This is a genomic window from Nocardia sp. NRRL WC-3656, assembly GCF_000720265.1.
In the GTDB taxonomy this organism is placed as follows: domain Bacteria; phylum Actinomycetota; class Actinomycetes; order Mycobacteriales; family Mycobacteriaceae; genus Nocardia; species Nocardia nova.
Genome location: NZ_JOJF01000004.1, coordinates 288,187 through 344,777, shown reverse-complemented (window position 1 = coordinate 344,777; position 56,591 = coordinate 288,187). Strand labels below are relative to the sequence as shown.

At 69.0% G+C, this 56,591-nt stretch carries 45 protein-coding genes and 1 pseudogene (1 of these 46 running past the window's edge); 24 read left to right on the top strand and 22 right to left on the bottom strand.

What is annotated here, in order from left to right:
* Positions 1–421: 421 nt before the first annotated feature.
* From IG65_RS0108680 to IG65_RS0108670, 3 genes are all read right to left on the bottom strand, one after another.
* On the bottom strand, positions 422–1,072 hold the full coding sequence (locus IG65_RS0108680) for an endonuclease (RefSeq protein ID WP_030514330.1): 651 nt from the start codon (positions 1,070–1,072) through the stop codon (positions 422–424).
* A 99-nt stretch (positions 1,073–1,171) separates the two neighbouring features.
* On the bottom strand, positions 1,172–1,993 hold the full coding sequence (locus tag IG65_RS0108675; protein WP_063833555.1) for a DUF1707 domain-containing protein: 822 nt from the start codon (positions 1,991–1,993) through the stop codon (positions 1,172–1,174).
* A gap of 9 nt (positions 1,994–2,002) precedes the next feature.
* Positions 2,003–3,076 (bottom strand): DUF1707 domain-containing protein, encoded by a 1,074-nt coding sequence (locus IG65_RS0108670; RefSeq protein WP_197039804.1) that lies wholly within the window; start codon positions 3,074–3,076, stop codon positions 2,003–2,005.
* A 60-nt stretch (positions 3,077–3,136) separates the two neighbouring features.
* Here IG65_RS0108670 and IG65_RS0108665 point away from each other — a divergent pair, with 60 nt between their 5' ends.
* Positions 3,137–4,297 (top strand): zinc-binding dehydrogenase, encoded by a 1,161-nt coding sequence (locus IG65_RS0108665; protein ID WP_030514327.1) that lies wholly within the window; start codon positions 3,137–3,139, stop codon positions 4,295–4,297.
* Positions 4,298–4,301: 4 nt separating this feature from the next.
* On the opposite strand, the gene IG65_RS0108660 is transcribed toward IG65_RS0108665, so the two are convergent.
* From IG65_RS0108660 to IG65_RS0108640, 5 genes are all read right to left on the bottom strand, one after another.
* Positions 4,302–5,159 carry an RNA polymerase sigma factor gene (locus IG65_RS0108660; RefSeq protein ID WP_030514326.1) on the bottom strand — a complete coding sequence of 286 codons (858 nt, stop codon included), beginning with the start codon at positions 5,157–5,159 and terminating at the stop codon, positions 4,302–4,304.
* A gap of 44 nt (positions 5,160–5,203) precedes the next feature.
* A complete protein-coding gene (locus IG65_RS0108655; protein WP_030514325.1) occupies positions 5,204–6,091 on the bottom strand; it encodes a haloalkane dehalogenase in 888 nt (295 codons plus the stop codon).
* Positions 6,092–6,211: 120 nt separating this feature from the next.
* Entirely contained in the window at positions 6,212–7,807 is a 1,596-nt protein-coding gene (locus IG65_RS0108650) for a dynamin family protein (RefSeq protein ID WP_231509096.1), read from the bottom strand.
* An 88-nt stretch (positions 7,808–7,895) separates the two neighbouring features.
* Positions 7,896–9,764, bottom strand: coding sequence for a dynamin family protein (locus IG65_RS39665; RefSeq protein ID WP_030514323.1), 1,869 nt, complete (start codon positions 9,762–9,764; stop codon positions 7,896–7,898).
* A 51-nt stretch (positions 9,765–9,815) separates the two neighbouring features.
* A complete protein-coding gene (locus IG65_RS0108640; protein WP_030514322.1) occupies positions 9,816–13,406 on the bottom strand; it encodes an IniB N-terminal domain-containing protein in 3,591 nt (1,196 codons plus the stop codon).
* A 431-nt stretch (positions 13,407–13,837) separates the two neighbouring features.
* Between IG65_RS0108640 and IG65_RS0108635 the strand changes: the two genes are divergently transcribed.
* From IG65_RS0108635 to IG65_RS0108605, 7 genes are all read left to right on the top strand, one after another.
* Positions 13,838–15,442, top strand: coding sequence for an Hsp70 family protein (locus tag IG65_RS0108635; RefSeq protein WP_197039803.1), 1,605 nt, complete (start codon positions 13,838–13,840; stop codon positions 15,440–15,442).
* A 6-nt stretch (positions 15,443–15,448) separates the two neighbouring features.
* Positions 15,449–17,962, top strand: coding sequence for a LuxR C-terminal-related transcriptional regulator (locus IG65_RS0108630; RefSeq protein ID WP_231509095.1), 2,514 nt, complete (start codon positions 15,449–15,451; stop codon positions 17,960–17,962).
* A 36-nt stretch (positions 17,963–17,998) separates the two neighbouring features.
* On the top strand, positions 17,999–19,147 hold the full coding sequence (locus tag IG65_RS0108625; RefSeq protein ID WP_030514319.1) for a hypothetical protein: 1,149 nt from the start codon (positions 17,999–18,001) through the stop codon (positions 19,145–19,147).
* 181 nt (positions 19,148–19,328) lie between these two features.
* Complete coding sequence (locus tag IG65_RS0108620) at positions 19,329–20,720, top strand: S1 family peptidase (RefSeq protein WP_030514318.1); 1,392 nt, start codon at positions 19,329–19,331, stop codon at positions 20,718–20,720.
* A 166-nt stretch (positions 20,721–20,886) separates the two neighbouring features.
* Positions 20,887–22,233 carry a S1 family peptidase gene (locus tag IG65_RS0108615; protein WP_051755558.1) on the top strand — a complete coding sequence of 449 codons (1,347 nt, stop codon included), beginning with the start codon at positions 20,887–20,889 and terminating at the stop codon, positions 22,231–22,233.
* A gap of 140 nt (positions 22,234–22,373) precedes the next feature.
* Entirely contained in the window at positions 22,374–22,595 is a 222-nt protein-coding gene (locus tag IG65_RS0108610; protein WP_030514316.1) for a hypothetical protein, read from the top strand.
* Positions 22,596–22,735: 140 nt separating this feature from the next.
* Positions 22,736–23,626: an NRDE family protein gene (locus IG65_RS0108605; protein WP_030514315.1), complete on the top strand. Its 891-nt coding sequence runs from the start codon at positions 22,736–22,738 to the stop codon at positions 23,624–23,626.
* An 88-nt stretch (positions 23,627–23,714) separates the two neighbouring features.
* Here the strand turns inward: IG65_RS0108605 and IG65_RS0108600 are convergent, their stop codons facing one another.
* Entirely contained in the window at positions 23,715–24,482 is a 768-nt protein-coding gene (locus IG65_RS0108600) for a hypothetical protein (protein ID WP_231509094.1), read from the bottom strand.
* Positions 24,483–25,031: 549 nt separating this feature from the next.
* Between IG65_RS0108600 and IG65_RS0108595 the strand changes: the two genes are divergently transcribed.
* Positions 25,032–28,313, top strand: a complete 3,282-nt coding sequence (locus IG65_RS0108595; RefSeq protein ID WP_030514313.1) for a (Fe-S)-binding protein — start codon at positions 25,032–25,034, stop codon at positions 28,311–28,313.
* Positions 28,314–28,476: 163 nt separating this feature from the next.
* Here the strand turns inward: IG65_RS0108595 and IG65_RS0108590 are convergent, their stop codons facing one another.
* The 3 genes from IG65_RS0108590 to IG65_RS0108580 form a co-directional block, all read right to left on the bottom strand.
* Entirely contained in the window at positions 28,477–29,154 is a 678-nt protein-coding gene (locus IG65_RS0108590; protein ID WP_030514312.1) for a hypothetical protein, read from the bottom strand.
* A 233-nt stretch (positions 29,155–29,387) separates the two neighbouring features.
* Positions 29,388–30,056, bottom strand: coding sequence for a hypothetical protein (locus IG65_RS0108585; RefSeq protein WP_030514311.1), 669 nt, complete (start codon positions 30,054–30,056; stop codon positions 29,388–29,390).
* Between the two features lie 153 nt (positions 30,057–30,209).
* Entirely contained in the window at positions 30,210–30,659 is a 450-nt protein-coding gene (locus tag IG65_RS0108580) for a hypothetical protein (protein WP_030514310.1), read from the bottom strand.
* Positions 30,660–30,927: 268 nt separating this feature from the next.
* On the opposite strand from IG65_RS0108580, the gene IG65_RS0108575 reads away from it, so the two are divergent.
* The 3 genes and pseudogenes from IG65_RS0108575 to IG65_RS0108565 all read left to right on the top strand — a co-directional run.
* Entirely contained in the window at positions 30,928–32,265 is a 1,338-nt protein-coding gene (locus tag IG65_RS0108575) for a hypothetical protein (protein WP_030514309.1), read from the top strand.
* 92 nt (positions 32,266–32,357) lie between these two features.
* Entirely contained in the window at positions 32,358–33,617 is a 1,260-nt protein-coding gene (locus IG65_RS0108570) for an aminotransferase class I/II-fold pyridoxal phosphate-dependent enzyme (RefSeq protein ID WP_036523778.1), read from the top strand.
* Positions 33,618–34,095: 478 nt separating this feature from the next.
* Positions 34,096–35,325: pseudogene (locus tag IG65_RS0108565) on the top strand (YibE/F family protein); the annotation flags it as partial.
* A gap of 572 nt (positions 35,326–35,897) precedes the next feature.
* Here the strand turns inward: IG65_RS0108565 and IG65_RS0108560 are convergent.
* Complete coding sequence (locus IG65_RS0108560; protein ID WP_030514306.1) at positions 35,898–37,100, bottom strand: MFS transporter; 1,203 nt, start codon at positions 37,098–37,100, stop codon at positions 35,898–35,900.
* 102 nt (positions 37,101–37,202) lie between these two features.
* Positions 37,203–37,793 (bottom strand): TetR/AcrR family transcriptional regulator, encoded by a 591-nt coding sequence (locus IG65_RS0108555; protein WP_030514305.1) that lies wholly within the window; start codon positions 37,791–37,793, stop codon positions 37,203–37,205.
* A gap of 68 nt (positions 37,794–37,861) precedes the next feature.
* Between IG65_RS0108555 and IG65_RS0108550 the strand changes: the two genes are divergently transcribed.
* Entirely contained in the window at positions 37,862–38,701 is an 840-nt protein-coding gene (locus IG65_RS0108550) for an SDR family NAD(P)-dependent oxidoreductase (protein ID WP_051755553.1), read from the top strand.
* Positions 38,702–38,828: 127 nt separating this feature from the next.
* Positions 38,829–39,257, top strand: coding sequence for a hypothetical protein (locus IG65_RS0108545; protein WP_064907133.1), 429 nt, complete (start codon positions 38,829–38,831; stop codon positions 39,255–39,257).
* A gap of 208 nt (positions 39,258–39,465) precedes the next feature.
* Here the strand turns inward: IG65_RS0108545 and IG65_RS0108540 are convergent, their stop codons facing one another.
* The gene (locus tag IG65_RS0108540; RefSeq protein ID WP_030514302.1) at positions 39,466–40,158 is read right to left on the bottom strand and encodes a metalloregulator ArsR/SmtB family transcription factor; all 693 of its coding nucleotides are present in this window, start codon (positions 40,156–40,158) and stop codon (positions 39,466–39,468) included.
* Positions 40,159–40,292: 134 nt separating this feature from the next.
* Here IG65_RS0108540 and IG65_RS0108535 point away from each other — a divergent pair, with 134 nt between their 5' ends.
* On the top strand, positions 40,293–40,817 hold the full coding sequence (locus tag IG65_RS0108535; protein WP_030514301.1) for a DUF2231 domain-containing protein: 525 nt from the start codon (positions 40,293–40,295) through the stop codon (positions 40,815–40,817).
* 28 nt (positions 40,818–40,845) lie between these two features.
* Positions 40,846–41,277, top strand: a complete 432-nt coding sequence (locus IG65_RS0108530; protein ID WP_030514300.1) for a hypothetical protein — start codon at positions 40,846–40,848, stop codon at positions 41,275–41,277.
* A gap of 23 nt (positions 41,278–41,300) precedes the next feature.
* Here IG65_RS0108530 and IG65_RS34500 read toward each other — a convergent pair whose 3' ends face one another.
* From IG65_RS34500 to IG65_RS0108510, 4 genes are all read right to left on the bottom strand, one after another.
* Entirely contained in the window at positions 41,301–41,789 is a 489-nt protein-coding gene (locus tag IG65_RS34500; protein ID WP_030514299.1) for an LOG family protein, read from the bottom strand.
* A 56-nt stretch (positions 41,790–41,845) separates the two neighbouring features.
* The gene (locus IG65_RS0108520) at positions 41,846–42,256 is read right to left on the bottom strand and encodes a hypothetical protein (RefSeq protein WP_146100749.1); all 411 of its coding nucleotides are present in this window, start codon (positions 42,254–42,256) and stop codon (positions 41,846–41,848) included.
* Between the two features lie 131 nt (positions 42,257–42,387).
* The gene (locus IG65_RS0108515) at positions 42,388–43,776 is read right to left on the bottom strand and encodes an Hsp70 family protein (protein WP_030514297.1); all 1,389 of its coding nucleotides are present in this window, start codon (positions 43,774–43,776) and stop codon (positions 42,388–42,390) included.
* A gap of 150 nt (positions 43,777–43,926) precedes the next feature.
* Positions 43,927–45,249, bottom strand: a complete 1,323-nt coding sequence (locus tag IG65_RS0108510; RefSeq protein ID WP_030514296.1) for a UDP-glucose/GDP-mannose dehydrogenase family protein — start codon at positions 45,247–45,249, stop codon at positions 43,927–43,929.
* A 124-nt stretch (positions 45,250–45,373) separates the two neighbouring features.
* Between IG65_RS0108510 and IG65_RS0108505 the strand changes: the two genes are divergently transcribed.
* Positions 45,374–45,910, top strand: a complete 537-nt coding sequence (locus tag IG65_RS0108505; RefSeq protein ID WP_030514295.1) for a YdcF family protein — start codon at positions 45,374–45,376, stop codon at positions 45,908–45,910.
* 40 nt (positions 45,911–45,950) lie between these two features.
* On the opposite strand, the gene IG65_RS0108500 is transcribed toward IG65_RS0108505, so the two are convergent.
* Complete coding sequence (locus tag IG65_RS0108500; protein ID WP_030514294.1) at positions 45,951–47,003, bottom strand: hypothetical protein; 1,053 nt, start codon at positions 47,001–47,003, stop codon at positions 45,951–45,953.
* A gap of 138 nt (positions 47,004–47,141) precedes the next feature.
* Here IG65_RS0108500 and IG65_RS0108495 point away from each other — a divergent pair, with 138 nt between their 5' ends.
* Positions 47,142–48,785 (top strand): cytosine permease, encoded by a 1,644-nt coding sequence (locus IG65_RS0108495; RefSeq protein ID WP_231509093.1) that lies wholly within the window; start codon positions 47,142–47,144, stop codon positions 48,783–48,785.
* A gap of 43 nt (positions 48,786–48,828) precedes the next feature.
* Here the strand turns inward: IG65_RS0108495 and dcd are convergent, their stop codons facing one another.
* Complete coding sequence (dcd, locus tag IG65_RS0108490) at positions 48,829–49,428, bottom strand: dCTP deaminase (RefSeq protein WP_030514292.1); 600 nt, start codon at positions 49,426–49,428, stop codon at positions 48,829–48,831.
* 154 nt (positions 49,429–49,582) lie between these two features.
* Here dcd and IG65_RS0108485 point away from each other — a divergent pair, with 154 nt between their 5' ends.
* The 6 genes from IG65_RS0108485 to IG65_RS0108455 all read left to right on the top strand — a co-directional run bounded on the left by IG65_RS0108485 (position 49,583) and on the right by IG65_RS0108455 (position 55,978).
* The gene (locus tag IG65_RS0108485) at positions 49,583–50,239 is read left to right on the top strand and encodes a fasciclin domain-containing protein (RefSeq protein WP_030514291.1); all 657 of its coding nucleotides are present in this window, start codon (positions 49,583–49,585) and stop codon (positions 50,237–50,239) included.
* Positions 50,240–50,404: 165 nt separating this feature from the next.
* Positions 50,405–51,052: an ECF RNA polymerase sigma factor SigK gene (gene sigK / locus IG65_RS0108475; RefSeq protein WP_030514290.1), complete on the top strand. Its 648-nt coding sequence runs from the start codon at positions 50,405–50,407 to the stop codon at positions 51,050–51,052.
* Positions 51,045–51,782 (top strand): anti-sigma factor domain-containing protein, encoded by a 738-nt coding sequence (locus IG65_RS0108470; protein ID WP_030514289.1) that lies wholly within the window; start codon positions 51,045–51,047, stop codon positions 51,780–51,782. Before sigK ends, IG65_RS0108470 begins: the two co-directional genes overlap by 8 nt.
* 66 nt (positions 51,783–51,848) lie before the next feature.
* A complete protein-coding gene (locus IG65_RS0108465) occupies positions 51,849–53,456 on the top strand; it encodes a molybdopterin-dependent oxidoreductase (RefSeq protein WP_081879342.1) in 1,608 nt (535 codons plus the stop codon).
* 94 nt (positions 53,457–53,550) lie between these two features.
* Positions 53,551–55,011 (top strand): NAD-dependent succinate-semialdehyde dehydrogenase, encoded by a 1,461-nt coding sequence (locus IG65_RS0108460; protein WP_030514287.1) that lies wholly within the window; start codon positions 53,551–53,553, stop codon positions 55,009–55,011.
* Positions 55,012–55,033: 22 nt separating this feature from the next.
* Positions 55,034–55,978 (top strand): zinc-binding dehydrogenase, encoded by a 945-nt coding sequence (locus IG65_RS0108455; RefSeq protein ID WP_030514286.1) that lies wholly within the window; start codon positions 55,034–55,036, stop codon positions 55,976–55,978.
* Between the two features lie 9 nt (positions 55,979–55,987).
* Here the strand turns inward: IG65_RS0108455 and IG65_RS0108450 are convergent, their stop codons facing one another.
* Positions 55,988–56,591: the 3' portion of a TIGR03854 family LLM class F420-dependent oxidoreductase gene (locus IG65_RS0108450; RefSeq protein WP_030514285.1), read on the bottom strand. 275 nt of this gene lie beyond the right edge of the window; only the last 604 of its 879 coding nucleotides appear in the window; its start codon lies beyond the right edge, outside the window; the stop codon is at positions 55,988–55,990.

Here is a 56,591-nt window from a genome sequence, read left to right as displayed (position 1 = left end):
GACCACAAGACCTACCAGCCCGCCCCCGCAACCTGACCCCATCAGCAAACCCGGAAATCACCAGTAGGACTTGACAACCTCATTGAGATTCCTCCTAGGTGATGTAACTGTGTGTGGTGCAGGGGCGACCCTGCGCGTGGCACTGTTCGTGCCGGCCGGACCTCGCCCCTGACACCGCACGGAGCACGGTCCTCAGCAACACTGAGCGTGGTCGGCTCAATCCTGCCCCCCGATCCCGTCGGAGTCAACCAGAGACTTGAGTCGCTTTCACTCAACCTTGCGTCGATCAGCTCAACGAGCGGGGCGGACGGTTCATTCCCGGCCGGACGAAAAAATTTCCCGGCCCGCCGGAGAGCACGCGACGCTCACCGGGCCTGGTCCCTCGATACGCGGATGACCAGGCATTTCGACCATCCGATGCTCAGCCGGCGGCCGCGAGTACCCGGTCGGCGAGATCCTTGTCGAGACTCACCCGGACCAGGGCGGCGGCCAATTCCGCGTCGTGTCCGGAAGGGCCGAGGCGGTCGAGGCGCTTCGGATCGGTCGACAGATGCAGCAGATCGGCGCCCTTGCGGGCCCGGTCGTCGAAATGCGGGCGCACCCAGGTCCAGACATCCTGAACTTCGCGCAGGAAGATTTCGGCGCCGGTCGGGCCGATGCCCTTGAACTGCTGCAGCAGTTCGGTCAGCCGATCCGGATCCCGATCCGCTTCGGCGGCCAGTTTCCGCAGATCACCCTGGTAGCGGTCGAGCAGGATGGTGGCGTTCTCACCGAGCCGGGTGGCGGTGGATTCGTCGTAGCGGCGGTAGTGGCCGCGCCCCAGCGCATCGACGAGGTCCTGCCAGTCGGCCTCGGCGACGCGCTGCGGGGTGCGGTAGCCGCTCGATCTCAGTTCACGCGCGGCGGCGACCGCGATATCGGCGGTGATCCGGGCGCTCATGAGCTGGGCCAGCACCAGGAGCTGGAACAGCGGAGCGGGTTTGTCGGCGAGAGTGATTCCCGCCTCTGCCGCATAGGTGGTCCCCGCTCGGTCGAGCAGTTCCCGGGCGATCCGATCCTCGTTCGCGCTCATCTGCGACACCCCACTTTCGTCGACCCGGCGATTCACTACCCGGCTAACCCGAGACGCGCAGGTCAAACCCGCCGGCGAGGACGGCCGATGTCTCCTGCCTCACGGCTGGGATTTGTAGATCACCAGCGGTTCCCCGGACGGCGCGACCACCAGATGCCCGCTGCGGGCGCCTTCGGTGAAGATCGTGATCGTCGGCGGGTGATCCGGCGCGGAGCTGTCGCGACCGATGATCAGATGGCTGACCTTCGTCTGCGGCGACCCGACGGTTCGCGGAGCTCCGGCCAGCAGGCCCGCCAATTTCGGCACATCGATCGTGGCGAGGTCGATCGGCTCGAGTTTCGGATCCCGGCTGCTGGTCGTCCAGGTATCGAATTCGCCCTTGTAGGAAGCTCTTTCGGAAATCGACCGGTCCCCAGTGCGGGGCCGCTCGATCGAGGCGTTCTCCGGCATCAGCGTCACGTCGTCGGCGAGCAGATCGCCGTAGTGCTGACGGTAATCGGACAGAAACGCCTCGATTCCGGCGGCGGTCGTCATATCCGGCGGCGTGTGGTCGGCGAGCGGACCGTCGTCGCTGCTCACCCAGCCGCAGAACATGCCGATCAGGGCCGCAGCCGCTACCGCGCCGCCCGCCAGTACCCACCGTCGGGCACGCCGTCGTCGCGCCGGGCGCACGACGGGGGCGTCGGCCACATTTGCCGGAATCTGCAGATCGCCGATGACCTTCTCCACGTCGGCGAAGGTGCGCGCCCGCATCGCCGCGGCGGTGCGCCGCCCGTGCTCGGAGTCGGAGAGCTGACCGTCGTCGCGGGCGGCGTCCAGCAGTGCGCAGGCGTCGACGCGATCCGAATCACGCACGCGCAGACCGCTGTTCGCGGCCGCGGCCGGCGCGCCCGTTCGGCGGGATGTGGCGAAGGTTCCCATCGGCTGCACCTATGTGTGGAACGGGTAGACGCGAATCGGATCGCCCGCGGGCGTGGCTTCCAGGTATGCGTTCTCGTTGAACGAATTCCCGATGTAGATGCTGATCGTGGGCACCTTGGTGATGGTGTCGATACCCATGCCGATATGACTCACCGCGCCGCCGGGGACCTTCAGCAGCGGGACCGCCCGCGCGATCAGATCGCCCAGCGCGGACGTGTTCACCGCGGCGAGGTCGAATATCGGCTTGTCGGCCGAGCGGGTGGTGACGGCGGTCGAGGCCATGAAACCGCCCCGATAGGAGTAGTCGGCCACCCGATTCGGCTGCCGCGCCGAGGTGCGGTCGACCGACGCGAAATCGGGGAACAGGGTCAGGTCGTCGACGGTGGTGTCCCCGAATTTCGCTTGATAGTCGCTGCGGAACTTCTCGAAGCCGGCCACCGTGGTGAGGTCGGGCGTCTCTATCACCACGGGCTGTATTACCTGCGGCGCAGCGGCCGCGATCGGAGCGGGCTCGGGGGCGGCTCGATGCGTCAGCAGATATCCGCCGACCGCGGCGGCCAGCACGACCACCGCCGCGGCGCCCGCGAACCACGCCGTCCCGCTCTGCACTCCCGCCCGCGGATCGATCGGCGCCTCGGCCGGGCGCTGCAGGTCCGCGGTCAGTTCGGCCAGATCGCCCAGGGTTTCGGCGGCCGTGGTCAGATCGGTGAGGGTCTGATGTTCCTCCGCCGAGAGCTGACCGTCGGCCAGTGCGGTGTCGAGGGCACGGCAGGTTTCGGCGCGGTCGGCGTCGCGGGCACGGATATGGGCCGGATAGCGGCCTGCGTGCCGGGGCGGGCCCGGCGGCTGTGTCCATTGCGCACCACCGGCGGGCGGTTGCAGGTCGTCGACCAGATTCCGCAGTTCGCCGACGGTCTTCGCGGTGGCCGCACGGTCGGACCGGTCGTGATATTCGTCGGCGCCGAGTTGGCCCTCGTCGAATGCGGCATCGAGCAGGGTGCGCGCTTGAACTCGGTCCATATCGCGGGCCCGCATGCTGCCGGGTGCGGGCATACCCGGCATTCCGGACCCAGAAGAGCTCACCCCTGGATGGTAGCGACTCGACATCCGCATCACGGCGTGTCGGTGCGGTACCGTGCGGATATGAAGGCCGTGGTGTGCTCGGAAGGCAAGCTGGAAGTCGCGGATATCCCGGCGCCGAAACCCGGGCCCGGCCAGTTGGTGATCGCGGTGTCGCGATGCGGGATCTGCGGCTCCGATCTGCACGCCCGTCTGCACTGTGACGAACTGGCCGAGCTCGCGGCCGCCACCGGTTACCGGAATTTCATGCGCTCCCATCAGCGTGTGGTGCTCGGCCACGAATTCGTCGGGGAGATAGTCGAATACGGGCCCGACTGCCGCAAACGCTGGCAGCCGGGCACCCGCGTGGTGGCATTGCCGATCGTGCGCAACGGCCGCGACCCGGAACTGACCGGACTGTCGGAGCAGGCGCCCGGCGGCTACGCCGAACAGGTCGTGGTGCAGGAATCCATGACGTTCCCGGTGCCGAACGGGCTGGCCACCGACCATGCGGCGCTGACCGAACCGATGGCCGTCGCCTGGCATGCGGTGCGCAAAAGTCGGGTGGGCCGCAACCAGCCCGCGTTCGTGGTGGGGTGCGGGCCGATCGGCCTGGCGGTCATCAGCATGTTGCGCGCCGCCGGCGTGAAAAACATTGTCGCCAGCGACTTCTCACCGCGTCGCCGTGAACTGGCGCGCCGGTGTGGCGCCAATGTGGTGGTGGATCCGAATCTGGAATCACCGTGGACGGCCAACCCCGCGAAGGGTCGCATCTCCGGCGTCACCGATATCCTCAATCTCGGTTTCGACACCATGACGCGACTGCGCAGCATCCCGAAACTGCCCTGGTGGTATCTGTTCCGCCTCGCGCACAGCCTGGACGCGGCGCCGGGCGGGCCGGTGGTGTTCGAATGTGTGGGCGTGCCGGGGATCATCGACCAATTGCTCACCGACGCACCGCCTCTGACCCGCATCGTGGTGGTCGGGGTCTGTATGGAGACCGACCGTTTCCGGCCCGCGATGGCGATCAACAAGGAGATCGAACTGCGCTTCGCCTTCGGCTACGATCCGGGCGAGTTCCGCGACACCCTGCACATGATCGCCGGCGGCAAGGTCGACCCGGCTCCGCTGATCACCGGAACCGTGGGGCTGGCGGGTGTCGACAACGCCTTCACCGCCCTGGGCAGTCCCGAACATCACGCGAAAATCCTTGTGGACCCGTCGAGTTCGTCGGACCACGTGTGATCGCTCAGCGGTCGAGCAGCGGGAAGCGTCCGGAATCCAGCAGTTTCGCGATCGCGTCCAGCCGCGCCGGCGGCAGCGCGTAGTCCGGGTGGGCACGCAGTATCGACGCGGCATCGTGCAGGCCGATCATCTGCTTCTCGGCATCGGCCGCGCTGCGGCCACCGCGCGTCACCGGATGACCGCCCAGGCCGGGTGCGCCGGGCCGCACCCTGCCCTGGTCGACGGCGGTCCGCACGCGGCGCGCGCAGCGGCACGGTGCTGCCGGATTCGCCACACCACAGGTGGCGTTCAGGAAGTTGCCGAGCCGAGTCCTCGCCCGTTCCAGCCGTTTCCGATAGGCCGGCGCGCCGATGCCGAGAATCCACGCGGCCTCGGCCGAGCTCAGTTCGAAGACATCGGCGAGGACGAACGCGACCCGCTCGTCACGGGCGAGGCATTGCAGCATCGCCTGGCTGCAGACGAGCCGCACCTCGCGGGTGAGCACCGTCGCCTCGGGCCCCCGGTACTCCTGTTCGGCCAGCCCCTCGAGCAGATTGGCGGCGAAGCCGTCCAGGTCCAGCTGCGCCGCTTCCTGCGGGCTGCGCCGGCGCTGGTTCAGCAGATAGTTGACGCCGATGCGATAGGCCCAGGTCGTCAGCTTCGCCTCGCCGCGCCAACTCGCGAGATTGCCGACGGCACGCAGCAGGATTTCCTGCACCGCGTCCTCGGCATCGGGCGGATTACCCGTCATCCGTAACGCCAAGCGGTACAACGGATCCTGCAACAGCCGCACCACGTCGGCGATGGCGGTCCGGTCGCCGGCCACGGCGCGATCGACCAGGGCGGTCTCGGCCGCCCGCTCGTCGAGCCCGTCAACGCTCATCGACCTATCGTGCGGTGCCGCGGGCGGCACCGCAACGGCGCAGGTCACCGCGGCGTTGTCCGGACCGCGGTGCGGGGTTCGGTGAGCCGCGCGTCGCGCAGCCAGGTCGCCACGGCCGCGCCGATGGCATCGGGACGGTCCTCGGGGGCGTGATGTCCGGCCGGACCGATCCCGACGACCTCGACCGCGGCGAAGGTCCGCCGCGCCCAATCCACCGCATCCGACGATCCGAGGCCGACGCCGGCATCCACAGCCATCACCAGCTTGGGGATATCCGGTGTGGACGCCATCCAGCGGCCGTAGTCGTCCATGACGGCGGCGACATCGGCGGGCTCCCCGTCGAACGGAATTTCGCGCGGCCACACCAACATCGGCCGCCGCGACTCCGGCGTCGGGTACGGCGCCCGGTACACGTCCAGATCGGCCGGAGTCAGGCTGCGCGCGCCGAACGGGAGGTTGAATTCGATGAACATGTTGTCGCGCAGAATCATCTGCTCCCCCTCCGGTGACCGGAACCGCCGGAACAGCTCCGCCCCCTGCTCGGGCATCTCGGACCAGCGCAGCGGTCGCAGGAATGTCTCCACCACCGCGACGCCGCGCACCCGGTCGGCATGGCGCGCGGCCCAGTCCATACCCAGCGCGCCGCCCCAGTCGTGCCCCACGAGCACCACCTCGTCCAGCTCCAGGGCGTCGAACCAGGCGTCGAGGTAGCGGGCGTGATCGGCGAATCGGTAGGCGATATCGGGCTTGCCCGAATCCCCCATGCCGATCAGATCCGGCGCGAGCACCCGGGTCAGCGGGTCGACGTGCGGAATCACGTTGCGCCACAGATACGACGAGGTCGGGTTGCCGTGCAGGAAGACCACCGGAACCGTTCCGGTGCCGCTCTCGCGGTAGTTGACGAAGGAATCGAGAGTCACGACGGTCGGCATGATGTGTCCTCGGATCGGTGCCCGGCCGAGTTTTCGGCCCTTACATCCGGTTTCGACACGGGCAGGACGAGGTTGTGACCGGCCTTCGCTGTGATGCGAGACACACCACAGCGCCGCGGGTCAGCGGGCGCGAGGCTGACGCACGCGGCTCATCGGGGTGGTTTCCGGTTCCCGCAACTGGTCGACGATTCCCTCCGCGCTCCGCGCCGCCGTCAGGCAGGCCTCGGTGGTGAATCGGTCGGCCAGCGGGTGGCGCGCCCGACCACGCCACTTCCGCACCGCCGCCACAGCGTGTGCCTGCACTTCGCCGCCCGGAGCGTCCGGGGGCAATCCCAGGCGCAGATGCGGCGCCACACCGGAACCGCCGACCAGCCGGTACAACTCGGTGACATCGTCTGCGGGCAGGGGCAATTCATCGGTGCGCAACCGCCCGAGCAGCCGCAGCTCGGCGAATCCGTGCACATCCGCCAACAGGCTGTTGATATGGGGCAGCAGGTCGTCGGCGCGCGTTCCCGGATGGGCGGCCACGATCCGCGCCACCGCGGTCAACGCCGAATGTGCCTTCAGTTGATCGGCCCGCTGGGCGAACTGCACGTCGAGCACCGTGCGCAGTTCCTCCACGCCGCTGCGCTCGCCGAGTTCGCGTGCCAGCGTGGCGGAGTCGCGCACGCCCAGCCGGATCAGCGTCACCGCCATGCGAATGCCGAACAGGCCGAACCGGGCAGCGAGATGGGCTCGCAGTTCCGCCGGCACCGGCAGGGGCAACTCCGGATGCGCGAATCGGTCCGCGGACAGCAGCGCGATGCTCAGATCGTCCACCGAGATCCGCGCCAGCGCCTCGAAGGCATCGAATTCGCGCTGCCGCAGCGTCGCGCCGGCGAAGGCGAGCAGGCCGGCGACCGGAATGACCGCCTGGCACAATCCGGTTCGCTCCAGTTCGGTGGCGAAGCGGGCCGAGACCTCGCGGGCCGAATGCAGGGCATCGATGCGGCCGGCGCCGATCTCGTCGGCCCGGGAGACCACCCCGATCACGCCGAGCGGACCCGAAATACCCTGCCGGGCAGCACCCCCGGCGCCGATGCGTTCCAGGAATCCGATATCGGAGGCGTCCAGCCGGCGCAGCAGATAGACGACCGCGTCGGCCTCGGGGACGGTCACCGCCGCATTCTCGTCGGGCGTGAGCAGCCGTGAGGTGCGCAGCGACACCTCCCGCGACAGCGACGAGGTGCCGGGGGTGTCGATGATGGTGGTGCGAGCCAGGGTGGCGGCCGGCCACTGCACATCCAGATGGTCGACCTCGTGCTCACCGGCGGCGTTCCAGCGCAGCGCCGACAGGTCGAAACTCAGACCGTGCGCCCCGGGCAGGCCGTCGGCGCCGGGAGTGCGCCGCACCACCACATCGGCGCTCGCGCCGTCGGCGGCCAGGGCGCTCACGCGCGGTGCCGGGCCGTGGCGGTACCAGGTCACCATCCGCGTGCACTCGGTGGCATCGGTCGGTGCGATGTCCTGTCCGACCAGCGCATTGAGCAGTGTCGATTTACCGGCCTTGAGCTGCCCGGCCAGCGCCACCCGCAGCGGTTGGTCGAGGCGGCGCGCGCAGTCACCGAGCATCGCGGCGGGGCGCGACCGCGGCGCATAGGCGTGGCGGGCCGCCGAAACCAACCGGCGCGCCTCCCCCACGATGCCCGGCGTCTGGTCGCTGACCTGGTAACTCACGCGTCGACCGTACCCGAGCAGGCTGTGAATACCGGTGCCGTGGGCTGGGAATCCCAGGGCCGCAGGCTCGGAGTCCCGGTGCCGTGGGTCAGGACTGTGCCCCGCGCGCATGACGTCCGGACGGGCCCGCCGGCGGCAGCATCGCATCGGCATGACGTCGCAGCTCGGCCACCACTCGCAATTGCCGCTCGAGTTCCGCGCCCCGCTGCGTGCGCTGGGCGTTGGCCACTCCGGCGGCATCCTGCGCGGCTTGCAGCGAATCGTTGATCGAACGCAGACTGCGGTCGGCGATGCCGGTGAAGTGATCGCGCAGAATGCGATGGATGCGATGCAGCCGGTCGCGCGACTCCTTGCCCGCCTCGAAACTCACATCGTCGAGGTAGCGGCGCACCGCCATCTTCGCCTCGGCGCGCTTGCGCGCCAGCCGTTCTCGTTTGTCGTCGCGAAACGCCTTGCCGCCCAGCAGCACACCCGCGCCCAGTGACACCGGGTTGATCAGCGCAAGGCCCGCGACCGTACTGGCCAGCCCGATCATCACCATACCGCCGTAGGAACCACGCATACCGACGAGCAACTTGTGGCCCATGCCGAGATCCGGCTCGAGATCGGCCAGCGTCACCGCCGCCACCCGCGATTCCTCCAACTCCGAACCCGACCGCACCGCAGGCAGATCCACCGCGCCGAATTCGAGGAAGTGCTCGGCCACCCGCTCGGCCAAGTGGATGGCGCGATGATGCGTCCACAGCAGATTGTCGCCGATGGCGGTGTCGGTCGTTTGCATCAGCCACTGTTCCAATTGATCCCACAGCCGGCCGGGATCGTTCTCGTCGATCCATTCCTCGGCGGTCCTGCCGATGGCGCGCAACCGATCTCGCAGATCGTGGTCGATATCGCCGGCCAGATCGGTGACGCCGTCGCCCAGCGTCTGCTGCCAGGCCGCCGTCCGGCGATGCAGTTCCTCGGCCTGTGCCTTGGCGGTGCGTAGTTCGCGGATGGCGGCCGCACCGCGTTCGGGGTCGCGCAGGGCGACCAGCTCACTGCTCAGTGCCAGTGCGAGATGTTCTGCGGCAGAGGAGATGTCGAGAGCCACCGCGCGTTGCGCCGCCGCCTTGTCCCGGGCGACCACCTGCTCTCGCAGGAAGTCGAAGAGGACACCGAAACCGGATTCCCGGCCCAGCTGCTGATCCTGCAGCCGCATGGCGTGGCTGCGCAGCAGCGCCGAGACCGGGATGATCGGCAGCGCCAGGCGATTGCGCTCCAGATGCGCCTGGTCGGCCTGCAATACCTGCCGCCAATGCGGATACAGATCGATCTTGCTGAGGATCAGCGCCACGGCCGGGCACAGTTCGCGCACCTGCCGCAGGAAGTCGACCTCCGGTTCGGTCAGTTCGGTGGAGGCATCCGAGAGCAGCAGCACCGCATCGGCGGCCGGGGCCAGGGCGAGAACCGCTGCGGCCGTGGCGGTTGCGTGGCCGCCGACCGGCGGGGTGTCGATGACGACGATCCCGTCGGCCAGCAGCGGATTCGGCAACTCGATCTCCACCCGCGCCACGCGGCCGTGCGGAGACTGCGGCGTGACGGTGCGAATATCGCCGAGCGGCAGCGGAATTCGCCGGTTGTCCCGCTCGTCACCGGACGGCGTGGTGACGACGGTCTCGGCCCGGGCTTGCGCGCCGTGCGAGAGCACGATCGGTACCCCGGTGGTCGCATCGTCTCCGACCGGGCTGATGTCGAGATTCAGCAGCGCGTTGACGAATTGACTCTTGCCCTGGTTGCCCAGGCCCACCACCACGATGCGGCGGCGGGGGTCGCGGATCCGGTCGGCCAGCACCTCCAGCCGGCCGACCAGATCGTCACGATCGGCGGTGCGCGCGGCGGTGATGGTTTCGGCGAGAATCCGCGACAGCGGTGAGGCAGGCGCCTCCGGGGCGGTGTTCGCCACGACCACACTGCTCATTTTCGTTGCACCCCAACCTGTTTCGTTGACCGAACCGATTCTTCGCTACCCTCAGTGCAGCAGTCCGCCGGTGATGTCGCCGGAGGCGTGCGTATCGGTGACGGTAGAGGCGTGGCCGGAAGTGTCACCGAACAGGCTCGAATCCGTGTGACCGCCGGTGTCGAGCCCGCCCGACAGCGAGCTGTTGCCGCCCGCCGCCAGGGTGCTGTCGATTCCGCTGTGCGCACCGAGGGCGCTGTCCACGCCGCCGCCGATACCCGAGGCGCCGACGCCGGAGATATCGGTGCCGACACCGCTGCCGAACGCGTGCGACACATCGACACCGGACCAGGTGCCGGCGGCCGTACCCGAGAGTGCCGAGGAGGCATCCGTGCCCGCGTGCAGCCCCGAATCGACCGAACCCGTCAGACCCGAGCTCGCATCGGCGCCCGCGTGCAACCCCGAATCCGCCGCGCCCGACAGCGAGGTCGACAGATCGCCCGCACCGTGGAGACCGGACTCCGCGGTCCCCGACAACGAGGTTCCGAGGTCACCGGCACTGTGCACACCCGACGCGGCGGTCCCGGACAGCGATGTCCCCAGGTCGCCCGCACTGTGCACAGCCCCCGCGCCCGCGCCGGACAACGACGTGCCCAAGTCGCCCGCACTGTGCACGGCACCGGCACCCGCTCCCGAGAGCGAGGTCGCCAGGTCGCCGGCACTGTGGACGCCCGCATCCGCTGATCCGGACAGGGAGGTTCCGAGGCCCGTCGCGCTGTTCACACCGGACGTCGCCGCACCCGACAGCGAGGACGACAGATCCCCGCCCGCATGCGCCCCCGAGGCCGCGGCCCCGGACAGATCCGCGCCGGTGTGCACACCGCTGCCGAGACCACCGGACAACCCGGTCTCCAACCCGGTCGCACCCTGCGCCCCCGAAGCCACCGCCCCGCCGAGCCCCGCTCCGATACCGGCGGCACCCCCGAGTCCCGCGGCGGCATTCGCAGCACCGCCGAGGGCACCACCGAGACCGGCACCGGCATTCGCCGCACCGTTCAGGGCACCGCCCAGTCCTGCACCGGCATTCGCCGCACCGTTCAGGGCACCGCCCAGTCCTGCACCGGCATTCGCCGCACCATTCAGGGCACCGCCCAGTCCTGCACCGGCATTCGCCGCACCACCCAAGGCACCACCGAGCCCCGCACCGGCATTCGCAGCGCCGCCCAGTCCCGCTCCGGCATTCGCGGCACCGTTCAGTGCACCACCGATACCACCCTGCGCAGCACCGCTCAGCGCACCGCCCAAATCTCCGGCCGCCTGTGTCGCATCCGACAGATCACCCCCGATCCCGGCACCGGCATCGGCCGCCCCGCTGAGTGAACCACCAAGGCCCGCAGCCGCATTCGCCGCTCCCCCGAGTGCGCCACCGAGCCCAGCGCCGCCCGCGAGTTCTCCACCGAGTCCGGCACCCGCTTGGGCCGCACCCCCGAGAGCACCACCGAGGTCGGCTCCGGCCTGCGTCGCACCGCCGAGCTCACCACCCAGATCGCCACCCGCATGGACCGAATTCCCGAGCGAACCTTCCAGCCCCGCACCAGCATTGGCGGCACCACCCAAGGCACCGCCCAGTCCGGCACCGGCGTCCGCCACACCACCCAGCGCACCACCGAGACCAGCGGCCGCGTCGGCCGTACCGCCCAAGGCACCACCCAACTCGGACCCCACCCCGGTCGTGGCGCCCGCGGCACCGGACAGCCCCGCACCCAAGTCACCCGCCGCATTCAGCGCACCACCAAGGCCGGCACCCGCATCGGCAACACCGCCCATCGCGCCTCCCAGTCCTGCACCGGCGTTGGCCGCGCCGCCCAACGCGCCACCGAGTTCGGAGCCCACCCCGGTCGCCGCACCCGCCGCACCGGACAACCCCGCACCCAAGTCACCCGCCGCGTTCAGCGCACCATCGAGACCCGCACCGGCGTTGGCCGCACCACTCAGCGCACCGCCGAGACCAGCGCCCGCGTTGGCGGCACCGTCCAAGGCACCTCCCAGCTCGGAGCCCACGCCGGTCACCGCACCCGCCGCACCGGACAAGCCCGCGCCCAGGTCACCGGCCGCATTCAGCGCACCGCCGAGCCCCGCACCGGCCTCCGCCGCACCACCGAGCCCAGCACCCGCGTCGGCCGCGCCGCCGAGCGCACCGCCGAGACCAGCGCCCGCGTTGGCCGCGCCGCCCAAAGCACCACCGAGTTCGGAGCCCACGCCGGTCACCGCACCCGCCGCACCGGACAGCCCCGCACCCAAGTCACCCGCCACGTTCAGCGCACCACCGAGACCAGCACCGGCATTCGCCGCGCCACCCAAAGCACCACCCAGCTCGGAGCCCACCCCGGTCGCCGCACCCGCCGCACCGGACAACCCCGCACCCAAGTCACCCGCCGCATTCAGCGCACCACCCAGCGCACCGCCGAGCCCCGCACCGGCCTCCGCCGCACCACCGAGCCCAGCACCCGCATCGGCAACGCCGCCCAGCGCGCCACCGAGACCGGCACCGGCGTTGGCCGCGCCGCCCAACGCGCCACCAAGTTCGGAGCCCACCCCGGTCGCGGCACCCGCGGCACCGGACAGCCCCGCACCCAAGTCACCCGCCGCATTCAGCGCACCGCCCAGCGCACCGCCGAGGCCCGCGCCCGCTGCTGCCGCACCGCCCAGGGCGGCCCCGAGGCCGGCACCGGCTTCCGCCGCGCCACCCAGGGCACCGCCGAGGCCCGCGCCCAGACCTGTTTCGAGTCCGGTGCCGAGTTCACCTCCGGCGTTCAGAGCGCCTCCGAGGGCTGTGCCGAGGCCGGCACCGGCTTCGGCCGCACCCCCGAGCGCTCCGTTGAGTTCGGTTCCCAAGCCCGCGCCGGCTTCGGCCGCGCCGCTCAGCGCTCCGCCGAGCCCGGCGCCGAGGCCGGAGATGCCGGCGCCGAGCCCTGCCGTCGCTTCGGTCAAACCTGTTGCGGTGGAGGAGATTCCGGCCTGGATTCCGGTGCCGATCTCGGTGGAGAGGCCGGCGCCCGCCTGCGCGATGGTGTCGGCGGCGCCTTCGATTCCGGCGGAGAGGCCGAGATCGGTGCCAGCGGTGCCGGCGGTGCCGGTGCCCGAGAGCGCGCCGCCGAGTCCGACCGCGACCCCGGTCAAGGCGCCCAGTCCGGCGGTGAGCCCGGCCGCGGCGCCCGCGCCCACCGATGCGGCGGCGCCCAGTCCGGCGGACAGCCCCGCCCCCAGGTCGGCGCCCAGCCCCGCACCGAGGCCGAGGCCCGCGCCGGCCTCGATTCCGGTTTCACCACCGAGCGCGGCCCCGGCGCCCAGGTTGGCCTCGCTGATCGCACCCGCTTCGCCGGCCAGGCCGCCCGCGAGCCCACCGCTGCCGCCGGCCGCCACGCCGAGACCAGCGCCGGCGGCCGCACCACTCCCGGCCGCAACGATGGCGGCGAGCTGCGAGCCACCCGTGACCAGGGCGGATTCGGCGACCATCGGCGCCACGGCGGCGATATCCTCCGGCGTCACCGCCTCGAGTCCGGCCGCGCACAGCGATTCGGTCGGGTTGGTGCAGTAACCGACGGCGGCCTCGTGGTCGCGCAACAGGTTGAGGATGAATTCGAGAATGGCGTTGGGGGTCATCGCAGATCGTCTCCTGGATCGGCGGACCATCGTCGATCCGCAGCAGTCGAATTGCCTTTCACGCTAAGAAGCCCCGGCGTTACGCGAAACGGGGTGAATCCCCTGATTTCCGTATCGGCACCGATAGGGGAATCAGGCGCATTAGGGGACTTTCCCCAAAGCTTCCGGATCAGGGGTAACGGCGGCCCCCCGGCAACCGACAGTGGGATAGATCGTGACGACCGCAAATATTCGTGACGACCGCAAATACCAACGACAGGGGTTCTCGAATGACTCAGGGCCTGACGCTCGGCATCACGGTCGGGTCGTCGCGCACAGTCGCCGCGACCGGCTCCACTTCCGCGAGCGCCGACCCGGAAAATATCTCTGTTCACATTCGTCGCCACCGTTTCGGATCGGCGCCCGAATTGTCGGAGAATCTATTGTCCCGAGTGGGCGATCCGGTCGATATTCTCCTGCCCGACGGCTCCTCGGTCGCTGCCGCCGATCTGGTCGCCGAAACGATCTCCCAGGTCGTCGCCGATTTCGATCCGGATTCCGTGGTCGCGACCGTACCGGCGTGGTGGCCCGCACACATCGTCGAGGCACAGCGCCGCGCGCTCGACCGCGTCGGCGCCGAGGCGGTGGTACTGGTCGCGGAACCGCTCGCCGCGCTCCGTCGGCTCGAGGCGAGCACTCCCTTCCCACCCGACACCCCCGTCGTGATCTACGACTCCGGCGCCACCGGCACCACGGTGTCGGTCGTGGGTTCGGGCCCGCACTCGGGGCTACTGGGCGAACCGGTTCGCTCCACCGAGGTCTCCGGCGCGGAATTCGATCTGCTGACGATGCGCTACGTGCTGGCAAATGCATTGGGAGAAACGGATTTCGACCCGTTCGACCCGGTCGTCGAACGCGAATTGTCGATACTGCGAAACCGTTGCGCCGATGCGAAACACCGGCTTTCGACCGAGACCGCCACGATGGTTCCGGTCCGTCTGGCCGGTATCGCGCGCGATGTGCGCCTGGTGCGTGACGATGTGGAGGATCTGTTCCGCGGACCGCTCACGGATTCGCTGAACCTCGTGCACGAGGCGGTGCGGCGCGCGGGAGTGGGCATAGACCAGGTCGGCCGGATCCTGCTCACCGGCGGCGGTGCATCCATCGGCCTGCTCACCGAACTGATCTCCGGCGAGTTCGCGATCCCGATCGCCCCGGTCGCCGATCCCGGTTCGCTCAGCGCCCGGGGAGCGACGTTGCTCGCGGCGGACCTGTACACCGACGCGCAGCATCACGCCGCAGCCCTGGCCGTACCCGATCTCGCGCTCGATTCGACCGAGCCGCAAGCTCTTTCCGACGACGCCACGACCACGGCCCTGCCGGCGATCAGCGACCGGACCGTCGTCGAACCGCCGCCCGCCGATACCGTCCCGCCGGCCGGAACCAGCCGGTGGCGCCGCGTCGCCTTCATCGCCGGCGCCGCGATCGCCGTGGGCGCGGTGGCCACCGGCACCCTGGCCCTGGGCACCGCGGGAAGTCCGTCGAATTCGTCGCCCGCTCCCGCGGCGGCGACGTCCGCGGCTCATGCGGCGGCGACCTCGGCGGGGGTCGCCCCGGCCGGCGCCACCGACCCCGCGCATCCGACGGCCGGGAGCCCGGTGACGGCCGCGAACAACACCGGCACCACCCGCGCCGGCACGGCCGCCGCCGAGAACTCGGCGGGTGCCCCCGCCCCGGGCACGGCCGCGCCGAATTCCGCCGACCCGAACTCCCCGGCTCCGAATTCACCGGCCCCCGCCTCCGCGGCGGCCCCGGACACGCCGGCACAGAACTCCCCGGCACCCAATTCCCCTGCCCCGCAGGCACCCCCGCAGACGCCCGTCCAGACGCCGTCCGCGCCCTCGGTGCCCTCCCAGCCCACCACTCCGAGCTCTCCCGGTGGTTCGCTGGGAAATACGCTGGGCAACACGCTGAACGACGGTCTCGACCAGACAGGCAACACCCTCGGCACGGTGCTGCAGGCGCCGGGCAAGGTGCTGCCCCACGAAGGCAACTGAGGATCGGTGACAGTGGTCGGCAACCTCGCGGTGGCGTACGGCGCCCTTCCGGGCGCGCGGGAGATTCTTCGGGAACTGGATTCGGACTCCCCGGATCCGCTCGTCTACCTGATTCGGGGACGGTGCGGCACCGGGAAGTCCACGCTGCTCGCCGCGGTGCGAAATCGCCTGCGACGCAGCGGTATCGGCTGCTTCGACGATGTGAGCGCGACCACCACCCCGCCCGATACCCGCGCCGCCGTGGTCGTCGACGACGCCCACACCCTGGACCAGCTACAGCTGGAAAAGCTGTGCGCCGCCGTGGAATCGGATTCGCGCACGATCATCGTCGCGACCCGGCCGCAACCGCACGACAGCGCCCTGCGCGCGCTGGCGGACGCGGTGTCGCGACGCGGGCGGGTGATCGAACTCCGGCCGTTGGGCACCGCCGATATCGCTCCGTTCGCCCGCGAATTGGGAATGACCGTGCCGCGTCCGGTCGCCGATCACATTCACCGGCACACCGGCGGCATCCCAGGTGGTGTGGTGGCCGCCCTCACCGCCGCCTGCGCCACCCGGCTCGAGGGTGGCATCGAGGCCGTCGACCAGGCCGTAACAAGCTGGGCGCGAGCCCTTCTCGACGATACCGAACCGCAACTGCTCGAGGTGCTCACGGTCGCCACCACCGGCGCCGGCCTCGATCCGAGTGAGCTGGCGGAGGTGCTCGGCACCGACGAGACGACGGCGGTCGGGCTCGTCGACCGGGCCCGCGCCGGGGCCCTGATCACCGATGCCGACCTGTTGCTGAGTCCCGCGATCGAACCGTTGCGCACCCTGGTCGGCGAACGCCGGTTCGTCTCGATTCAGCGCCGCCTGCTCACCGCCCGTCTCGAGGCCGGGCTGCTGCGCGACCACACGGCCTTGCAGCTCGCCGAATCCGGGGTCCGCGACGATCGGCTGGCCGAATTCCTGCGCGCCGCAGCCGAAAACGCGGGCAGCGACGCGAGCCGGTACTACACCGCCGCCGTGGCCAGCGGGTACGACGCACAGCGGATCGCCATCCCGCGCGCCACCGCGGCCGCCCTCGGCGGTGACGACGAATCCGCCCTGCGCTTGGCCGAACCCGTACTCGCGCGCAGCGACGCGCCACCCGCGGAACTCGCCGCCGCCGTGCGGATCAGCGCGAGCGTCCATGCCCGCCGGGGACTGATCGGCCGGGCGGTGCAGCTGTACGCCTGGCTCGGCACCGCCCGCACCGGCGCCGACTGGGCGACCGCCGCGGCGGTGTTCCACCTCGCCGGAGCGGTCGGCGACGCGCAAGCGGTGTCGGGTTCGGCGGCGCAGTGGCCGCCCACGGAATCCAATGCCCGCACCGGCCGTTTCGCCACCGCGCTGGCGCAGAGCATCACCGGCGAATCTCGCAGTGCCGCAACGTCGGCCGCGGCCGCCCTGATCCAGCTGGCCCGCACGGCCGCGCCGGAGGATCGCATGCTGCCGTGCGCGCCGGTCGCGCTCGCGACCCTGCTGTGCCTGAGTATGGGTGAACCCCGCCGCGCCGCCGACGCCCTGCGCGGCACCGATCCGCACGATCCGCAGATCCGGGTGCTGACGGCGTGGACGGCGATGCTCGGCGGCGACGAACAGACCGCCGCCGGGACGGTCGCGGCCGTCGACACCACCGCCCTGCCCCCGCGCGATCGCCTGCTCGCGCACGGCGTCCTGGTCGGCCTGGCCCGCCGCGCCGGAGACCACGGAATCCTGTTGCGCGCCTGGGAGGCCGCCTATCCGACCTTCGACGAGGTCGACGCCGATCTGCCCGCGCTGCTGCCGATCGGTGAGCTGTGGCTGGCCGCCATCCGCCTCGGCGAGCAGGAACGGATAGCCCGGCTGGTCGAGGCGGCGCGAAATGTGTTGCGCAGTGCGGGAAATCCCCCGGCCTGGGCGAATGTGTTCCACTGGTACGAGATTCAGGCCGCGATCGCCCACGAGCGCCCGGACGAACTGATGCCACCTGCTCGACTGCTGAAAACGGCTGCGCAGGCGGGTGATCCGCATGCCGCGATTCTCGCGGACGCGGGCCGCACCTGGGTGCTGGTGCTGCGCGGTGAGGTCGCCGAGGATCGGGTGACGGCCGCGGTGCGACGGCTGGCCGCGATCGGCATGGTCTGGGATGCGGCCCGGCTGGCCAGTGAGGCGGCGTTGAGCGCCGGCGATCCCGCCACCGCGACGGCCCTGCTGAAACTGGCCCGCACTGTCCGCACCGTCTCCCGGCCCTCGGCCGCGCCCGAGCGGACTCCGGCCGCCCCACGCACCGCGACCCCCGAACCGGCGGCGGCCTCGGTCCTCAGTGAGCGCGAGCGCGAGGTGGCCGAGCTGGTCCTGCTGGGCCTCACCTACCGGGAAATCGGCGCTCGACTGTACATCTCCGCGAAGACGGTGGAGCATCATGTCGCGCGGATCCGGCGTCGAATCGGAGCCGGATCGCGCTCGGAGTTATTGTCGATGCTCCGCGCAATGGGACACGGCTCGCTACTCGTGTGATCGGCGCGCTCGAGACACCGAAGCGAGGTATTGAGGATGGCCACAGGGGTGGGCCTGCGGATCGCCGACGATGAGTGCATCGCGGCGATCGTCACCAGCGGTGGCGAAACCGACGAGACGCCCGAACCCCTGTACATCGCGCGCGAGTCGGTGCTGCACATGTCCGACGAGGGCGATACCGCGCTCGGTGGTGAGGCGCCGCCCGGACATGCCCACTCGATCACCGGATTCGTCCGGGCGGTCGGTGATCCCGCCGGTATCACCGTCGACGACGGGGAGGCCTACCGCGCCGAGGATCTGGTGGCGACGGCGATCTTCTGCCTGATCAACCTGGCCGCCGAGCATCTGAGCGGCCCGGCCGAGTTCTACGCCACCCATCCCGGCGACTGGCCGGCCGAGTATGTGCGCGGTTTGCGCGAGGCCCTCGACTACCTGGGGCTGCGCTCGGTGGTTCTGGTCAGCGACGCCGACCTGCCGGCCTCCGACGACAGCCGCGGTCGTGCGCGCGACGCTGCCCGCGCGGCCCTGGCAGCCGTGCTCGCGACCCCGGCCGGGACCACCCCGCCCGATCCGACCGGCACCGAGAACGCGCTGGTGGTCACCGATGTGCTGCCCGCGGTCCACGCCGCCGACGGTACGGTTCAGGCGTATTCGGCGGCGATGCCCGCCGCCGAACCCGCGCCCGACCCCGAACCCGCCGCCATGACCGTCGCGGCCACCGTGGCCGCCCCGGCGGAAGTGCCACCGGCGGAGCCGAAGCGCAGTCGACGCACCCCGCTGCTCATCGCCGCGGCCGCGGCCACCGCCGGTCTCGTCCTCGGTGGCATTGCGGCGGCCCTGCTGCTGCACGACGATGCTGCCACTCCGGTCCCCACGACCGGCGTTTCCGGCCGGGCGGAGGCCCCCACGCCGGTGACGACGACGGTCGCACCACCCCCGCCGCCCCCCGTCGCGCCGGAACCCGCCCCGCGGGAGTACCCGGAGACGCCGACGGAGACGACGACCACCCCGCCTCCGCCGCCACCGCCGCCGCCCACGCCGACCGTGACTCCGACGCCGACCACGCCGCCGGGGACCACCACGTGGCAACGGCCCACGACCACCCCGCGCACCACCACGACCACGCCCAACGGTCTGGAACCGGTGCCCGGATTGCCGCTGCCGCCGGGCCTGCAGTTCTCCTAGTCACCGACTCCGTGATGATTTCGTAGCGAAACTCACGCCGTTGTGCCCTAAAGTGATGCGCTGACCGGTCGTTCCGGACGTGCACCGGGCGAGCGGTCTGTTTGATGGTCGAGGGCTGTTGCCACCCAATGGTTTACCGCCCACGGGTGGCCGGCACGTATGTGCCTGACGAAGGGACTCCATGCGCAAGTTGGCGGCGCGTCGCGCCACGGTCGGACGCGCCTCGGTGGCACGCGCGTCGGTGAAAACTGCTGCTGTCGCCCTCGCTTCGACTCTGCTTCTCGGCCCGTGGATCGCCACATCGCCCGCGCTCGCCGATCCGGCGCCGGCCCAGTCGGCGGCCGACACGCTGCCGCCCGAACTGGTGCAGGCCATCGGACGCGATCTGAAGATGTCGCCCGCGGAGTATCTGGACCGTGCCGCCCGTGCTCAGCAGTTGCGCGACTACGCCCGCGAATTCCGCTCCTCACACCCGCAGGCCTTCGCCGGGGCGTGGCTCGGCGCCGACGGCAAGCCGGTGATGGCGGTGACCTCGCTCGACGCCGCGCGCATCGCCAACTCCGCCGGATATCAGACTCGCCTGGCGCCGATTTCGGCCGACAATCTGGAGAGCTCGCTCGACCAGCTGGTCAAGTGGATCGGCGGGCTGCCGCGGGAACTGTCGGCCGGGATCAATTCGGTCGCCATCGATTTCCTGAACAGCCAGCTGGTGCTGAGCGTCGCGAACACCCCGGCCGGTCACCTGCTGAACCTTCCGACCCTGATCGCAAACGTCAAGGTCGTGCTCTCGCCCGACGGCGGCGGCCCGGTCGAGCACCGACCGATGGCCGGCGACACCTACATCAGCGCTCCCACCTCCCTCGACGATTCCGCGCTGAAGTCGGTGGACGTCTGCTCCTTCGGCTTCAACAGCATCGACGCCGCCGGGAACGCGCTGAATATCAGTGCCGGACACTGTGATCCGAACGTGGGCAAGGGCAACTCCGAGGCCGGGGTCTACCTACCGAACGTGCGCAACCTGAAGGCCAGCCCACAGTTCGGCACCTTCGTGAAGGCGCAGCTGGGCGGCAGCACCGGACTGGACTACTCGGTGATCAAGCTCAACGAGCGGGCGATCACCGCCGGCATGGACCAGCCCTCGGTGCGCGGCGGCAACGGCACCACCCTCACGCTGACCGGAACCGCCGAACCGATCACCGGCGCCCCGATCTGCAAGTCGGGGCAGTCGTCCACCTTCACCTGTGGGTTCGTGGTGGCCGACCGGGTCGAGACGGCGCTGTTCACCGCCGAGGGCGAATCCAAGACCGTGCGCGGATTCGCCAGCTCGGCGTGCACCCTCGGTGGCGACAGCGGCGGGGCGATCGTCTCCGGCACCCTCGCCCTGGGCATCACCAGCGGTTCCAATGCCGCCGACGCACCCGATTGCAGGTCCGCCAACATGGATCTGGCGCAGTACGGCGGCACCGCCACGCTGGGCATCCCGATCCGGCAGATCCTCAGCGATATCGATGCCAATTCCGGTGGCGGCCTGGGCGCCGGCATCACGGTGCGTACGCGCCCGAACGCGGGCTGACGATCCTTCCACTGCGCCGAGGGGCACGTTCGCCGGAGCGGACGTGCCCCTCGGCGCGATACGGGCCGGGTGAACAGCGGGTATCGATTTCCGGTATGCCCGGTGTGAGTTCGGCCAAAGTCCGCGACAAGTAGGCATAGCCGCGCAAACCCCATATAGTCGCCTCATGCTCCTGCCACGCATCCGACTTTCGTCCGCCGCGGGACGTGCCCCGCGCACCCGCCGCCGCAGCGCGGCCGTCGCCGCCTCGGCGGCGGTTCTGGTTCTCGGGCCGCTCGCGGCGACCTCTTCCGCGGACCCCGCGCCCGCGCCGGCCCCGAACCTGCCTGCCGATCTCGTTGCGGCCGTGCAGCGCGACCTGAAGATCTCGCCGGAGGAGTATCTGCACCGCGCCGATGTGGCGCAGCACGTGGCGGCCTTCACGGCCACCGCGCAGCGTCAGTTCCCGCAGGCGTTCGCGGGCGCGTGGCTCGACGACGCCGGCAAGGCCGTGGTGGCGCTGGCCCCGGGCCAGGGCCTCGACGAGGCGAAGAAGGCCGCCCAGGACGCCGGATTCGGCGTGAAGGACGTGGCCAAGAGCCAGACCGTGCTGCGCAGCGAGAAGAACGCCTTCCAGCAGTGGCTCTCGGGCCAGCCCGAGGCCGTCGTGCAGGCCGTGCGCGGCGTCGTGATCGATACCGTCAACAACAGCATCGCGGTGCGCGTGGACAAGGCCGGCGTGCCGATGCCGGGCTTCGTCGACCCGGCGCACGTGATCGTGATGGCCGCTCCCCCGGTCGGCCCGCCGGAGTCCGACGCGCAGGTGAAGCCGGTTGCCGGTGAGCAGCCCAACGCTCCCCGCGCCGGCGGCGACGCCTACGCCTCGGTGGCCGGCAAGATGCAGCTGGTGTGCTCCACCGGCTTCAACGGTGAGGACCGCAACGGCAACCCGGTGAACATCACTGCCGGACACTGCGATCCGAACATTCCTGCCGCCGGTACCGCGAACGCGCCGGGCATGTTCGAGCTGCTGCCGGGCAACCACATCGGCGCCCAGCTGGGCTCGTTCCAGAAGTCGATTCTGGGCAACCAGGACTACTCGATCGTCTCGATCGACGCCGGCAGCCGGGATCGCTTCGCCAACAACCTGGTCCGGGTCCCCGGTGCCGCGCCGATCGCGATCACCGGTGTCGCCGACCCCGTCGTCGGCGCCCCGGTCTGCAAGTCGGGTTCGCGCACCGGCTTCAGCTGCGGCGTGGTCAACGCCGTGGATCAGACCGTGCAGGTCGGTGACCGCGACCTGACCCAGGCCTTCTCGGCGAACATCTGTGCGCTGCCGGGTGATTCGGGCGGCCCGATCGTCACCGGCACCATGGCCCTGGGCATCTCCAGCGCCTCCTCGGTGGCCGACTACCCGATCTGCGAGATCCCGAATCTGATCGGCGCCCTGACCGGTGACGCGCCCCAGTTGTTCGCGCAGCCGGTGAACCAGGTGCTTTCCGACAACCCGGGTCTGCGGGTTCGCACCAACTGAGCGCTTCGAGCATCGTCGAAGGCCCGGCAGCAATGCCGGGCTTTCGTCGTATCCGGGGCGGGAACCGGTGTGCCCCGAGCATTCGGGGCAGCGCAATTCGGGGATCCTTCTCCGCGCTGCCGGATGGAAGGATCGCACGCATGTTCACAACGAAGCTTTTCACCGTCGGTTTGCTCTGCGCCACTTCACTTCTCGTCGCCGCCCCCATCGCATCGGCGACGACCGCCACGCCGGTAGCCGCGTCCGATACCGCCGGTCTGTCCTCCGGCAGCAGCCAGATCAACCTCGGCTGCCTGCTGGACACCCTGTCGGGCGGCGGACGGACCGCCGACTGCAACCCGCCCTCCATCCCGGTCGGCTGATCGCCCACGAGGAGGCGCCTCGTCGGCAGCACCGAGCCCGCTGTGGCTCGTGCCGACGGGGCGCCTTCGCGCGCCGGTGACGAGACTCGGTGGCCGCGACCGCGATAGTGCCGGCACAGCGGCTGGGGCATGCTGGAGTTATGTGTCTGGTGTTGATCGGGTGGCGCGCGCATCCGGAGTATCGGCTGATCGTGGCGGGCAATCGCGACGAGTTCTACACGCGCCCAACCGAATCGATGCGCTGGTGGCCGGAGCGGCCGAACGTGCTGGCCGGGCGTGATCTCGGAGCTCCGGACGGCGTGCCGGGCACCTGGCTGGGGATCGTCCCCGAGGCCGGCCGGTTCGCGACCGTCACCAATGTGCGCGGCCCGAACGAGGGGCGCACCGATGCCCGCTCCCGCGGCGCCCTGCTGATGGACTATCTGACCGCCTCCACGGCCCCGGAGAAGTTCATTCGTACCACCGCGGCCGATCTGGACGACTACAACGGCTACAACCTGGTGGTCTCCGATCTGGAGACGCTGTGGTGGCAGAGCAATCGCAGCGAGGCCACTCCGCTGGCCCTCCCGCCGGGAGTACACGGGCTGTCCAATGCCGCCCTGCTCGGTTCGACCCTTCCCGGTTCCGAACGGACAGCAGGCATCGCGGATGGTCGGACCGCGGAGAGCGAGGGCACCGGAGACGACATCGTGCACACCGACACCGGCGCCACAGCGTGGCCGAAGGTGCGCGACGGCGTGCGCGCGCTGAGCGCGATAGTCGGTTCGCCCGCTGTCGAGGACTACTTCGACGTCCTGGCCGACCCCACCATCGCACCCGACGCCGAACTACCGCAGACCGGATTGTCGCCGGATCAGGAGCGCTCGGTATCGGCCCGCTTCGTCGCCAACGACTGGCACGGAACCCGCTGCAGCACAGTCCTCCTGGTCCGCGAGGACGGACGTTTCGAGATCGCCGAACGCTCCTTCGCCGAATTCGGCAAACCGCTCGGCGAGGTGAGCTACACCGGGCGGCTGCGGTTCGCGGACTGACCACCACAACGACAACGGCCCGCCTTCCGTGTGGAAGACGGGCCGTACACGTCTAGGAGCCGGCCGATGACCGGCTCCGCGCCGCGAACTACTTCGGCTGGTTGGCCTGCTGCGCCTGGCCGCTGGCCGCCGCCATGGCCGCATCCGACCACTGGGTGGTGCCGTCGGCGGCCTGCATGGTGTTGACGAGCTCGACGCCCGCCGCGACCAGAGCAGGGCCGCCCACCGCGACGGTGCCCACGATGCCGCCGACGCCGGCGCCGGTCACCAGACCCGGGATGCAGCCGGCGACGATCGTCACGACACAACCGATCGCGGCGCCGATGGCGGTGCCGACGAAACCACCGATCGCGGTCGCCAGACCGAACTTGGTGGCGAAGTCGCTCATCGCGCGCTGGTTCTCGATCGGCGAGGCGACATCCTTGGCGACCAGAACCGGCTTATCGGCCTGGATCGGCGCCTGCTGGTCGACCTTCGTGTCCGCGACCGCGGCCACGGGGGCGGCGGCGACCGGCTTGGTCAGGTCGACGTTGGCGGGCTTGTCCGGCGTCAGCTCGAGTACCGTGCCGTTGTCTTTGAGCACCGGCTTGATCGGAATCTGAACGCCCGCGATCCGGTAGTCGATCGGCATCTCCAGGGCGACATTGCCGGCCTGGTCCTTGATGTCGACGACCTGCTGCTTCTGGTCGGGAGTCGTGCCGTGCTTCTCCACGAGCTCGAACGTGCCGTTCTTGAGCTTGGTGACGACAGTCTTGTCGACCAGTTTGGTGGAGTAGTCGATCCCCGGCTTGGCGTCGGCGGCCGGAGCCGGGGCTGGTGCAGGGTCGGCGTTGGCAGTTCCCAACGCCACGGTCATTGCGCCGATGACCATAGCGGCGACCGCAGTACCTCTGCGGAGCTTCATTCGGTTTCCAATCCGTCATCAGGGTTTGCCGCACGCAACTTCTCCGCGAGAGCCCACGCATCCATCAGGCCATCAACCCCGACTTCAAACCTGACGGACCTCCCCGAGCAGTGTGAAGGTGCACACAGCAAGCAGGACGAGGTGAGCTTAGTCGAATACCCCGACCGAAAGCGAGAATTGTTATGTGCCCTAACAATTAACGCGGAATTCCACAACGGTTCGCCTTCGCGGCGAGTAAGCCTGTCCTGGCTTGAGCACCGGATTTGCCGGGATTTACCGTGTCAGACGACCGAGCCCACGCCAAAACCGCAGGACAACACGTGAGAACGGTCACACCCCCAGTACGGTTGGACCCCACAACCTGGGATAGACCACTCGTGCATCATACGATGGACAGATAAGTTACCGGCGGGTAACTTACTGCCCGTTACGATACGAGCAACCGACGGCGACCCCAGCCCGGTCGCCGGAATGCTCGTGGAACCGAAGGAAGGTCGCGACATGAATGCCCTGACAGTGACGCTGGGCACGATTGGAGCGGTGCTCAGCCTGGTGTGCTGGGCGTCGTTCATCGGCGGCGCGTGGAAGATCTTCAGCGCGATCAGGGTCGGTCAGCCGGCACCCGATCGTTGGCGGCCGTTCTTCCCACGCCTCAAGACGATGCTGGTCGAGTTCATCGCCCATACCCGGATGAACAAGTTCCGCACCGTCGGCTGGGCGCACTGGCTGGTGATGATCGGCTTCATCACCGGCGCCATCCTCTGGTTCGAGGCGTACGGGCAGACGTTCGACCCCGAATTCCATTGGCCGATCATCGGCAACTGGGGTGTGTACCACTTCTGGGACGAGCTGATGGGCATCGGAACGGTAGTCGGCATCCTGACGCTGATCACCATTCGCCAGCTCAATCACCCGCGGATCCCGCAGCGCCTCTCGCGCTTCAGCGGTTCGAAGTTCGGGCCCGCCTATGTGATCGAAGCGATCGTGCTGATGGAAGGCCTCGGCATGATCTTCGTCAAGGCCGGCAAGATCGCGCTGAACGGCGAGGGCAACCCCGCGACCGACTTCTTCACGATGCGGGTCGCCGAATTGCTGCCCGCCAACGCGACGATGGTGTCGATCTTCGCCTTCATCAAGCTGATGTCGGGTATGGCATTCCTCTATTACGTCGGTCGCAACATCACCTGGGGTGTGGCGTGGCACCGGTTCTCCGCCTTCTTCAACATCTACTTCAAGCGTGAGGACGACGGCGGCGTCGCCCTGGGTGCGGCCAAGCCGATGATGTCCAAGGGCCGCGCCCTGGATATGGAGAACGTCGACCCCGATACCGACACCCTCGGCGCCGGGCGGATCGAGGACTTCTCCTGGAAGGGCTGGCTGGACTTCACCACCTGCACCGAATGTGGTCGCTGCCAGAGCCAGTGCCCGGCGTGGAACACCGGTAAGCCGCTCTCGCCGAAGCTGCTGATCATGTCGCTGCGCGATCACGGTGCGGCCAAGGCGCCCTACCTGCTCGCCGGTGGCCGTAAGGATATGGGCGGCGACGAGGTCGGCCTGGTCGACGCCGAGGGCAAGCCGAACGAGACCGCGCTGGCGAAGATCTCGGAGGCGGCCAAGGCCGAGGCCGAGCGCCCGCTGGTCGGTGGCGAGGATGTCAACGGCATCATCGACCCCGAGGTGCTGTGGTCCTGCACCACCTGTGGCGCCTGTGTCGAGCAGTGCCCGGTGGATATCGAGCACGTCGACCACATCATCGATATGCGTCGCTACCAGGTTCTGATCGAATCGGAATTCCCCTCCGAGCTGGCCGGCCTGTTCAAGAATCTGGAGAACAAGGGCAACCCCTGGGGCCAGAACGCCAAGGATCGCTTGAACTGGATGTCGGAGCTGGACTTCGATATCCCGGTATTCGGCCAGGACGCCGAGAGTTTCGACGGCTACGAATATCTGTTCTGGGTCGGCTGTGCCGGTGCCTACGAGGACCGTGCCAAGAAGACCACCAAGGCCGTCGCCGAACTGCTGGCCACGGCCGGCGTGAAATTCATGGTGCTGGGTGCGGAGGAAACCTGTACCGGTGACTCGGCTCGCCGCGCGGGTAACGAATTCCTGTTCCAGCAGTTGGCGATGCAGAACATCGAGACGCTGAATTCGGTCTTCGAGGGTGTGGAGCCGTCGAAGAAGAAGATCGTCGTCACCTGTGCGCACTGCTTCAACGCGCTCAACAACGAGTACCCGCAGGTGGGCGGCACCTACGAGGTCGTGCACCACACGCAGCTGCTCAACCGGCTGGTGCGGCAGCGCAAGCTCGTTCAGGTGAAGCCGGTGTCGGAGAAGGTCACCTATCACGACCCCTGCTACCTGGGCCGGCACAACAAGATCTACAACGCGCCGCGCGAGCTGATGGCCGCCTCGGGCGCGAAGGTCACCGAGATGCCGCGCCACGGCGAGCGCTCGATGTGCTGTGGCGCCGGTGGTGCCCGCATGTGGATGGAGGAACAGCTCGGTAAGCGAGTCAACCTCGACCGGACCGATGAGGCGCTGGCCACCCTGGACGGCGGTAACTCGCCGTCGCTGATCGCCACCGGCTGCCCCTTCTGCCGCGTGATGCTCACCGACGGTGTGACCGCGCGCAAGGATTCCGGTGAGGTCGGCCAGGGCGTCGAGGTCGTGGATGTGGCGCAGCTGATGCTGCAGTCGATCGACCGAGTCGAGCCCGCGGCGCTGTCGGAGAACCTGAAGGTGGTCCAGCAGCCCAAGGCTCCCGAACCGGTCGCCGAAGCCGCGGCCGCGCCGGCCGCCGCGGCCGCCGTTGCCGAAGCCGCGGTCACCGAGGCGGAGGCGCCTGCCGAGCAGGCCGCCCCGGCCACCGGTAAGGGCCTGGCGATGAAGGGTGGCGGCAAGGCACCCGGCGGTGGCGGTCTGGCCATGAAGGGTGGCGGTAAGGCACCGGGCGGCAAGGGCCTGGCAATGAAGGGCGCGGCGAAAGCACCGGGCGCCAAGGCAACTCCGGAGCCCGAGGCCGCCGAGGCGAGCGCGGAGGCTCCCGCCGCCAAGCCGGTTGGTCTGGCCATGAAGGGCGCCGCCAAGGCACCCGGCGGCAAGGGCCTCGCCATGAAGGGCGCGGCGAAAGCACCGGGCGCCAAGGCAACTCCGAAGCCCGCCGAAGCCCCCGCGGCAGAGGCGTCCGCGGCCGACGCTCCGGCAGCCGAGAGCACCGAGGCTCCGGCGGCGCCGACCGCCAAGCCCGGCGGCCTGGCCATGAAGGGCGCCGCCAAGGCACCCGGCGGCAAGGGCCTCGCCATGAAGGGCAAGGCGAAGGCTCCGGGCGCCAAGCCCGCGAGCGAAGCCCCGGCCGAGGCTGCCGCCGAGGCGCCCGCTTCGGCACCCGCTTCGGAGGCGCCCGCGGAACCGGCCGAGTCGGCTCCGACCGCCACGTCCACCGGCCCCACCGAAACCAAACCGACGGTGGCGCCGAAGGGTCTGGCGATGAAGTCCGGCTTCAAGCGCCCCGGCCCCAAGGCCCTGGGCACCGCCGAGCCCGCCGCTTCCGAATCCGCCCCGGCGGCAAAGGAATCCGGTAACGGCGCGGCACCGGCCGAAGCGGCCGGCGGCGAAGCAGCCGAGACCGAGGCTCCGGCGACCGAGTCGGCTCCCGCACCGGAGGCACCGGCGGCTTCCGCCGAATCCGCCGACAGCGGCAACGGTGAGGTCCAGCCTCCGACCGCCAAGCCGGGTGGCCTGGGCTTCAAGTCCGGAGCGAAGGCCCCGGGCCGCAAGAAGTAGTTCGCCTCACCGCGAGGGGGCGCTGCCGAGACCGGCAGCGCCCCCTTGTCGTATCCGGCACTACCGGCCTGCGAATCGGAGCATCCACGGATAGCGGCGGGTTCGCCGCAACGCCGAAGGCCGGCCGCTGCGCGAGCGACCGGCCTTCGATGGTGTGTAACTCCTAGTTGCCGGCGGAGTCCTTGGCCCACTTGCTGGTTCCCGGGGCGGCCTGCAGGGTGTTGATCAGGTCCATCCCCGCGATGCCGAGTGCGGGGCCACCGACGGCGATGGTGCCGAGGATGCCGCCGACGCCGGCGCCGGCGATCGCGGCGGGGATGCAGCCCACGCCGAGCAGCGGCAGGCCCAGGATGCATCCGGTGATTCCGCCGACCACGACGCCGATCGCGGTGCCGACGAATCCGCCCACGGCCGTGGCGAGTCCGAACTGGGTGGAGAAGTCGTTCATCGCGCGCTGGTTCTCGAGCGGCGACGCGATCGACTGGACGGTGACCGGATGGTCGGTGGTCATCGTCTTCTGCGGCGTCAGTTCGAGGACGGTGCCGTCGTTCTTCACCACCGGCTTCACCGGAACGGCGACATCGTCGACGCGCACATCGGTGGGCAGCGAGACCACGGTGGCGCCGTGGGAATCGGTGACGGAGTACGACTTCTCGTCCTGCGCCAGCCGGAAGGTCCCCCCTTGCAAGGTCGTCACGACCGTCTTGTCCACGAGTTTGACCGAGTACCTGATCCCGGTCTGCTCCGGCGTGGGAGCCGGGTCGGCGTGGGCGGTGGTCAGCCCGGCGGTCAGTGCGCCGATCGTCAGCGCGGAGGCCGCGGTGAGGCTGCGGAGATTCATCGATACTTCCATTCCGTCATCGAATCTCGGCGCCCGCCCCCTCGACGAGCGCCGTCACACCTGCGGGTTTGCGGTGAATTCGCTTCGAGCTCACCACTTTCGGCCACGCAAGCGGGTCGATGTTACGCGCATGCCCACCAGCAGAGGAGCCCCCAGTACTGGGGGCCCTCACAAGGCACTGTGCCGCGAATCGGGTTGCGGCACAGTCGGACCGCGGTCGGCCGGAACCGGACCTACTTGTCGTCGGCCCACTTCGTCGTGCCCGGCGCGGCCGACAGGGTGCCGATCATGTCCAATCCGGTGATCGCCAGCGCGGGACCGCCGATCGCGATCGTGCCCAGGATGCCACCGATACCGGCGCCGGCGACCGCGGCCGGAATGCACCCGATACCCAGCAGCGGCAAACCCAGGATGCAGCCGGTGACACCGCCGATGATGGCGCCGACAGCGGTACCCAGGAAGGTGCCGACGGCGGTCGCGACGCCGAAATTGGTTTCGAAGTCGTTCATCGCGCGATGGTTCTCCAGCGGCGAGGCGATCGGTTGCACGGTGACCGGCTTGTCGACGGTGACGGTGCGCTGCGGCGTCAACTCGAGGACGGTGCCGTCGTTCTTGACCACCGGTTTCACCGGCACCTCGGTCCCGGCGACGCGCACCTCGGTCGGCAGTGAGATCACGGTGGCGCCGCGGGGATCGGTGATGGCGTAGGACTTGCCGTCCGCGGCGATCCGGAAGGTGCCGCCCTGCAGGGTGGTCACCACGGTCTTGTCGACGAGTCTCATGGAGTACTTGATCGCCGCCGGTTGGGGTGCGGCGGCCGGTTCGGCGTGCGCGGCCGTGGTTCCGGCGGTGACGGCGCCGACGACCAGTGCGGATATCGCGGTAAGGCGCTGGAGCTTCATCCGGCAATCTTAAACGTCAACATGTCACAAATGGGTCAAATCTGAAGAAGGACTGTTCCGGATGTGATGGTATCCACGTTCCGAATCCGGGTCCGCCCCCGACAGGCAACGAGGCGGACCCGGACCGGCAGCGGCGAGGACCGGTCTGCGGGTTCAGTCCTCGCCGCCTCTTCCCACCGCCAGCGCCGTCGTGACGACTATCGAAAGGGGTGGAAGTTCCAGGTCGGGCCCCGGCGGCACGATCCAGTGACAACCCTCGCGGGTCCATCGGCCCAGGCTGGTGGGCATCATGATCTCGCCGCCGTCGGCCGGGATGCCGATATCGAGACGCTGCAGAATCTCCGCGATCTGCCCACCGGGCCGGCTGTCGGGAAATACGAGAAAGCTCCAGCGCGCGCGCCGGGCCAGCACCGGCCCGCACCCGCCGTGTTCGGTCAGCGATCGGCACACCGCTTCGGCGCGGTCGGCCGGCAGATGCACGACACCGACGGCGCCGGTCACCGGCAGCGTGACGAATCCCCCACGCTGGATACATGTCAGACCGGCGTGATGCCGATAGAACATCACCCAATCGTCGGCGGTTCTGAGCTTCTCGACGTTCACAGTTTCCCGACCTTCACGGCGACTCTCTCGATATCTTCAAGGCTCCCGCCACTGCGACGTCCCCGAAACGCCCCCACACGCGCCCTGCACTGCCCTTTCACTGCCCAAACCGCCGGGACCAGCCAATTCCCCTGTACCAGCTCGGTTTCGGTTGTGGCCGTGATCACCGTCCGCTCGTACTCTGGAGACCAGTTCGCGCGGAAGGGATGACATCGTGGTCCGGCAGTGGTCAGGTAAGGAAGCCCGTGCCCTCCGCGATGCCAAACGCATGAGCATCAGGGAGTTCGCGGCCCATCTCGGTGTGCACGAACGCCTGGTGTCGAAATGGGAGGCAGGCGGTGCCCGGGTGCATCCGCGCCCGGTCAACCAGGCCGCGCTGGACACATCACTCGCCAGGTCCGACGAAGTCGTGCGGGCACGGTTCGCGGCCATGATCGATCAGCCCGTCATCGATCGGCCGGAACCGGAATTCGAGGTGCGTCAAGGTCATTCGACGCGCAGCAAGTATTCGAGCGACGCGGAACTTTTGGCACTCGTAGACGCAGGTGCGATGAGAGGTGATGCGTTAGCCGAGATTTCGGAGAGGGATCTGATCATGGCGGCTGCCCACGAAGCCAGCGAGCACGCCGGTCGCGCCGAGGCGAGTAACGTCGGCGCCTCCGCGCTGGAACAGCTCGACGCCGATGCCACCCGCATCGCCAGAGAGTATGTCCACGTGCCGCCGGTTCCGATGATGGTGGAGATGCTGCGGGTGCGCCGGCGGGTGTACCGGCTGCTCGAAGGCCACCAGAAGCCCACGGACACAAGCCATTTGTATCTGCTGGCCGGAACGCTGTCGGGTCTGCTGGCCAACGCCAGTACCGATCTCGGACATCTCGACGCCGCCGGAGAACAGGCCCGCGCGGCCTGGGCCTATGCGGAACTGTGCGGCCACAACGGATTACGCGCGTGGACGCGCGGCATGCAGGCGCTGATCGAATACTGGTCCGAGCGGCCGCGCCGGGCGGTGGCACTCGCGCAGAACGGTCAGCAGTACGCCGACTCGGTGACCGCGAAGATCCGGCTGCACAACATCGAGGCGCGCATCTGGTCCAAACTCGGCAGCGCCGCGGACGCCGAACGCTGCATCCGCGCCGCCGAGGCCGCACGCGCGGGCACCGGCACCGACGAACTGCACGACGAGACCGGCGGTGTCTTCGGCTTCCCGGAGGCCAAGAGTCATTACTACGCCGGCGCCACCTACATCCATCTCGGCCAGGCCGAACCGGCGCTGGCCGAAACCCAGCGCACCATCGAGTTGTACAGCGGCGGCCCCCGCGAACAGCGGTCGTACGGAGCCGAGGCGCTCGCGCGGGTCGACAACGCGGCGGCCCAGCTGATCAACGGCAGTCTCGACGGCGCCGGCGACGCACTGAGTCCGGTACTCGAACTCTCCGAGGATCGCCGCATCGCCCAACTCGAGGAGCGGCTCACCGGACTGCGCCGCCGCATCGCCACTCCCCGCTTCCGCGACGCGGTCGAGGCGCGCCGCCTGGACGAACGGATCGAGGAGTTCTGCGGCACCACGGTCGCCACCGGGATGCTGCCGGCCAATCCGCCGACCTGAGCGGCGGGCGCGCCGGCCCCGATGTGACCGGCACAACGCCGATACGGCGCGGGGGCGATGCCTCGGATATGCAGTTGCGGGGCGGTGGCACCATTGAACAGGTGAGCCCTACCAGTCAGTCACCGCATCAGCCGCCCCGGATTCTGGAGCAGTCCCTGAAGCTCCAGAACGTTCTCTACGAAATCCGTGGGCCGGTGCACGCACATGCGGCACGACTGGAGGCCGAGGGCCATCGCATCCTGAAGCTGAACATCGGCAACCCGGCGCCGTTCGGTTTCGACGCCCCCGATGTGATCATGCGCGACATGATCGCCGCGCTGCCGTACGCGCAGGGCTACTCCGAATCCAAGGGCATCCTGCCCGCGCGCCGCGCGATCGTGACCCGGTACGAGCTGGTCCCCGGCTTCCCCGAATTCGACGTGGACGACGTCTACCTGGGCAACGGCGTCTCCGAACTGATCACGATGACGATGCAGGCGCTGCTCGACAGCGGCGACGAAGTGCTCATCCCCGCACCGGACTATCCGCTGTGGACCGCCATGACCAGTCTCGCCGGCGGCACCGCCGTGCATTACCTGTGCGACGAGTCCAACGGCTGGCAGCCGGATGTGGCCGATATCGAATCGAAGATCACCGACAAGACCAAGGCCCTGCTGGTGATCAACCCGAACAACCCCACCGGCGCGGTGTACTCGTCGGAGGTGCTGCAGCAGCTGGTGGACCTCGCTCGCAAACATCAGCTGTTGCTGCTGGCCGACGAGATCTACGACAAGATCCTCTACGACGACACCAAGCACATCTCGCTCGCCAGCCTGGCTCCCGACCTGCTGTGCCTCACCTTCAACGGCCTCTCCAAGGCCTATCGCGTGGCCGGATACCGGTCCGGCTGGCTGGTCATCACCGGCCCCAAGGAACACGCGGCCGGATTCCTCGAGGGCATCGACCTGCTGGCCTCCACCCGGCTGTGCCCGAACGTGCCCGCTCAGCACGCGATTCAAGTGGCGCTCGGCGGCTACCAGAGCATCGAGGATCTGATCCTGCCCGGCGGGCGGCTGCTCGAGCAGCGCGATGTGGCGTGGGAGAAGCTCAATATGATCCCCGGCGTCTCGTGCGTGAAGCCCAAGGGCGCGCTGTACGCGTTCCCGCGGCTGGATCCCGAGGTGCACGACATCCACGACGACGGAAAACTGGTGCTCGACCTGCTGCTTCAGGAGAAGATCCTGATGGTGCAGGGCACCGGTTTCAACTGGCCGCAGCACGATCACCTGCGCATCGTGACGCTGCCGTGGGCCCGGGATCTGGCCGTGGCGATCGAGCGCTTCGGCAATTTCCTCTCCAGCTACCGCCAGTAGTCGGGGCCGGGACGTGCCAAAACAAACCGGGAGTTTGGAAAAGTAGGTTTTTGAAGACTTTACTGGCGCAAACTTCGAACTTTTGTGTACAGTAGTCCTCGGCACTCACAGTGCCCGGCCGAGCCGCCTACCCCCCCTGGGCCGCTCGGCCCTGGATTCGACCGCCTACCCCCCTGGGCCGTCGGATCCCTTTCGGGCGGCGGAGACATCCCCCTGCTCTCCGCCGCCCGCTCCCACTCCCCCGCTGTACCGCCTCTCCGCGTATTCAGGCCTGGTTCAGGCGCGGGATCCTTTGCGTTGGCGGCCTGCGGCTGGTCGATTGGTTCTGTTAGCCCGTGCCCGGTGAGTTACCCATGTTCTTGCGTGATCAGGTGTGCGGTTGTTCTTTGAGGCTGAAGCGGGCGCGTGAATCCGGCCAAAGCACGCGGAGACGTAGTACGCGCTGCTGTTGAAAATAAGTTCCTTTAAGCTCCCTGCGGTGAGCGAGCATCATCACCATCATCATGACCATTCCGGGCCCATTGCTATCGGGGCTACGGCGGCTCGGGTGGTGGTGGGGGTGCTCACCGCGATCGGGGTGATCGTCGTGATCGCCATGATCTGGTTGTGGCCCAGTCGGCAGCATGTGGATATTCCGTTGCCGATGCAGAACGGTGGCGGCGGGGCGGTGCAGACCGAGGCCGGGACCGTGGCGATGCAGGATATGGGGCCGTGCGGGAGTCCGTCGAACGGGCGCGCGTTTCCCGATACTCCGCAACCACCGCCGACCAATGCCTACACCTGCCAGCGCAGTCTGGTCTCGATCGAATCGGGGCCGAACAACGGCAGCCGTACGCTGCTCGAAATCGCGCCGGGGCCGGGACAACCCGATTTGCATGCCGGAGACCACATTCGGCTGGTTCGCCAGGACGACCCGAGCGGAACCACCATCTATTCCTTCGACGACTATTCGCGCGGCATGCCCCTGCTGCTGATCACGCTCGTCTTCGTGGTGGTGATCGTCGCGGTGGCGCGGTGGCGCGGGTTGCGCGCGGTGCTCGGCCTGGTGTTCGCCTTCGGGGTGCTGGTCGTATTCCTGCTGCCCGCACTGCTCGACGGGAAGCCCGCGCTGCCGGTTGCCCTCGTCTCGGGAGCGCTGATTCTCTACGCGGTCCTCTATCTGGCGCACGGCGTCAATCTGCGGACCAGTTCGGCGCTGCTGGGCACACTCAGCGCGATGGTGCTCGCGGCGGTGCTGTCCTGGGGCGCGCTGGAGGTGACGAATCTGACCGGGTTGTCCGAGGAGCAGAACACCAACGTCGCCACCTATATCCAGCACGTCAGCATTACCGGTCTGCTGCTCGCGGGCTTCATCATCGGCTCCCTCGGTGTGCTCAACGACGTCACCATCACCCAGGCCTCGGCCGCTTTCGAACTCGCCGCACTCGACGAAGAGGCAACGCGGCGTGAGGTTTTCGCGGCCGCCATGCGTGTCGGCCGCGACCACATCGCCAGTACGGTGTACACCCTGGTCCTGGCCTACGCCGGTGGCGCGCTGCCGCTGCTGTTGATGTTCTCCGTCGCCGGGCGCTCCATCAGCGACGTGCTCACCGGTGATGCGGTGGCCATCGAAATCACCCGATCCGCGGTCGGCGGCATCTGCCTCGCGCTGTCGGTGCCCTTGACCACCGCCATCGCGGTCATGCTCGCCCGCCCCTTCGGGCAACGCGCCGGCTTCGACGACTACGAGCCCGAACCCGAACCCCGCCGTGCCGTTGCCACGGGCCGGCGCCGGGCGGAGAGTGCGGCCGAAACCACCGGCAGCCACCGCCGCGTCGCCGCGCGTGACGAGACCGCAGGAAGTCGGCGCGTGCAGGGCCGGGAGAACAGGGCCGGTCACGACCACATCGACCACCGCGGTGGACCGAATACGGGCAGTCATCGCCGCGTCGAAGGGCGTCCGGCCGAGCCGCCCACCCGTCGCCGCACCGCCCCCTCGCCCGATGCGACCGGGGGCCAACGCCGCGCCGACACCGGCGGCCACCGGCGCATCGACGATCGCCGGGCCGATACCGGCAGTCACCGGCGCATCGATGATCGCCGGGCCGATACCGGCAGTCACCGGCGTATCGACGGCCGCACCGGAGAGCCCACCGGCGGCCACCGGCGCGTCCCGTCCGGCCGCCCCCACCAGGACGACCCCCGGCCGAGCTGGCCCACCCGGCCGCCGCGACCGGATGACGAGCCATACCCCCGCAACGATCCCCCGCCGCGCAACCGATCCTCCTGGCCCACAACGGGTTACGGAGATTGATCGACGCTCCTCCGACTACCGGCGGTGACGATACCTGCCGCCGCGATCGCCAGCGCTGCCATCACCGCGGTGACAGCCCAGCCGAACCAGCTCACCGCGGCCGCACCGAAGGCGGTGCCGGCGCTGCCTCCGACGAAGTACACGACCATGTAGGCGCTGTTGAACCGGGCGGGTGAGCCCGGGTCGATGGCCAGCACCGTGCTCTGATTGGCGACCTGCGCCGCGAACAGGCCCGCGTCGAACAGACCGAGACAGAGCAGGGCGAACACCGTATTCGACAGGGCGACAGCGAGTATCACCGCGGCCGTGCCGGCGACGACGAGACCCACCAGGATCACGCGCCGCGCCCCCACCCGATCCGTCCAGGCTCCCGCGATGCGGGTCGCGGCGACACCGGCCAGTCCGGCGAACGCGTACAAGCCGATTCGCTCGGACGAGTAGGAGAACGGCGGCTGCGACAAGGCCGCCGCGAGACCGCCCCACACCGTGCAGAAGGCGAAGAACCACAAGGTGCCGCGAAGGGCCGCCGACCCCAGCAACGGATAGCGGGTGAACAGTCCCGGCAGCCCGCGCAGCATCGCCAGATACCCGGAGCCGACCGGGGCGGTTGCGGCGGGCAGCACGACCCGGGTCGCCGCCGCGAGCACCACACACGCCGCCGCGAAGACGAGCAGCATGCCCCGCCAGCCGATGAGGTCGGTCAGCCAACCACCGACAATTCGGCCGACCAGGATTCCGGCCGAGATCCCCGCCGTCACGGTTCCCAGCACCGTCGCACGCCGGCTCGGTTCCGCGAAACGCCCTGCTACCGAGCTCATCTGGGCACCCACCGAGGAGGCCGCACCGATCAGGCCGATCACCGGGCCGAGCAACCACACCGCCCCGGCCGCGGCGCCGATCGCCGAGGCCGCGGCGAGCGCGGCGAACTGCAGCGACACCACTGTCCGAGGTGGATACCGGTCCACCAGCGGAACCAGGAGGGCGAGTCCGAGCAGATAGCCGACCGGCCCGCATGCCAGCGCTATCCCCATTTCCGCGACCGATGCGTGCAGCGATCCCGCCACCGCCGCGATCCCCGGCTGCAGTACGTACATGGTCGCGGTGCCGAGCCCGGCCGCCACCGCCATGAGTCCGACGACGGCCGTGCGCAGCACCGGAGCACGGGTGTCGATCAGCAGGTCGTTGTCCATGAACACGACGCTAGGAATCGGTCCCGGCCGGTGCTGGCGCTAATCGGACGCGACCGTCGACGCTTCCCGAGGGAACCGGACGGCCGACTCGTTCAGCGTCGTTCAGTCCGGGAGGAGGCCCATCGCGGTGAGAATTCGGTCCGCATAGCCGGAATCGATGGTCTCCCCACTGACCAGCAGCCGGTAATAGAGGGCGCCGTAGATCAGATCGATGGCAGTGTCGGGGTCGAGACCCGCGGGAAGGCAGCCGGTGGATCGGGCGTCGGCGAGGAGCTCACCCACCTCGGCCCGCCGCCCTGCGATGAACCGATCTCGCAGCGCCGCAGCCAATTCCGGATCGTGCTGCGCGGCGGCGACCAGGGCTACGAAAGGACGCCGAGCGTCGGGATCGCTCATCAACGTCGCCACCCGGCGGACCGTGGTGCGCAGACGGGTCAGGGCATCCCCCTCGGCGGGGACGCTCATCCGGTCCGCGAAGGCGTCGGTGAACGCATCCATCAGGACGGCCGCCTTGGTGGGCCACCAGCGGTAGATGGTGTTCTTGCTGACTCCGGCGCGGGCGGCGATCTCGTCCACACTCAGACCCGGCAGGCCGCGGTCGGTCAGCAGGTCGCGGGCCGCCTCGAGCACCGCGCGCCTCGATCGTTCACTGCGCGGCCGGCCCGGACCGCGCGACTGTTTCACCTCGACCATGGCACGAGTCTAACCTTTTGGATACGATACGAGCGGTATCCTAATTAACCGCAGGTGAGGACATTGCGATGGCGACAGACAAGGTGTGGCTGATAACAGGGGCCTCCTCCGGATTCGGATTCGCACTGACTCGTGCGATCGCGTCCGCCGGGGGCCGGATCGCGGCGACGGCCCGCGACCCTCAGCGCGCACAGGCCCTGCGAGAACTGGCGGCCGAGCATCCCGGGCGAATCCTGGTGACCCCGCTGGACGTCACCGACGCCGAGCAGTCCCGGCAGGCGATCGCGCAGGCGAAGCGGGCCTTCGGCCGGATCGACGTGGTCGTGAACAACGCCGGCTACGGGGTGTTCGGTGCGCTGGAAGAGATTCCGGACAGCGAAGTGCGCGCGGTGTTCGAAACCAATGTGTTCGGATCGCTCAACGTCGTGCGCGCCGCACTGCCGGTATTGCGCGAGCAGAAGGGCGGCCACCTCGTGCAGATCTCGTCGGTAGCCGGTGTGGCCGCGCCGTCGCCGGGCCTGGGCCTTTATGCCGCAACGAAATTCGCCGTCGAGGGCATGAACGAGGGGCTGCTCCGGGAGGTCGCTCATCTCGGCATCGATGTGACCATCGTCGAGCCCGGTATGTTCGGCACCGGTTTCGTTGCGTCGCTGGGGATTACACCTGTCACGCATCCCGACTACGACGCCAGTGTCCGAGCGGCCTTCGACCGTTTGTCCACCCTGGACCCGAGCGTCTACGGCGATCCCGACGATGCCGCGCAGCAGATCATCGCGGCCGTCGAATCGCCCACACCTCCGCTGCGGCTACCGATCGGCCGGGATGCGATCACCGCGATCCGCGCCAAACTGACCGCCGAACTCGCCGCCCTCGACGCGCTGGACAGCGCCGCGGCGGCCGGCCGCTGATGCCGCACCGGATCGCGACGCCTCCCCGCGGGTTCGATCGCGGGGTGGCAGGCGCGCCCGAATGCCGCTAAGGTCGGTGCGTTCCACCGGCACGGTGCCGGGGGAATCTTCAACGGGGGTGGGCCGCATGGCATTCCGTAAATCGACGATCCAGAAACAGCTGGCCGAGAAGCTGGTCGAATTCGCCCCGCCGGGTGAGCAGATGCAGCTCGCCTTCCAGGCGATCACCGGCCCGAGCCCGTGGGTGGACGACCTGCCCTACGTGCGGTTCGCGATGCTGTTCGTGCGCAAGTACTACTTCGTCGTGCTGACCAATACATCGGTCGTCATCGTCGAGGCCAACAAGTGGACGGGCCGGCCCGCGAACCTGGTCTGCGCCGAGCATTTCAGCACGGCCATGTTCACGGAGATGAAGATCAACCCGCTGTGGTCGAAGGTGTACTACCGCATGCCGCACACCGGAGCCCCCGAGCGCCTCAACGTGCATCGCCGCTGGCGCGAGGAACTCGACGCACTGGTGTCGCGGCTCCCGCAGTTGGCCAACCTGGCCGCCTGAGAGCAGATCGGCTCATCGCGGGCGCCTTCGCGAATCGAGTTGCAGCGACGACGGATTCAGCGACCATGTTCCGGCAGGGTCGCTGATCCACTTTCAGCTCGAACCGATTCGCGCCGAACGCTTTTCATCATGTCGCTCAACGGCCGGCCGAAGTCTTCGCCGGCCATCACGCCCGACTGCCGGTTACAGTCTGGTCCCGCTCACGCGCCTAGTGCGCCGGGCGGAGTTCCACGCAGCATTCGCCGGCGGTCGGCGCGAGCACCGCTTCGATCGCCTCGGCTTTCAGGCCCGTGAGCACCCCGCGCAGGTAGGCGTGGTTGAGGCCGCAGACCAGGCCGGGGGCTTGGGTGGAGAGGGGGTGGAAGGGGCAGTTGCGCAGGCGTAGGCAGTTCAGCGGGTCGCGGCTGGGTTCGAAGCCCTGGTCGGAAAGGATCGCCTGCACCACCGTCAGGGCGCGCTCGACGCCGAGGCGGCCGGGGCGTAGGCGCTCGCGGGCGTTGTGGCCCAGGGCGTTTCCGCGTTCGGCCGCGACTCGTTCGGCGGCGTCGCGGGCCGTTTCGCCGGTACTCTCGGCCAGCACCGCATCCATCAGGATTTCGGCCAGCACTTCGTGGCGGCGTTCGGGGATGTTCACCCGCACTTCGGCGGCGGTGGGCTCGTACACCTTGGGAGCGCGGCCGACCCGGCGCAGGCCGCCGGTCTGTTCGTAACGGGCCTGGAGGAGTCCGGCGGCGACGAGTTTGTCCAGATGAAACGCTGCCAGCTTCCGCGAGATCCCGACCTGTTCGGCCGCTTCGTCACGAGTCACGGGCCGCCGGGCGCCGCGAATGAATCTGTACATGCCGCGCCGCAGGTCGTCGTCGAGCACCGCGACCGCACCGATCGCCGAATCGCTGGTCATTCGACCACAATAACGCCGAATCCGTTGGGTCGAAAGATCGATGGCACCGATTCACATGCGGTGTATTGACCACCGACACAGTTTCGCCAATACTTATTGGCGAAACTGAACCTCGACCGAGGGAGAGTGGAGCCATGGCCGGTGATGTCGCAGCCGGAGATATGGAGCAGGCCAAACAACCCGTCAGCGCCGCACTGGCCGGGCCGTACGGGCATCCGTTCCACCCGATCCTGGTGACGGTGCCGATCGGGGCGTGGGTCGCGAGCCTCGTCTTCGACATCGGCTCCCACATCGTCGACGACCCGCAGTTTCTCGCCCGCGGGGCCGAATGGCTGGTGGCGATCGGCGTGCTCGGCGCGTTGGCCGCCGCCTCGATCGGGTTTCTGGACCTGTTCGCCATCCCGTCCGGCACGCCCGCGTTCCGCACCGGGCTGATCCACATGAGCCTGAACCTGATCATCACCGTCGCCTATGCACTGAACTTCTGGTGGCGGACCGCGGCCGGCACCGATCGCGCGACACCCGTCGGGCCCCTGGTCTTGTCGATCGCATCCCTGCTCGTGCTGGGCATATCCGGATATCTCGGCGGCAAACTCGCCTACCGCTACGGCGTCCGGGTCGCCGGCGAAAGCACCCAGGCCACCGGCTACCGCCGCTGACCTTCCCTTCTCACACTCGGGAGTCATCATGGGCATCGCAGCTCTGATCCTCTGGCTGCTCACCGCGGGCGGAGGGTTCTTCCTGCTGGCCACCTGGATCGCCAAAGGCGGTGTGCGACAACCGGGTTCCAGTCATCTGCCGCCGCCGGTGGTCTTCGGGCACTTCCTGCTCGCCGTGGCCGGTCTGGTGGTGTGGATCGTCTATCTCGTGCTCGACAACGACGCCTTGGCCTGGGTCGGATTCGGACTGCTGGTTCCGGTCGCGCTGCTCGGATTCGTGATGCTGTTCCGCTGGCTGCCCGTCTACCGCGCCCGCACCACCGGGCAGGTGGCCGCACCCGAGGCCGGAGAGCCCGCCGAGCGGCATTTCCCGGTGGCGATCGTCGGCGGGCACGGCGTCCTGGCCGTCGCGACTCTCGTACTCGTGCTGCTCACGGCCCTCGGCGTCGGCGGGAGCTAGCTTCGCGACCTGAGGCGACGGCGTCAGCCGGCGGGTCGAGCACCGGCCACGGCGAATGCGACCGCCTCGGCCGCATTCGCCGCCCGGTGACTCCCCTCGACGGTCTCGCCCTCCGCATCGAGGATCTGCCATCCGCCGATCGACACCACCGGCACGCCCCCACGTCGATTCGCCAGCGCCAGCTCCGACAGCGTTCCCCAGGAGCCGCCCACCACGACCACCGCATCCGCCGACGAGATCAGAATCGCGTTCCGCGCCTCGCCCATATTCGTGTACAGGACGGCGGAAAGTCCGGCACACACACCTGCTCGGCCGGTGTCCGGCCGTACTCCGATCACCAGCCCGCCTTCGGCCGACGCGCCCTCGGCGACCGCCGCCATCACCCCGGTTCCGCCGCCGCACAACACGACTGCGCCGGCCCGAGCCAGCAGCCGGCCGACCTCCCGCGCGGTAGCGGCCTCGGCGTTCGTGCAGTCGCGCGGCCCGCAGACCGCGATCTGGACAGGGGGCATCTCGCACACTCCTCGGACCAGCCGATAGGTGATGATCAGGCTGATCCGGTCGGATGTCACCGCCCGCGATGCGCGTTGAGCGACAGGCCGAGTCCGGCGACGGTGAGTCCCAGCAGACCGAAGACCGGTTGCAGCCAGAAGAACTGGCCGATGATTATCGGCTGCACCGCGACCCAGCCGACCAGCAGCGCACCGCTGCACACCGCCATCGCGGCCGCCCGGTGATCGTTTCGAATGACCGCGGCGGCCGTCGCCGCCATCGGAACCGCCACGAGCAGACCGAGGAGAACGGCTGCGAGAACCGGACTGTGCAGGGGCAATCGCGCCTCGACGGCGGCACCGAGGTCGGCACCGCCACCGGCGAGACCGATGGCCCCGGCCAGGGCCCAGAACGCGATGAATGCTGCCACGCCCGCCAGCACCGCGCGGGTCAGCCGGATCGTCTTGACCTCGGTGGAAATCGTCATCATTCGACAGTGCCCGGTCGGCCACCGGTTCGGGCAGGGCCGAAGGTCGTTGCTTTGCCAGGCCCTCGGCCGAATCGAGGCGCATCACGGCCCCGGCCTCGTCAGGCCCTCCACATTGTCGCGGTCCGGGCCTACTGCCGCGACGGGAACGGTGGCAGCAGCGGCGGAATAGTCGGCACCACGATCGGCGGCAGGCCGGGGACGACGATGGTCGGGGGTCCCGGCGGTGCGGCCGAGGTGGTGGTGGTCGGCGCCTGCCAGTTGGGAGTGGGCGCGGCCACCGAGGCGTTGGTGGCATCGGTGGTGGGCGCGACCGAGGGGTTCGCGGAGGCGCGGGGCGGAGCGGCGGGCACCGAACTGGAGGCGGAGGTGTTGCTCTGGGAATCACCGCGAAGAACCGATTGGCCCCAGCCCAGCCCGATCCCGAGCGCCGCGACGACGACCAGCGCACCGACCGCCACCCCGGCCACGCTCAACTCCCGGCGACGACCGGCACCGACGGCGCCGACCTTGCCGCCGAGCGTGCTCTTGCCGCGCGCCTTGTTGCGTTTGCGGGCGCGTCGCAGCGCATCCTCGGACAACCACACCGGCGCCAATTGCACGGTGTCGTCGGCGGATCCGGGCCCGGGCGCCTGCGGGACGGGTGCGGGTGCGGCCACCTGGGCCGGGCGGGCGAGCAGCGCCGCGCCGCGCACGATCACGGTCTCCGGATCGGCGGGCACCAGCACGGGCATGCCCATCCACCGCTCCAGAATGCGCGCGATCAGCGGGATTCGGGCACACCCACCGATCACGAAGACCGCCTGCACGGACTGTTCGGAGCGCGTCATCACATCGCGAGTCATGCGGGCCGACGATTCGACGGCGAGCATGATCAGCGCTTCGAAGTTCTCCTGCGACAACAGCACCAGGCCGTGCTCGGACGGGACGGCGACCGCCGTGGTGCTCGACAGCTGTTCCTTGGCCTGCCGGCATACGCCGTCCAGGGCCGCCAAACCCTGTGCGGTGGGCGGATGTTCGATCCGGCCGGAAGCGATCTGCTGTTCACGGATCAGCGAATCCAGATAGTCGCCGCTGATGTCGCTGGTGCGCTCGCTGTGACTCACCTTTCCGGATTCCACGTCGATCACGCTGACCGAGAGCCCGGAACTGCCGAGGTCGTAGAGCGCGACCGTGCGATACCCCTGCAGTTCACCGGTGGCGCGCAGGAATTCCCGCGCCGCCGCAACTTCGGGCACGAGTTCGTAGTTGGTGAGCTGACGGCGGGCGAGGGCGCCCCGCAGCGTGCGCGCGTGTTGTTCGTTGCGATAGGCCAGCGCGGTCGCGGCGATCTCCGGCGCGGAACCGAAGACGGCGCCGACGGTTTCGGCGGCCACATCGTCCATGGACTGCTGTTCGGCGACCGGCATCGCCTGGACGTCGAAGGCGGTGGAGACGAATCGTTCGGCGGAATTACCGGGATGTGGGATCGCGACGCGAATGGCGCCGGCCCCCACCGAAACTCCCAGTACCGAACTCATCTGCCGCCCATCTCGTTTCACGCTTCACGACCGGTACGCCCGACCGCCGCCCCCACGGCATGCGCTGGGCCGTGCGAGCGAAGCCGGGCCGCTGTGCGGGCCCGATGCGCATGCCGCAGGGCGCCGCCACTCTACCTGGCTCCCGCCACCCTACGACGTGCCGAGTCCCGCGTACACCCATCCCGCGGCGGTCCACTCGGCGCGCTCGAGACAGTTGCGACCGTCGATGATGGAACGCCCGCGCACCACCGGCTCGAGGTCGCGCGGCGAGAGTGCGGTGAACTCGTCCCATTCCGTGAGAACCAGCACCACATCCGCTCGATCACAGGCCTCCGCCACCGAGGTCGCGTAGTTCAGCGTGGGAAACACCCGGCGCGAGTTCTCCAGCGCTTTCGGGTCGTAGACGGTGACCACGGCGCCGTGCAGCTGGATCATTCCGGCCACGTTCAGCGCGGGCGAATCGCGCACATCGTCGGATTCCGGTTTGAAGGCCGCGCCCAGCACCGCCACATTGGCGCCCAGCAGCGAGCCGCCGCACGCCTTGGCCGCCATATCGACCACCTTGGTGCGCCGGCGCATATTGATGTTGTCGACCTCACGCAGGAACGCGACCGCGTGATCGGCGCCGAGTTCCCCCGCGCGGGCCATGAACGCGCGGATGTCCTTGGGCAGGCAACCGCCGCCGAAGCCGAGCCCGGCGTTGAGAAAGCGCCGGCCGATGCGGGCGTCGTGGCCCAGCGCGTCGGCCAGCATCGTGACATCGGCCCCGGTCGCCTCGCAGACCTCGGAGACCGCATTGATGAACGAGATCTTCGTGGCCAGGAACGCGTTGGCGGACACCTTCACCAATTCCGCGGTGGCCAGGTCGGTGAGCAGGAACGGCACCTGCGCCGCGATCAGGTCGGCGTAGATCTCGCGCACCTGCGCACGCACCCATTCGGCGCGTTCGCGTTCGGCGTCGACACCGAGGACCAGCCGGTCGGGCCGCAGGGTGTCACGCACCGCGAACCCCTCCCGCAGGAATTCCGGATTCCAGGCGACCTCGACGTCGGTGCGGGCGCGGGCCCGCATCCGGCGGCCCAGTTCCGCGGCCGTGCCGACGGGCACCGTCGACTTGCCGATCAGCACCGACGGCCGCTCCAGCAGCGGCGCCAGCGAATCGGCCACGGCATGGACATATTTCAGGTCCGCGCCGTATTCGCCCTTCTTCTGCGGCGTGCCGACACCGAGGAAATGGGCGTCGGCGTGCGCGGCCGCCTCCTCGTAGGAGGTGGTGAAGCGCAGTCGCCCGGCATCGAGATTGCGGCGCAGCACCGCCTCCAGGCCGGGTTCGTAGAACGGCACGACGCCGTCGGACAATTTGGCCACCTTGCCGGGGTCGATATCCACCCCGAGCACCTCGTGACCGAGCTCGGCCATGCAGGCGGCATGGGTGGCTCCCAGATATCCCGTCCCGAATACCGTCAGACGCATAATCGATTGATACGTGCCGGGTATGGCCGGTCCGCGTCCACGAGGCGAGGGCGCAGGCAACAGTGGGTGTACAGGGAGAAACCGTCGCCGATCAGCGCATTCGCCGACCACCTACCATCGCAGGGTGCGAAGAAGGTGGTGGGTGCGCGGTGCGGTGGGGGTTGTGCTCGTGCTCGCCGTCGCGGTGGCGGCGCTGTGGCCGGTGTACGTGCGCCCGCGGACCGACACCCCGCGCGCGGCCGATGCCATCCTGGTGCTCGGCGGAGCCCACGACGGCCGCGAGGAGCTGGCGCTGCGCCTGGCCCACGACGGTTACGCCCCGCAGGTGGTGTTCTCCGATCCGTACGACCACTCCCCGCTGATCAACCGAATCTGTCACGGCGGCTACAGCTTCCGGGTGAGCTGCTTCGATCCCGAGCCGCGCACCACGCGCGGTGAGGGACGCGAATTGGCCACCCGTGCCGCCCGCGAGAACTGGCGGCGCGTGATCGTGGTGACCTTCACGCCGCACATCTCCCGCGCCCGGTATGTGCTCGGCAAGTGCTGGGGCGGTGAGATTCTCCTCGTCGACGCGCATCCGCACATCGGTCTCGCGCGGTGGGCCTACCAGTACCTGTATCAGTCCTCGGGGTACATCAAAGCCGCATTCGAGGACTGCTGAACCGGTACGGCATCCGCGGCCGGGAGCCGGACCGCCACCCTTACCGCTCGGTACCGGTAAAACCTTGTGCCGCACCACTTTCCGGAAGCACCGGCCCCGAATAGCCGGCGATACGCACCCGCTCGTCCATGCGATCGCGGATGTGGCGAACGCGTTCGTCCACCGCGGTCCGCGGCGCGTACGCCGACACCGAGAGGGCATACAGCGCGGCCGCGTCGCCGGACTCCGCCCGCCGTTCCTGCAGTGCCACACCGAGGTCCGTGCCGTATCCCAGGTCGACGGCGGCGCGGTCGGCCCGGTAGTCGATGCGGCGCACGACCGGCACGAGCGCGCAGGCCGCCACCTCCGGAGCGATGCGCAGCAGCAGCGCGGCCGGAAGTCCCACGATCACAGTGGTGGCCGCGATCGCCGGGCAGGCGACCAGCACCCGGCTGACCGCACTCCAGCAGATCCCGAAGATCCGGGCCGCCGGGGGCGCCATCCGCCGCGTCAGCCACGCTCCGACCGCGGCCGGACCCGAGAGCAACACCCGCTCCAGCCACACCAACGGCAGGTTGAAATATCGGAATACGAACTGGCACAACGCTACTCGCCCCTCGGACCGATATCCGAGTTCACGGGCCAGCACCGCTTCGAGTTGCCGTGGGGGCGCACCGAGTACGGCGGAGGGGACCGCGACCATCCGCCGGGGCAGCAGCAATTCGCGCTCGCTCTCCCGGATCCACAGCGAGTGCGAGGAGGAGGCGATGCCGGACCGCCGGGCCACCCGTTCCCACGCCGTCGTCAGCGCGTGCCGCTCGGCGGAGGTGGGCGCACGCACCCCGAAACATGCCGTCAACCACCGCCGCTCGGCGCCCAGGAAGAACACCACCGCGACGAGTACGCACACCGCCAGCCACGCGATGGCGAGGATGCCGAGGGTGCCGAAGCCCATCGCCAAACCGAGCCCGTAGAGCAGCACCGTGAGGATCGCGGCGGTGGGTGCGGCGGCCAGTACCAGCGCCGTCCAGGAGCGGATCCGGTCGGTCGCGGAGGGCCGGATGGCCGCGCCCGCACCGGGGTCGTTCGCCTTCGCTGTCGAGTCAAAGGTCATGCACCACGGTAAAGGGAGAGCGCAAAACCGCACGTCGCGGGGCGTTACACGGCGGTAACCGAGCGGCAAAACGGACACCACACGGGACCTGCACCCTCGAAAGGCCGCGCCGAGCGCGGAAACGATGAGGAGTAGATCGTGGTTGATGTGCAAACCCGTCCGGCGACCGCTGCCGCCGCGACGAAGGAAACCCTCGAGGACTACACGCTGCGCTTCGCGCCCCGCAGCTACCGCAAATGGAGTCCGGCCGTGGTCGGCGTCTCCGCGCTGGGCGGCATCGCCTATCTCGCGGATTTCTCCATCGGCGCGAACATCGGCATCGCGAACGGCACCGGAAACGCGTTGCTGGGCATCGGAATCTTCGCGATCATCATCATGATCACCGGGTTTCCGCTGGCCTACTACGCCGCCCGCTACAACATCGATCTGGATCTGATCACTCGCGGCAGTGGGTTCGGCTACTACGGTTCGGTGATCACCAACCTGGTGTTCGCCTCGTTCACCTTCATCTTCTTCGCCACCGAGGGCTCGATCATGGCGCAGGGCCTGAATCTGGGCCTGCACATTCCACTGTGGCTGGGTTATCTGCTCTCCACGGTGCTGATTTTCCCGCTGGTCGTCTACGGCATGAATACGCTGGCGAAACTGCAGGTGTGGACGACGCCGCTGTGGCTGTTGCTGATGGTGTTGCCGTTCGCGTTTCTGCTGATCCGCCACCCTGATTCGATCGATTCGTTCTTCGCCTACGGCGGTAAGGACGGTGCGGGCGTGAGCCTTTCCGGTGCGCTGCTGGCCGCCGGCGTCTGTCTCTCACTGATCGCCCAGATCGCCGAGCAGATCGATTATCTGCGGTTCATGCCGCCGAAAACCCCGGAGAACGCGCGCAGATGGTGGGGTTGGATGCTGCTGGCGGGGCCGGGGTGGGTGATCTTCGGTGCCGTCAAACAGGTCGTCGGCCTGTTCCTCGCGGTCTATCTGATCGCGAATCTGCCGGGGGCGCAGGACATCGCGAATCAGCCGGTGCATCAGTTCCTGGAAATCTACCGCGATATGGTTCCGTCCTGGCTGGCGATGACGCTCGCGGTGGTGCTGGTGGTCATCTCACAGATCAAAATCAATGTGACCAACGCGTATTCGGGTTCGCTGGCGTGGACCAACTCGTTCACCCGCGTGACGAAGACCTATCCGGGCCGGCTGGTATTCCTCGGCGTGAACCTGGCGATCGCGCTGATCCTGATGGAAGCCAATATGTTCGACTTCCTCAACGACATCCTCGGCTTCTACGCCAACTGCGGTATCGCCTGGATCGTCACCGTCGCAACGGATATCGCGGTCAACAAGTATCTGCTGAAGCTCTCGCCGAAACAGCCCGAATTCCGGCGCGGCATGCTCTACAACTTCAACCCCGTCGGCCTGGTCGGTTTCGGACTGTCGGCGGTGCTGTCGATCATGACCTTCTTCGGTGTGTTCGGCGCGGCGTTGAAACCGTATTCGCCGATCGTCGCCGTCGTGATCGCCTTCGTCGCCACCCCGCTCACCGCCGTCCTCACCAAAGGCAAGTACTACCAGCGCCGGGTCGACGACGGAATCGAGCTGGACATGTTCGACGAACACGGCAACCCCTCGGGTGAAACCCTCACCTGCCACGTCACCGGAATGGACTTCGAACGCCCCGACATGATCGCCTCCGCGGTTCCGGGGCCGGAGGGCGAAATCCAATACATCAGCTCACTGGCACTGTCGACGGACAAGTCGGGCGCGCACGTGCTGCCGCCGGGCTGACCTACATCGGGTCGGCGACATGAGCGGCGGCCGGTTCGGAATATCAGGACTCCGCGGGCTGCGGAATCGAATCCTGCGGCAGGGGGAAATTCATATACGCCCGCGAGGGCGTGGGCCCGCGCTGACCCTGATATTTCGAGCCGGCCGCCGCGCTGCCGTACGGATGTTCCGAGGGACTGCTCAGGCGGAACAGGCACAGCTGGCCGATCTTCATCCCAGGCCACAGCGTGATCGGCAGATTCGCCACATTCGACAACTCCAGCGTGATGTGACCGCTGAAACCCGGATCGATGAATCCCGCCGTGGAATGGGTGAGCAGCCCGAGGCGCCCCAGACTCGATTTACCCTCCAGGCGGCCGGCCAGATCATCGGGCAGGGTGCAGACCTCGAGCGTGGAGCCGAGGACGAATTCACCCGGATGCAGGACGAACGGCTCGCCCTGATCGGGTTCGACCAGGGTGGTCAGCTCGTCCTGGCGTTGCGCGGGATCGATATGGGTGTAGCGGGTGTTGTTGAACACCCGGAACATTCGATCCAGCCGCACATCGATACTCGACGGCTGAACCAATTTCTCGTCGAACGGTTCCAGCCCGAGCCGCCCGGCGGCCAGCTCGGCACGAATGTCGCGATCGGAAAGCAGCACGGCGGTCAGCCTAGTAACCCGTGTTCGCGGGCTCGCAGCCGCACAGCGAGCCGGGACGAAATTCGTCCCATCCGCAGTCGGAAGCAGCACGAATCTTTGTCGTCAACGACGAGATACGCGACCGCCCGGTCGTCCGAGAGAAAGCGATGGACCGATGAGAACTATGAAGCGCACCGTCGTCACGGCTGCAATCGTTTCGACCGCGGCCGTGCTGGGGGTATCGGCCTGTTCGTCTGATAACAACTCCGGTTCGGGTTCGTCCTCGACGACGATGAGCAGTAGCGCGATGGCCGGCAGCACGACGACGGCGAATGCCATGGCCGGCCTGGTCGGCCCCGGCTGCAAGGCCTACGCCGAGCAGGTGCCCACGGGCCCGGGGTCGGTCGAGGGGATGGCACAGGATCCGGTGGCGACCGCCGCCTCACACAATCCGATGCTGACCACGCTCACCGCAGCGGTGTCCGGAAAGCTGAATCCGCAGGTCAACCTGGTCGACACCCTGAACGGCGGCCAGTTCACCGTGTTCGCGCCCACCGATGACGCGTTCGCGAAACTGCCGCCGGCCACGGTCGACAGCCTGAAGACCGACAGCGCCACCCTCACCAAGATCCTCACCTACCACGTCGTGCCGGGGCAGATCGCGCCCGACGCCATCGCGGGTGAGCACAAGACGGTCGAGGGCGGCATGGTGAACGTGACCCGATCCGGCGACACGATCAAGGTCAACGACGCGTCGGTCGTCTGCGGAGGTGTGAAGACCGCCAATGCGACGGTCTATCTGATCGATTCCGTGCTGATGCCGCCCGCCTGAGTTGTCACGACTGCCGTCCGCGCTGGTCGGAGAGCGTGCTGGTCGCAGAACGTATCGGCGCGGTTCGGTCGATGTACCGCACCCGGGCGAAATCGTTCCGAAATCCGCACCCATCCGGCACGCTGGTCATGTCGAACCTCTTCCCATGTATGCAGGGACGCGCTCATGACCGGCGATCCGGAGTTCACCTCGATCCGCCTGGCAGACACCTCCGACACCCCGTCGTGTCCGCCGGGCGGAGGCGAGCGAGCGGAAACACAACGTGAGCTCGCCACCCTGATCGCGGCCGCCGCCACCGGAAACCGCGAGGCGTTCACGCGCTTCTATCGGGCGACCAGCGCGAGGGTGTTCGGTCTGGCCCTGCGCATCCTGCGCAGTCACACCGCCGCCGAGGAGGTCACGCAGGAGGTGTACCTGCAGGCCTGGACGGCCGCCGAACGCTACGACTCCGCGCTGGCCAGCCCGATCGGCTGGCTGATGATGCTCACCCATCGGCGTGCCGTGGACCGCGTGCGCCTCGAGGAATCGGCGACGGTGCGCGATCGCGTCTACGGCCACGCCCACCTCGGGCGCGACCACGACACGGTCGCCGAGACGGTCGGTCAGCGACTGGAGGAGCAGGCGGTGCAGCGCTGCCTGGACACTCTCACCGCGACCCAGCGGGAGGCGATCGCGCTGGCCTACTACAGCGGACGCACCTATCGAGAAGTCGCCGAACATCTCGATGCGCCACTGCCCACCGTCAAGAGCCGTATCCGGGATGCGCTGAAACGGCTTCAGACCTGCCTCTCGGGGGTGGCTGCCCATGCCTGACACATCCGACCACGAGTTGCTCGACCTGGCCTACCCCTACGCACTGGACGCGGTCGGTGATTCCGAGCGCGACGAGATCGAACAGCGCGTCACCGACGCCGGACCGGACACGAGCCAGGCCTTCTCGGTAGTGGTTCGCGCGGTCCGCGAGACGATGGGTGCGTTGTCGGTGCTCGATGCGCAAGAGCCCGCGCCGGAATTGGAAGCGCGCATACTCGCCGCACTCGACCGGGCGCGGCCCACCGATCCGTCCGCTGCGGTTCCGCTCACCCGACCGTCCAGGAGGCCTCGGCTACGGTGGCTGGCTGCGGCGGCCGCGGTAGTGGTGGCGGCCGGAATCGGCGGCGGTATCGTCGCCCAGCAATACGCCGGGCAGACCGCGAATCCACCGATGGCGGAACAGATCATGCGGCAACCGGATGCACACACCGCGAGCGCGCCGCTCAGTACCGGCGGTGTGGTGACGGTGCACGCGTCCACCGAAATGGGTGCGGCCACAGTGGCTTTCGACAGCGTGCCGCCGGCGCCGCAGGGCCATGTGTACCAGCTGTGGGTGGTACCGCCGACCGGTGCGCCGCGCTCGGAAGGGGTGATGGACCGCATGCCGAGTGCGTCCGAGCCGATGGTGGCCACTTACTCCGGCGGCGACGCACTGGCCATCACCGTCGAACCCGCGGGCGGCTCCCCGGCCCCGACCACGGCCCCGATCGCCTCCATGTCGATGAGCTGACGATCGGCGCCGTCCGCGCGGACCGGCGTCACGAATTCCTCATCCCACCTGGGAATCGAGGAGTTCATGATCGATACGGGTACGCGCGAGCCCACCGCGCACCGCGGCACGCTCGGATTCGCCGCCGCCGCGCTCGCCGGAATACTGGCCGGTGCCGCGGTGCTGGGCATCGGCGAACTCGTGGGTGCGATCCTGGATCCACGCTCCTCGCCGTTCTTCGCCGCCGGGGCGACGGTCGTCGATCACACGCCGCAGCAACTGCGCGAGGAGGCGATCCGGCGGTTCGGCAGTCACGACAAGGACGTGCTGTTCGCCGCCATGGGCGCCGCGATGGTGGTGCTTGCCGCACTGTGCGGTGTGCTCGAACGTCGCCGTCGCATCGGCAGTGCGGTATTCGTCGTTCTGGGTGTCGCGATCATCGCTGCGGCACTGCATCGCCCGAATGCGCAGTGGTGGTTCGCGATTCCGACCGCGGCAGGTGTGGCGGCGGGGCTGATCGTCTTGCGGCTACTGCTCCCACACGGCGGCCGGCGCGACGAGTTGCGGGGCCGCGAAGGGGCTCGGGACGGCGTCCCGGACCACGGCGATATCCCGAGTGCCACTCGATTGGCCCGGCGGCGTTTTCTGGCGATGGCGGCCGGGGCCGGCGCGATCGCGGTCGGTGCCGCGGCGGCAGGACGATTCGTGGCGCAACGGCTGCGGGACGTGGCCGCGGACCGGGCGCGATTCATCGTGCCTGGAACAGTTTCGGAGGCCGCGCCGATCACCCCGGCCATGACCCGCTCGGTGCCGGGACTTACCGCATTCGTCACGTCCGGCGCCGACTTCTACCGGGTCGACACCGCGCTGCAGGTGCCGGCCGTCAGCAGTACCGAGTGGAGCCTGCGCATCCACGGAATGGTCGACCGCACAGTGGAATTCACGATGGACGAGTTGCGTCGGCGGCCCGCGATCGCGCGCATGATCACGCTGACCTGTGTGTCCAACGAAGTGGGTGGCGAGCTCGCGGGCAATGCGGTGTGGACCGGCTACCGGCTGGCCGATCTGCTACACGAGGCGGGTGTGCGTCCGGATGCCGATATGGTGCTGTCCCGCAGCGCCGACGGGTTCACCGCCGGGACGCCGATCCAGGCGATGACCGACGGGCGTGACGCCCTGCTCGCCGTCGGCATGAACGGCGCGCCGTTGCCGCTCGAACACGGCTACCCGGCGCGGCTCGTGGTTCCCGGCCTCTACGGCTACGTCTCCGCCACCAAATGGGTGGTCGACCTCGAAGTGACCAGATTCGATCGCGCACAAGCGTATTGGACGACCCGGGGATGGGCGGACCGGGCGCCGATCAAGACCGCATCCCGGATCGATGTCCCCGCCGCCTTCGCCACCCTGTCCGCCGGCCCGGTCACAGTCGCCGGGGTCGCCTGGGCTCAGCATCGCGGTATCGCGTCGGTGGAGGTGCGAGTCGACGACGGCCCCTGGCTCGCCGCCGACCTGACCACCGAATACTCCCCCGACACCTGGCGCCAATGGACCTACCGCTGGCAGGCCACCCCGGGCACCCACACCCTGCACGTCCGCGCCACCGACACCACCGGAACCACCCAGCCCGCACAGCGCCGCCCCCCGATGCCGGACGGCGCGACGGGGTGGCATTCCCGGACGGTCAGTGTGCGGTGAGATGTTTCGTGCGCCGTGGGCGGGTAGCCACCCTGTGACACCGACCGACCGACACCGACCGAGTCGGATTCCGTCGTACGAGGAGTGGTGACCGATGACATCGACCAACATCCAGCCGATGAGCGCCTCGGGTCCCGACGCCGAACCGTTCGAGACGGTCGACGCCTATACCGGCGAAACCCTCGCCGAACTGCCCTATCTGGCGACCGAACAACTCGATGCCCTGCTCGAGCGTGCGGACGACGCCTATCGGTCGTGGCGCGCCACGCCGGTCGAGCAGCGTGCGCGGATGGTGTCCGCCGCAGCCGATCTGATGCGCGAACGCAAGGACGACCTCGCCCGGCTCATCACCCGCGAAATGGGCAAACGCATCTCCGAGAGCGAGTTCGAAGTCGACCTCGCGGCGAGCATCCTGCAGTACTACGGCGAGAACGGCCCGCGCATTCTGGAGCCCACCGCGCTGCCGGTCGAGGAGGGTGAAGCCCAGGTCGTCAACGCACCGCTGGGGGTGCTGCTCGGCATCGAGCCGTGGAACTTCCCGCTCTATCAGGTAGTGCGGTTCGCGGCGCCGAATCTGGTGCTGGGCAACACGATTCTGCTCAAGCACGCCAAGATCTGCGCGCTCACCGCGCTCGAACTGCAGAAGATCTTCACCGACGCCGGCGCGCCCGAAGGGGTGTACACCAACGTCTTCCTGCGGATCTCGGACGTCGAGCACGTCCTGGCGCACCCCGCTGTCCAGGGCGTATCCCTCACCGGCAGCGACGCCGCCGGTGCGTCGGTGGCCGAGATCGCCGGGCGGCACGTGAAGAAATGCGTGCTAGAACTCGGCGGCAGCGACCCCTTCATCGTGCTCGACGCCGACGATCTGGACGACACGATCGATGCGGCGACCACCGGGCGACTGGCGAACACCGGTCAAAGTTGTGTCGCCGCAAAACGTTTCATCGTCCCGGACGAACTGTGCGACCGCTTCGTGGCCGGCCTGGCCGAGCGGTTCGGCGCACTGCGCCCCGGCGACCCGTCGGATCCGGAGACCACACTCGGACCGCTCTCCTCCCCTAAGGCCGCCGACGACCTGCTGGAACAGGTTCAGGATGCCCGCGAGAAGGGCGCCACGGTGGTCACCGGTGGCGGCCGCCCCGACGTACCGGCACCCGGACGCCGCGACGCGTTCGTCGACGCGACGGTACTGACCGATGTCACCCCCGAGATGCGGGCCTATTCCGAGGAGCTGTTCGGACCGGTCGCGGTGGTATACCGCGTCGGCGACGAACGCGAGGCGATCGAGTTGGCGAACACCTCGAAGTTCGGACTCGGCGCCACGGTGTACAGCAGCGACCCGGACCGCGCGCGAGCGGTGGCCGAACAGATCGACAGCGGCATGGTGTGGATCAACCACCCGACCTCCTCGCAGGCCGATCTGCCCTTCGGCGGCGTGAAGCAGTCCGGTTTCGGTCGCGAACTGTCCGAACTCGGCATGTTCGGTTTCGCCAATCGCAAGCTGATTCGCTCGCTGCCCCGCAAGACCGCATCCGCCGGTGTCGCGGGCTGACCGTTCGAAGGAGGAGATGCGCATGCGTGCAGCGGTGCTGCGGGAATTCGGTGGTCCGGAAGCACTCGCGGTTCGAGACGTCGACACGCCACGTCCCGGCCCGGGTGAGGTGCTGGTGCGAGTCCGGGCGTCGAGCGCGAACCCGGTGGACGGAATCATCCGCCGGGGACTGGCGAATCCGAACCTGGCTCTGCCCGCCGTGCTCGGCAGCGATGTCGCCGGAGAGGTGGAACAGGTCGGTGACGGTGTCACCGACGTGGCGGTCGGCGATGCCGTGTACTACACCTCGGAACTGGCCTCGGGTGGGGGCGCCTATGCCCAGTACCACGTGGCGGCCGCCTCGATCGTCGCGCCGAAACCCACGAGCCTGTCGTTCGCGGAGGCCGCCGCGATTCCGCTGGCCGGCGGAACCGCGTGGGAGGTGGTCGTGCGCCGGCTCGCCGTGCGGCCGGGGCAGACCGTGCTGGTACACGGTGGATCCGGCGGTGTCGGCACGTTCGCGGTGCAGTTCGCCCGCGCGGCCGGCGCCTCGGTGCTGGCCACCGCCGGGGCGGACCATCAGCAGCTGCTGCGGGATCTCGGCGCGACCCCGATCGACTACAAGAGCGAGGACTTCGTCGAGGTGGCCCGGACGCACACCGACGGCACCGGCGTCGACGCGGTACTCGACACCGTGGGCGGTGAGAATGTCGGCCGCAGCTGCGCGGCCACTCGCGACGGCGGACGCATCGCGACCATCCTCGGGCCGGAGGGCCGGCTCGACGATCTCTACCAGCGCAACCAGACGCTCTACGGCATCTTCCTCAGCCGCGAACGCCGCCGGCTCACCGAGATGACCCCGCTGTTCGAGCGCGGACTCGTCCATCCGCGGATCGCGAAGACCATGCCGCTCGACGACATCGTCGCGATCCACGAACAGCTGGACGAGGGGCACAACGCGGGCAAGCTCGTCATCGACGTGCCCTGATACCCCGCCTCAGTTCTGCCGGGGCAGCAGTTCGGTGACGAACCGGTCGACGAATTCCGCCGATATCGCGCCGTCGGCCGGCACCACCACGAATTTGCTCAGGCCGGCCGCGAGGTACTCGTCCACCAGCCGGTGCACGTCCGCCCAGCTCCCGGCGATCACGTCGTTCGGGTCGGCACCCGCTCGCTGCGCGCCGATCCGTGCCGCCAGCTGGGCGGGGATGCCGTTCTCCGCGAGCAACAGCGTGATGCCGAAGTGATCGGCTTCGATCTCCCGGCCCGCCGCGGCGGCCGCCGCATTGATCGCCGACACCCCGGCCGCCGCCTCGGCCGGGGTCACGAAACTCCCGAGCCAGCCGTCGCCGTATCGGCCGATGCGGCGGAAGGCGCCCGGTGCGCGACCACCGAGCCAGATGTCGGGCGGGCGGGCCGGCCGCTTGCCCACCGTCGCCCCGCGAACGGTGAAGTAGTCGCCGTCGAAATCGACATCGTCGGCGCGCAGCACCGCCCGCAGCAGGCGCAGCGATTCGTCGAAGACCGCGCCGCGCGGTCCCGGCACCGGAAACAGGGCCTGCTCGCCGGGCCCTGCCGGTCGCAGTCCGAATACCGGCAGC

Excerpts from the sequence above, each read along its gene's own strand:
- IG65_RS0108680 (WP_030514330.1), bottom strand. The coding sequence starts at position 1,072 with ATGAGCGCGAACGAGGATCGGATCGCCCGGGAACTGCTCGACCGAGCG.
- IG65_RS0108675 (WP_063833555.1), bottom strand. The coding sequence starts at position 1,993 with ATGGGAACCTTCGCCACATCCCGCCGAACGGGCGCGCCGGCCGCGGCC.
- IG65_RS0108665 (WP_030514327.1), top strand. The coding sequence starts at position 3,137 with ATGAAGGCCGTGGTGTGCTCGGAAGGCAAGCTGGAAGTCGCGGATATC.
- IG65_RS0108660 (WP_030514326.1), bottom strand. The coding sequence starts at position 5,159 with ATGAGCGTTGACGGGCTCGACGAGCGGGCGGCCGAGACCGCCCTGGTC.
- IG65_RS0108655 (WP_030514325.1), bottom strand. The coding sequence starts at position 6,091 with ATGCCGACCGTCGTGACTCTCGATTCCTTCGTCAACTACCGCGAGAGC.
- IG65_RS39665 (WP_030514323.1), bottom strand. The coding sequence starts at position 9,764 with ATGAGCAGTGTGGTCGTGGCGAACACCGCCCCGGAGGCGCCTGCCTCA.
- IG65_RS0108640 (WP_030514322.1), bottom strand. The coding sequence starts at position 13,406 with ATGACCCCCAACGCCATTCTCGAATTCATCCTCAACCTGTTGCGCGAC.
- IG65_RS0108625 (WP_030514319.1), top strand. The coding sequence starts at position 17,999 with ATGGCCACAGGGGTGGGCCTGCGGATCGCCGACGATGAGTGCATCGCG.
- IG65_RS0108620 (WP_030514318.1), top strand. The coding sequence starts at position 19,329 with ATGCGCAAGTTGGCGGCGCGTCGCGCCACGGTCGGACGCGCCTCGGTG.
- IG65_RS0108615 (WP_051755558.1), top strand. The coding sequence starts at position 20,887 with ATGCTCCTGCCACGCATCCGACTTTCGTCCGCCGCGGGACGTGCCCCG.
- IG65_RS0108610 (WP_030514316.1), top strand. The coding sequence starts at position 22,374 with ATGTTCACAACGAAGCTTTTCACCGTCGGTTTGCTCTGCGCCACTTCA.
- IG65_RS0108605 (WP_030514315.1), top strand. The coding sequence starts at position 22,736 with ATGTGTCTGGTGTTGATCGGGTGGCGCGCGCATCCGGAGTATCGGCTG.
- IG65_RS0108600 (WP_231509094.1), bottom strand. The coding sequence starts at position 24,482 with ATGACCGTGGCGTTGGGAACTGCCAACGCCGACCCTGCACCAGCCCCG.
- IG65_RS0108595 (WP_030514313.1), top strand. The coding sequence starts at position 25,032 with ATGAATGCCCTGACAGTGACGCTGGGCACGATTGGAGCGGTGCTCAGC.
- IG65_RS0108590 (WP_030514312.1), bottom strand. The coding sequence starts at position 29,154 with ATGAATCTCCGCAGCCTCACCGCGGCCTCCGCGCTGACGATCGGCGCA.
- IG65_RS0108585 (WP_030514311.1), bottom strand. The coding sequence starts at position 30,056 with ATGAAGCTCCAGCGCCTTACCGCGATATCCGCACTGGTCGTCGGCGCC.
- IG65_RS0108575 (WP_030514309.1), top strand. The coding sequence starts at position 30,928 with ATGAGCATCAGGGAGTTCGCGGCCCATCTCGGTGTGCACGAACGCCTG.
- IG65_RS0108560 (WP_030514306.1), bottom strand. The coding sequence starts at position 37,100 with ATGGACAACGACCTGCTGATCGACACCCGTGCTCCGGTGCTGCGCACG.
- IG65_RS0108555 (WP_030514305.1), bottom strand. The coding sequence starts at position 37,793 with ATGGTCGAGGTGAAACAGTCGCGCGGTCCGGGCCGGCCGCGCAGTGAA.
- IG65_RS0108550 (WP_051755553.1), top strand. The coding sequence starts at position 37,862 with ATGGCGACAGACAAGGTGTGGCTGATAACAGGGGCCTCCTCCGGATTC.
- IG65_RS0108545 (WP_064907133.1), top strand. The coding sequence starts at position 38,829 with ATGGCATTCCGTAAATCGACGATCCAGAAACAGCTGGCCGAGAAGCTG.
- IG65_RS0108540 (WP_030514302.1), bottom strand. The coding sequence starts at position 40,158 with ATGACCAGCGATTCGGCGATCGGTGCGGTCGCGGTGCTCGACGACGAC.
- IG65_RS0108535 (WP_030514301.1), top strand. The coding sequence starts at position 40,293 with ATGGCCGGTGATGTCGCAGCCGGAGATATGGAGCAGGCCAAACAACCC.
- IG65_RS0108530 (WP_030514300.1), top strand. The coding sequence starts at position 40,846 with ATGGGCATCGCAGCTCTGATCCTCTGGCTGCTCACCGCGGGCGGAGGG.
- IG65_RS34500 (WP_030514299.1), bottom strand. The coding sequence starts at position 41,789 with ATGCCCCCTGTCCAGATCGCGGTCTGCGGGCCGCGCGACTGCACGAAC.
- IG65_RS0108520 (WP_146100749.1), bottom strand. The coding sequence starts at position 42,256 with ATGACGATTTCCACCGAGGTCAAGACGATCCGGCTGACCCGCGCGGTG.
- IG65_RS0108515 (WP_030514297.1), bottom strand. The coding sequence starts at position 43,776 with ATGAGTTCGGTACTGGGAGTTTCGGTGGGGGCCGGCGCCATTCGCGTC.
- IG65_RS0108510 (WP_030514296.1), bottom strand. The coding sequence starts at position 45,249 with ATGCGTCTGACGGTATTCGGGACGGGATATCTGGGAGCCACCCATGCC.
- IG65_RS0108500 (WP_030514294.1), bottom strand. The coding sequence starts at position 47,003 with ATGACCTTTGACTCGACAGCGAAGGCGAACGACCCCGGTGCGGGCGCG.
- IG65_RS0108485 (WP_030514291.1), top strand. The coding sequence starts at position 49,583 with ATGAGAACTATGAAGCGCACCGTCGTCACGGCTGCAATCGTTTCGACC.
- sigK (WP_030514290.1), top strand. The coding sequence starts at position 50,405 with ATGACCGGCGATCCGGAGTTCACCTCGATCCGCCTGGCAGACACCTCC.
- IG65_RS0108470 (WP_030514289.1), top strand. The coding sequence starts at position 51,045 with ATGCCTGACACATCCGACCACGAGTTGCTCGACCTGGCCTACCCCTAC.
- IG65_RS0108465 (WP_081879342.1), top strand. The coding sequence starts at position 51,849 with ATGATCGATACGGGTACGCGCGAGCCCACCGCGCACCGCGGCACGCTC.
- IG65_RS0108460 (WP_030514287.1), top strand. The coding sequence starts at position 53,551 with ATGACATCGACCAACATCCAGCCGATGAGCGCCTCGGGTCCCGACGCC.
- IG65_RS0108455 (WP_030514286.1), top strand. The coding sequence starts at position 55,034 with ATGCGTGCAGCGGTGCTGCGGGAATTCGGTGGTCCGGAAGCACTCGCG.